50 protein-coding genes and 1 pseudogene (1 of these 51 only partly in view) are annotated in these 53,018 nt (G+C 65.3%); 25 read left to right on the forward strand and 26 right to left on the reverse strand.

Features of this window, described 5'->3' with window-relative positions:
- From mltG to fabD, 6 genes are all read right to left on the reverse strand, one after another.
- Window positions 1-891: the 5' portion of an endolytic transglycosylase MltG gene (gene mltG / locus P9217_RS03200; RefSeq protein ID WP_127216282.1), read on the reverse strand. 339 nt of this gene lie to the left of the window's left edge; 891 of the gene's 1,230 nt are visible here — the first part of the coding sequence; its start codon is at window positions 889-891; its stop codon lies off the left edge, out of view.
- 103 nt (window positions 892-994) lie between these two features.
- Complete coding sequence (fabF, locus tag P9217_RS03205) at window positions 995-2,257, reverse strand: beta-ketoacyl-ACP synthase II (RefSeq protein WP_067330280.1); 1,263 nt, start codon at window positions 2,255-2,257, stop codon at window positions 995-997.
- A 34-nt stretch (window positions 2,258-2,291) separates the two neighbouring features.
- Window positions 2,292-2,528: an acyl carrier protein gene (locus P9217_RS03210; protein WP_006203723.1), complete on the reverse strand. Its 237-nt coding sequence runs from the start codon at window positions 2,526-2,528 to the stop codon at window positions 2,292-2,294.
- Between the two features lie 314 nt (window positions 2,529-2,842).
- Entirely contained in the window at window positions 2,843-3,580 is a 738-nt protein-coding gene (fabG, locus tag P9217_RS03215) for a 3-oxoacyl-[acyl-carrier-protein] reductase (protein WP_278086669.1), read from the reverse strand.
- Between the two features lie 10 nt (window positions 3,581-3,590).
- Window positions 3,591-3,857 (reverse strand): ribbon-helix-helix protein, CopG family, encoded by a 267-nt coding sequence (locus P9217_RS03220; protein WP_127216608.1) that lies wholly within the window; start codon window positions 3,855-3,857, stop codon window positions 3,591-3,593.
- A gap of 28 nt (window positions 3,858-3,885) precedes the next feature.
- On the reverse strand, window positions 3,886-4,827 hold the full coding sequence (gene fabD / locus P9217_RS03225; protein ID WP_278086668.1) for an ACP S-malonyltransferase: 942 nt from the start codon (window positions 4,825-4,827) through the stop codon (window positions 3,886-3,888).
- A 257-nt stretch (window positions 4,828-5,084) separates the two neighbouring features.
- Between fabD and P9217_RS03230 the strand changes: the two genes are divergently transcribed.
- The 14 genes from P9217_RS03230 (at window position 5,085) to P9217_RS03295 (ending at window position 19,374) form a co-directional block, all read left to right on the forward strand.
- On the forward strand, window positions 5,085-7,031 hold the full coding sequence (locus P9217_RS03230; protein ID WP_082954121.1) for an LTA synthase family protein: 1,947 nt from the start codon (window positions 5,085-5,087) through the stop codon (window positions 7,029-7,031).
- A gap of 360 nt (window positions 7,032-7,391) precedes the next feature.
- Complete coding sequence (rpsF, locus tag P9217_RS03235) at window positions 7,392-7,886, forward strand: 30S ribosomal protein S6 (RefSeq protein WP_066995640.1); 495 nt, start codon at window positions 7,392-7,394, stop codon at window positions 7,884-7,886.
- Complete coding sequence (gene rpsR, locus P9217_RS03240) at window positions 7,886-8,134, forward strand: 30S ribosomal protein S18 (RefSeq protein ID WP_006203718.1); 249 nt, start codon at window positions 7,886-7,888, stop codon at window positions 8,132-8,134. The genes rpsF and rpsR overlap by 1 nt, the downstream gene beginning before the upstream one ends.
- A 207-nt stretch (window positions 8,135-8,341) precedes the next feature.
- The gene (gene rplI / locus P9217_RS03245) at window positions 8,342-8,926 is read left to right on the forward strand and encodes a 50S ribosomal protein L9 (RefSeq protein ID WP_095779181.1); all 585 of its coding nucleotides are present in this window, start codon (window positions 8,342-8,344) and stop codon (window positions 8,924-8,926) included.
- A 230-nt stretch (window positions 8,927-9,156) separates the two neighbouring features.
- Entirely contained in the window at window positions 9,157-10,440 is a 1,284-nt protein-coding gene (locus P9217_RS03250) for a cyclopropane-fatty-acyl-phospholipid synthase family protein (RefSeq protein ID WP_066995637.1), read from the forward strand.
- Window positions 10,441-10,511: 71 nt separating this feature from the next.
- Window positions 10,512-10,835, forward strand: coding sequence for a YnfA family protein (locus P9217_RS03255; protein WP_127246213.1), 324 nt, complete (start codon window positions 10,512-10,514; stop codon window positions 10,833-10,835).
- Window position 10,836: 1 nt separating this feature from the next.
- Complete coding sequence (locus tag P9217_RS03260; protein ID WP_278086667.1) at window positions 10,837-11,802, forward strand: small ribosomal subunit Rsm22 family protein; 966 nt, start codon at window positions 10,837-10,839, stop codon at window positions 11,800-11,802.
- A gap of 269 nt (window positions 11,803-12,071) precedes the next feature.
- Window positions 12,072-13,562, forward strand: coding sequence for a replicative DNA helicase (locus P9217_RS03265; RefSeq protein WP_067330253.1), 1,491 nt, complete (start codon window positions 12,072-12,074; stop codon window positions 13,560-13,562).
- 230 nt (window positions 13,563-13,792) lie between these two features.
- On the forward strand, window positions 13,793-15,211 hold the full coding sequence (gene radA / locus P9217_RS03270; RefSeq protein ID WP_278086666.1) for a DNA repair protein RadA: 1,419 nt from the start codon (window positions 13,793-13,795) through the stop codon (window positions 15,209-15,211).
- A 27-nt stretch (window positions 15,212-15,238) separates the two neighbouring features.
- Complete coding sequence (locus P9217_RS03275) at window positions 15,239-15,919, forward strand: CvpA family protein (RefSeq protein WP_095800084.1); 681 nt, start codon at window positions 15,239-15,241, stop codon at window positions 15,917-15,919.
- Between the two features lie 129 nt (window positions 15,920-16,048).
- Window positions 16,049-17,530 (forward strand): amidophosphoribosyltransferase, encoded by a 1,482-nt coding sequence (gene purF / locus P9217_RS03280; protein WP_067330243.1) that lies wholly within the window; start codon window positions 16,049-16,051, stop codon window positions 17,528-17,530.
- Window positions 17,531-17,557: 27 nt separating this feature from the next.
- On the forward strand, window positions 17,558-18,301 hold the full coding sequence (locus P9217_RS03285; RefSeq protein WP_278086665.1) for an SDR family NAD(P)-dependent oxidoreductase: 744 nt from the start codon (window positions 17,558-17,560) through the stop codon (window positions 18,299-18,301).
- Window positions 18,302-18,377: 76 nt separating this feature from the next.
- On the forward strand, window positions 18,378-19,019 hold the full coding sequence (locus tag P9217_RS03290) for a hypothetical protein (RefSeq protein WP_278056785.1): 642 nt from the start codon (window positions 18,378-18,380) through the stop codon (window positions 19,017-19,019).
- A 130-nt stretch (window positions 19,020-19,149) separates the two neighbouring features.
- Entirely contained in the window at window positions 19,150-19,374 is a 225-nt protein-coding gene (locus tag P9217_RS03295) for a hypothetical protein (protein WP_067001363.1), read from the forward strand.
- Window positions 19,375-19,462: 88 nt separating this feature from the next.
- Here P9217_RS03295 and P9217_RS03300 read toward each other — a convergent pair.
- A pseudogene (locus P9217_RS03300) lies at window positions 19,463-19,561 on the reverse strand (OsmC family peroxiredoxin); the annotation flags it as partial.
- A 239-nt stretch (window positions 19,562-19,800) separates the two neighbouring features.
- Here P9217_RS03300 and P9217_RS03305 point away from each other — a divergent pair.
- The 4 genes from P9217_RS03305 to P9217_RS03320 all read left to right on the forward strand — a co-directional run bounded on the left by P9217_RS03305 (window position 19,801) and on the right by P9217_RS03320 (window position 23,891).
- Window positions 19,801-20,277 (forward strand): VOC family protein, encoded by a 477-nt coding sequence (locus P9217_RS03305; protein ID WP_278086664.1) that lies wholly within the window; start codon window positions 19,801-19,803, stop codon window positions 20,275-20,277.
- 118 nt (window positions 20,278-20,395) lie between these two features.
- A complete protein-coding gene (locus P9217_RS03310; RefSeq protein WP_278086663.1) occupies window positions 20,396-21,898 on the forward strand; it encodes a peptidase S10 in 1,503 nt (500 codons plus the stop codon).
- Between the two features lie 141 nt (window positions 21,899-22,039).
- Window positions 22,040-22,936, forward strand: a complete 897-nt coding sequence (locus P9217_RS03315; protein ID WP_278086662.1) for a DMT family transporter — start codon at window positions 22,040-22,042, stop codon at window positions 22,934-22,936.
- A 55-nt stretch (window positions 22,937-22,991) separates the two neighbouring features.
- Entirely contained in the window at window positions 22,992-23,891 is a 900-nt protein-coding gene (locus P9217_RS03320; RefSeq protein ID WP_082954141.1) for a DMT family transporter, read from the forward strand.
- A gap of 148 nt (window positions 23,892-24,039) precedes the next feature.
- Here P9217_RS03320 and P9217_RS03325 read toward each other — a convergent pair whose 3' ends face one another.
- Window positions 24,040-24,894 carry a LysR substrate-binding domain-containing protein gene (locus P9217_RS03325; protein ID WP_278086661.1) on the reverse strand — a complete coding sequence of 285 codons (855 nt, stop codon included), beginning with the start codon at window positions 24,892-24,894 and terminating at the stop codon, window positions 24,040-24,042.
- A gap of 112 nt (window positions 24,895-25,006) precedes the next feature.
- On the opposite strand from P9217_RS03325, the gene P9217_RS03330 reads away from it, so the two are divergent.
- Together P9217_RS03330 and P9217_RS03335 are read left to right on the forward strand one after the other, a co-directional pair.
- The gene (locus tag P9217_RS03330) at window positions 25,007-25,414 is read left to right on the forward strand and encodes a 4-oxalocrotonate tautomerase family protein (protein ID WP_067321223.1); all 408 of its coding nucleotides are present in this window, start codon (window positions 25,007-25,009) and stop codon (window positions 25,412-25,414) included.
- A gap of 305 nt (window positions 25,415-25,719) precedes the next feature.
- On the forward strand, window positions 25,720-27,942 hold the full coding sequence (locus P9217_RS03335; RefSeq protein WP_067321220.1) for an AMP-binding protein: 2,223 nt from the start codon (window positions 25,720-25,722) through the stop codon (window positions 27,940-27,942).
- A gap of 242 nt (window positions 27,943-28,184) precedes the next feature.
- On the opposite strand, the gene P9217_RS03340 is transcribed toward P9217_RS03335, so the two are convergent.
- Complete coding sequence (locus P9217_RS03340; RefSeq protein ID WP_245299656.1) at window positions 28,185-28,928, reverse strand: phosphatidylcholine/phosphatidylserine synthase; 744 nt, start codon at window positions 28,926-28,928, stop codon at window positions 28,185-28,187.
- Between the two features lie 75 nt (window positions 28,929-29,003).
- Window positions 29,004-29,786, reverse strand: a complete 783-nt coding sequence (locus P9217_RS03345; protein ID WP_278056835.1) for a phosphatidylserine decarboxylase — start codon at window positions 29,784-29,786, stop codon at window positions 29,004-29,006.
- An 18-nt stretch (window positions 29,787-29,804) separates the two neighbouring features.
- Between P9217_RS03345 and P9217_RS03350 the strand changes: the two genes are divergently transcribed.
- A complete protein-coding gene (locus P9217_RS03350) occupies window positions 29,805-30,050 on the forward strand; it encodes a hypothetical protein (RefSeq protein ID WP_278056423.1) in 246 nt (81 codons plus the stop codon).
- Here the strand turns inward: P9217_RS03350 and P9217_RS03355 are convergent.
- The 4 genes from P9217_RS03355 to P9217_RS03370 all read right to left on the reverse strand — a co-directional run bounded on the left by P9217_RS03355 (window position 30,029) and on the right by P9217_RS03370 (window position 34,468).
- On the reverse strand, window positions 30,029-30,370 hold the full coding sequence (locus P9217_RS03355; RefSeq protein WP_127215985.1) for an antibiotic biosynthesis monooxygenase: 342 nt from the start codon (window positions 30,368-30,370) through the stop codon (window positions 30,029-30,031). The genes P9217_RS03350 and P9217_RS03355 overlap by 22 nt on opposite strands.
- A 131-nt stretch (window positions 30,371-30,501) precedes the next feature.
- Window positions 30,502-32,385, reverse strand: a complete 1,884-nt coding sequence (locus P9217_RS03360; protein ID WP_278056420.1) for an ABC transporter ATP-binding protein/permease — start codon at window positions 32,383-32,385, stop codon at window positions 30,502-30,504.
- A 7-nt stretch (window positions 32,386-32,392) separates the two neighbouring features.
- Entirely contained in the window at window positions 32,393-32,740 is a 348-nt protein-coding gene (locus tag P9217_RS03365; protein ID WP_067321203.1) for a metalloregulator ArsR/SmtB family transcription factor, read from the reverse strand.
- A 132-nt stretch (window positions 32,741-32,872) separates the two neighbouring features.
- The gene (locus P9217_RS03370; RefSeq protein ID WP_278086660.1) at window positions 32,873-34,468 is read right to left on the reverse strand and encodes a LysM peptidoglycan-binding domain-containing protein; all 1,596 of its coding nucleotides are present in this window, start codon (window positions 34,466-34,468) and stop codon (window positions 32,873-32,875) included.
- 116 nt (window positions 34,469-34,584) lie between these two features.
- Here P9217_RS03370 and P9217_RS03375 point away from each other — a divergent pair, with 116 nt between their 5' ends.
- Window positions 34,585-35,196, forward strand: a complete 612-nt coding sequence (locus tag P9217_RS03375; RefSeq protein WP_066997348.1) for a TIGR00730 family Rossman fold protein — start codon at window positions 34,585-34,587, stop codon at window positions 35,194-35,196.
- Between the two features lie 70 nt (window positions 35,197-35,266).
- Here the strand turns inward: P9217_RS03375 and P9217_RS03380 are convergent, their stop codons facing one another.
- Window positions 35,267-36,157, reverse strand: a complete 891-nt coding sequence (locus tag P9217_RS03380) for a LysR substrate-binding domain-containing protein (protein ID WP_278086659.1) — start codon at window positions 36,155-36,157, stop codon at window positions 35,267-35,269.
- 116 nt (window positions 36,158-36,273) lie between these two features.
- Here P9217_RS03380 and P9217_RS03385 point away from each other — a divergent pair, with 116 nt between their 5' ends.
- Window positions 36,274-36,564, forward strand: coding sequence for a muconolactone Delta-isomerase family protein (locus P9217_RS03385; protein WP_095800096.1), 291 nt, complete (start codon window positions 36,274-36,276; stop codon window positions 36,562-36,564).
- Window positions 36,565-36,860: 296 nt separating this feature from the next.
- Here the strand turns inward: P9217_RS03385 and P9217_RS03390 are convergent, their stop codons facing one another.
- Genes P9217_RS03390 through P9217_RS03400 form a run of 3 tightly spaced genes read right to left on the reverse strand, consistent with a single transcriptional unit; the run spans window position 36,861 to window position 44,685 of the window.
- Window positions 36,861-40,079 carry an efflux RND transporter permease subunit gene (locus P9217_RS03390; protein WP_278086658.1) on the reverse strand — a complete coding sequence of 1,073 codons (3,219 nt, stop codon included), beginning with the start codon at window positions 40,077-40,079 and terminating at the stop codon, window positions 36,861-36,863.
- Window positions 40,076-43,177 carry a multidrug efflux RND transporter permease subunit gene (locus tag P9217_RS03395; RefSeq protein ID WP_278086958.1) on the reverse strand — a complete coding sequence of 1,034 codons (3,102 nt, stop codon included), beginning with the start codon at window positions 43,175-43,177 and terminating at the stop codon, window positions 40,076-40,078. The genes P9217_RS03390 and P9217_RS03395 overlap by 4 nt, the downstream gene beginning before the upstream one ends.
- 29 nt (window positions 43,178-43,206) lie before the next feature.
- Window positions 43,207-44,685, reverse strand: a complete 1,479-nt coding sequence (locus P9217_RS03400) for an efflux RND transporter periplasmic adaptor subunit (RefSeq protein ID WP_278086657.1) — start codon at window positions 44,683-44,685, stop codon at window positions 43,207-43,209.
- Window positions 44,686-45,145: 460 nt separating this feature from the next.
- Between P9217_RS03400 and P9217_RS03405 the strand changes: the two genes are divergently transcribed.
- Window positions 45,146-46,498 (forward strand): hypothetical protein, encoded by a 1,353-nt coding sequence (locus P9217_RS03405; RefSeq protein WP_278086656.1) that lies wholly within the window; start codon window positions 45,146-45,148, stop codon window positions 46,496-46,498.
- 117 nt (window positions 46,499-46,615) lie between these two features.
- Complete coding sequence (locus tag P9217_RS03410) at window positions 46,616-46,834, forward strand: CorA family divalent cation transporter (RefSeq protein ID WP_278086655.1); 219 nt, start codon at window positions 46,616-46,618, stop codon at window positions 46,832-46,834.
- Window positions 46,835-46,838: 4 nt separating this feature from the next.
- Here P9217_RS03410 and P9217_RS03415 read toward each other — a convergent pair whose 3' ends face one another.
- The 8 genes from P9217_RS03415 to P9217_RS03450 form a co-directional block, all read right to left on the reverse strand.
- Complete coding sequence (locus P9217_RS03415) at window positions 46,839-47,525, reverse strand: glutathione S-transferase family protein (RefSeq protein ID WP_278086654.1); 687 nt, start codon at window positions 47,523-47,525, stop codon at window positions 46,839-46,841.
- A 10-nt stretch (window positions 47,526-47,535) separates the two neighbouring features.
- The gene (rarD, locus tag P9217_RS03420) at window positions 47,536-48,465 is read right to left on the reverse strand and encodes an EamA family transporter RarD (RefSeq protein ID WP_095800101.1); all 930 of its coding nucleotides are present in this window, start codon (window positions 48,463-48,465) and stop codon (window positions 47,536-47,538) included.
- Window positions 48,466-48,547: 82 nt separating this feature from the next.
- Window positions 48,548-50,164, reverse strand: coding sequence for a citramalate synthase (gene cimA / locus P9217_RS03425; RefSeq protein WP_095800102.1), 1,617 nt, complete (start codon window positions 50,162-50,164; stop codon window positions 48,548-48,550).
- Window positions 50,165-50,228: 64 nt separating this feature from the next.
- Complete coding sequence (gene pip / locus P9217_RS03430) at window positions 50,229-51,194, reverse strand: prolyl aminopeptidase (protein WP_278056801.1); 966 nt, start codon at window positions 51,192-51,194, stop codon at window positions 50,229-50,231.
- Entirely contained in the window at window positions 51,191-51,667 is a 477-nt protein-coding gene (locus P9217_RS03435) for a GFA family protein (protein ID WP_095777832.1), read from the reverse strand. The genes pip and P9217_RS03435 overlap by 4 nt, the downstream gene beginning before the upstream one ends.
- Window positions 51,664-52,155 (reverse strand): GFA family protein, encoded by a 492-nt coding sequence (locus tag P9217_RS03440; RefSeq protein ID WP_278086653.1) that lies wholly within the window; start codon window positions 52,153-52,155, stop codon window positions 51,664-51,666. Before P9217_RS03440 ends, P9217_RS03435 begins: the two co-directional genes overlap by 4 nt.
- A gap of 18 nt (window positions 52,156-52,173) precedes the next feature.
- Window positions 52,174-52,560 carry a VOC family protein gene (locus P9217_RS03445; RefSeq protein WP_095800105.1) on the reverse strand — a complete coding sequence of 129 codons (387 nt, stop codon included), beginning with the start codon at window positions 52,558-52,560 and terminating at the stop codon, window positions 52,174-52,176.
- Window positions 52,557-52,961 carry a DUF559 domain-containing protein gene (locus tag P9217_RS03450; protein WP_278086652.1) on the reverse strand — a complete coding sequence of 135 codons (405 nt, stop codon included), beginning with the start codon at window positions 52,959-52,961 and terminating at the stop codon, window positions 52,557-52,559. Before P9217_RS03450 ends, P9217_RS03445 begins: the two co-directional genes overlap by 4 nt.
- Window positions 52,962-53,018: the final 57 nt, after the last annotated feature.

Below are 53,018 nucleotides of genomic sequence, written 5' to 3' on the forward strand. Positions count from 1 at the left end.
CGGCCTGTCGGCCGGTTTGCCCTTGCCGCCGAAAAGGCCGTAGATGATGGTCGGATCCGACTGCAGCCGCATGCCCTTGGCGAGCCGGTTGAGGAAGACCGCGGCCACGCGCGAGCGCTCGTCGCCCCTGCCCGTCTCCTTCTCGACGATCGAGGCCAGGATGACGAAGTCCTCCATATTGGCGATCGGCAGGTCGGGCGCGCGATGCGTCCAGACGTCCTCGACCAGCTTCTTTTGGTCCGCGACCAGCTTGTCGACCATCTGCTGCCGGGTGGCGCCCCGCGTGAAGCGCAGCGTGTCGGTCGCGATGCTGCCCTCGGGCGGCATGGCCGCCGGCATGTCGCCGGTCAGCGCCTCCTGCTCGGCCACGCGCTGCAGCGCCTGCTCAACCGTGAGCCCCTCTGGGATGGTCAGCGAATACATTACCGACTTGCCGCTCTTGAACAGCTCCATGATGTCGCGCATCGAGGCGCGCGGCTTGATGGCGTATTCGCCGGCCTTCAGCGCGGAATCGTTGCCTGTGGCACGCACCCCCAGCCTGAAGATGCGCGCATCGCTGACCAGGCCGCGCCGCTCCAGCTGGTCGGCGATCTCCTGAACGCCGGTGTTCGGCTTGACCATGAAGGTGTCGCCATTGGCGGACGGGCCCGGCTCAATGAAGGCCTGCATGCCGAAATAGAGTGCGGCACCCGAGGCAAGCACGACCAGGATGACCAACGAAAGGAAGAAATTCAGGAATACGACGACCTGGCTGCGCGACGCGCGCGAGCGTTTTGACGGCGGCGGCGTGCCGGCCTCGGGGCGCAGCGCCTCGGCGGCTGTCTTGGGCACGATCGGTCCTTGCGCCTGACGCTGTCCGAATTCTCCACCGCCGCCCGGATTTGTATTCATGGCGCCCTACCGTCTGATCTTGCAACGAATCCCCCAGCCGAAGTGTAGGGGCAAATTTGGCAAAAATGACGGCAGGCGGCGGACCTGCCGGTAGGCTGAATGTTCAGCCATCGTAACGTTGGAAGACGAGCGAGGCGTTGGTGCCGCCGAAGCCGAAGGAGTTCGACAGCGCCACATCGATCTGGCGCTGGCGCGGCTTGTTCGGCACGAGATCGATCGCCGTCTCGCGTTCCGGATTGTCGAGGTTGATGGTGGCGGGGGCAATGTTGTCGCGGATTGCGAGGATCGAGAAGATCGCTTCCGCGGCGCCCGCAGCGCCCAGCAGATGACCGATCGACGACTTGGTGGACGACATCGAGATCTTGGAAGCGGCATTGCCGACCAGCCGCTCCACGGCGCCGAGCTCGATCGTGTCGGCCATGGTCGAGGTGCCGTGCGCATTGATGTAGTCGATGTCGGCGGGCGAGAGCTTCGCCCGATTCAGCGCCGCCGCCATGCAGCGGAAGGCGCCGTCGCCGTCCTCGGCCGGGGCGGTGATGTGATAGGCATCGCCGGTCAGGCCGTAGCCGGTGACCTCGGCATAGATCTTGGCGCCGCGTGCCTTGGCGTGCTCGAGCTCCTCCAGGACGACGACGCCGGCGCCCTCGCCCATGACGAAGCCATCGCGGTCGCGGTCATAGGGGCGCGAAGCGATCTCGGGCGCATCGTTGCGCTCGGTGGAGAGCGCGCGGCACGCGGCGAAACCTGCCATCGAAAGCCGGGTGATCGGCGCTTCGGCGCCGCCGGCCACCATGACGTCGGCATCGCCCCAGATAATCAGCCGCGCGGCATCGCCGATGGCGTGCGCGCCCGTCGAGCAGGCGGTTACGACAGCATGGTTCGGGCCTTTCAGCCCGTGCCGGATGGAAACCTGGCCGGAGACCAGGTTGATGATCTGTCCGGGGATGAAGAACGGGCTGATGCGGCGCGGGCCGCGCTCCTTCAGGATCATCGCGTTCTCGGCGATGCCGTCGATGCCGCCGATGCCCGAACCGATCAGCACGCCGGTGGCGCACTGGTCCTCATGCGTCTCGGGCTTCCAGCCGGAATCTGCCAGCGCCTCGTCGGCCGCCGCGATGCCGTAGAGGATGAAGTCGCCGATCTTGCGCAGTTCCTTCGGCTCGAGCACGGCCTCGGGATTGAAGGTGCCGTTCGAGCCGTCGCCGCGCGGAATGACGTGGGCGATCTTGCAGGCAAGGTCGTCCACCTCGAATTCGGTGATGCGGCAGGCGGCGCTGCGGCCGGAAAGCAGTTCCTTCCAGCTGTGCTCGACACCCATGCCGAACGGCGAAAGCAGGCCAAGGCCCGTGACGACGACTCGCCTCATCGCAGGTCCTCCCCGGCGATACCCGCGGAAAGCCTCAGGCCGAGGCCTTATCGATATACTTCACGGCATCGCCGACAGTCAGGATGGTCTCGGCGGCGTCGTCTGGAATCTCGACGCCGAACTCTTCTTCGAACGCCATCACGAGTTCGACCGTATCGAGGCTGTCCGCGCCCAGATCGTCGATGAAGCTCGCCTGCTCCGTCACTTTGTCGGCATCGACGCCGAGATGCTCGATGACGATCTTCTTGACGCGCTCTGCGGTGTCACTCATTTGGGGCCTCGTCTTACGTTGTGTTGTCTTCGTTAGCGGGCGGAATGCCGCTAATCAAGCTGAAAGATGGTCTTGTGGGAAACGCAACGCCACAGGACCGGTTTTTGCCCGAACCGCCGGGTTGCCGGCCGCATTACACGAAAAACAGCGGGCGTCCAAGCCGAAATGGCTGTTTTCACAGGCGCCCGGGGCTCGGTCGCCCGGGTGTGTGAGATTCAACTCAAGCCGAGCCGAAAATGGCGGCTTTCGAGGGCCGGAGCGGAAGCGCAGGAAGCCGCCGTTTGCAGGCCGGCATCACCTGAATCTCAAATACCCTAGATCATCGCCATGCCGCCATTCACGTGGATGGTCTGGCCGGTGACATAAGCCGCCTCATTGGACGCGAGATAGGCGACGGCCGAGGCAACCTCGGCGCTGGTGCCCATGCGCCGGGTGGGAATCGCCGCCATGATGGTTTCTTTCTGCTTGTCGTTGAGCTTGTCGGTCATGGCCGATTCGATGAAACCTGGGGCGACGCAGTTGACGGTGATGTTGCGGGTGGCGATCTCCTGCGCCAGCGACTTGGAAAAGCCGATCATGCCGGCCTTGGAGGCGCAGTAATTGGTCTGGCCGGGATTGCCGGTGAGGCCGACCACCGAGGTGATGTTGATGATGCGGCCATGGCGGCGGCGCATCATCGGATGGGTGAGCTCACGAGTGAGCCGGAACACGGCGGTCAGGTTCACCTCGAGCACGGAATCCCAGTCGGCGTCCGACATGCGCACGAATAGGCCGTCCTTGGTGATGCCGGCATTGTTGACCAGGATGTCGACGCCTTCGAGATCGGCCTCCGCCTTATGGCCGAGCGCCTTGACCGCGTCGCGGTTGGTCAGATCCGCCGGGAAGAGCTTTACGCGGTCGCCGAGCTCGCCAGCCAGCGTTTCCAGCTTCTCCACGCGGGTGCCGTGCAGGCCGACGATCGCGCCCTGGCTGTGCAGCACCCTGGCGATCGCCTCGCCGATGCCTCCCGATGCGCCGGTGACGAGCGCCTTACGGCCGGTCAGTTCGAACATTGCTTCAACCTCATTCTTCCGGACGCCCCGCGAGCGACCCTCGTTCCGCATTTGTCATGTTGTCCAGGCCATACCAGAAGTTCTCGGCGCTCACGACCGATTCTTCACAAAGCCTGATCTGCTCCAGCACTTCCGCAGCCAGGTAATAGTCCTCGAGATCTTCGAGTCCACGCTCAACGAAGTCACGCAGGTATTCGGCTTTGCTTCGACCAGTCATCGCCACGAGATCGTCGAGGCGATGCTCGACTTCGGGAGAAAGACGGATGGAAGTAGGAATGCCGCACCTGCCAGCAAGAGTTCCCTGTTTATGCTAAAGTTGCCAGCGCCGCCTCGACTTCCGCCGCCGTGCCGATGGCGCCGGTCGCGATATCGCGGTTGATGCGTCGCGCCAAGCCGGACAGCACCTTGCCGGCGCCAACTTCGTAAAGCGTCGCGACACCTTTGGCGCCGAACCATTCCACCGTCTCGCGCCAGCGCACGCGGGCAACGACCTGCTCGACCAAGCGGCGGGCGATCTCGTCCGGGTCGCTGGTCGGCGTGACCGAAACATTTGAGACGATGGGAACCACTGGCGCGCTTTTCGCGACCCCGGCCAGCGCCTCGCGCATGATATCGGCGGCCGGCATCATCAATGCCGAGTGAAAAGGTGCCGAGACCTGCAGCATCAACGCCCGCTTGGCACCCCTTTCGGTGCAGAGCTTCGCCGCCAGTTCGACGGCCGCCTTGGCGCCGGAAATCACCAGTTGGCCACCGCCATTGTCGTTGGCGATCTGACAGACAGAGCCTTGTGCCGCTTCGGCGCAGGCGGCTTCCACATCAGCCTGCTCCAGCCCGATGATGGCAGCCATGGCGCCCTCGCCCGCCGGCACCGCCGCCTGCATGGCGTTACCGCGGGTGCGCAGCAGTCGCGCGGCATCGGCCACCGAAACGAAGCCGGCTGCGGCAAGCGCCGAATATTCGCCGAGGGAATGGCCTGCGACATAAGCCACCTTGTCCTTCAGCGAAAAACCGCGCGATTCCAGCGCCCTTACGGCCGCCAGCGACACCGCCATCAGCGCCGGCTGGGCATTGGCCGTCAGCGTCAGCGTTTCTTCCGGCCCTTCCCAGATCAGCTTCGACAGTTTCTCGCCGAGCGCCTCATCGACTTCCTCGAAGACGCGGCGCGCCTCGGGAAAGGCATCGGCGAGGTCCTTGCCCATGCCGACGGCCTGGCTGCCCTGTCCCGGAAAGGTGAATGCGACGGCCATGTTAGCGTCTCCAGCGGCTGGTTTTTCCCTGCCTCTGGCGCAAGGCGGACGGCCAAGTCAAGCCCGCAAGCACCAGTTCAGCGGCTGTTCCAGCCGGGAGAACGGCCGAGTTCCCTGTTCTGAAAGGCTTTTTGGCGATCACACCTGATGAAAACCGCTCACGAATCGTTTGCTGGCTCTTCTTATTTCCGCCACAGGCGCTAGCTTTGTGTGACATTTCGATGACAGTGGCGTGACGCGAGTGGAAGACGCGTGACATGGGCCGGGGAAGCAAAGTGGCTAGGATCAGGAAAGGCGCGGCCAAACCCGCGCCGCAATTTTTGGAAGACGATCCGTCCACCGGCTATCTGCCGGGGCGCAGATGGCCGATTGTCCGCTACGGCCTGGCGACGCTGCTTGCCTCCGCCCTTCTGGTGTTCGCCATCGAATGGATCGTGCGCGGCGACTTCTTCGGCACCGTCGACTTCTTCCTGCAGCCCTTCAAGCCCGGCTGGACCACCATCATCGTCTTTTCGCTGGTGCTGATCGGGCTCGACGCCATTCTCGGCCGCAGCCATCAAAGCCTGATGATCGTCGCGCCGGTGACATTGGCATTGGCCTTTGTCGGTCACCAGAAATCGCACTATCTGGGCGATCCGCTCTACCCGACCGATTTCCTCTATGCCCGCCAGATCATGGCGCTGATGCCGCTTCTGGTGCGCGAGCGCCCCTGGACGGCCGTGCTGCTTGCGGCGGCGATCGTCGCCAGCCTCGCGCTGCTCGTCTATGGCTGGCGGCTCTGGCGCCGGCGTGTGCCGATCCTCAGCCGCAAGGGACGGCTGGCGCGCTTGACGCTTGCCGTGCCGCTGCTCGCCTTCTTCGTCTCGATCATGGACTACGCCACCTTCTCGTGGACGCGCGACAGGCTGCAGATCATCCCGATCATGTGGGACCAGAAGGAGAACTATGCCTCCAACGGCTTCGCGCTCGCCTTCGCGCTCAACGTGCCGATGGCGCATGTCTCGGCCCCGCCCGGCTATTCCGAGAAGACGATGGATGCGATCGCGCGTCCCGGGGTTGCCGCCTCGGTGCCCGACCAGAAGCCCGATATCATCGTGGTGATGAGCGAATCCTTCTGGGATCCGACGGAGCTCCCCGGCGTCAGCATCAAGCCCGATCCGATCCCGACGGTGCGCGCGCTGCGCTCGGGCTCGATGTTCTCGCCGGAATTCGGCGGCATGACCGCCAATATCGAGTTCGAGGCGCTGACCGGCTTCTCCAACGCCTTCCTGCCGGCGGGCTCGATTCCCTATCAGCAATATGTGCGCACGCCGACGCCGTCGCTGGCGACTTTCCTGAAGAGCGAAGGCTATAGGGCGCGCGCCATCCACCCGGGCACCAACTGGTTCTGGAACCGGGGCGCCGTCTACGCCGATTTCGGCTTCAGCGACTTCCGCTCGGAAGAGACGCTGCCGCCGATGGAGAAGCGCGGGCCGCTGGCCTCCGACGCGGCCATGACCGACGAGATCATGCGCGAGGCCGATGCCAGCGACGGGCCGGTATTCCTGTTCGCGGTCAGCCTGCAGAACCACGGGCCCTACGAGCCCTACCGCTATTACAATCCGACACATAGCGTCGACGCGCCGATCAGCACCTGGGCGCGGGAATCGCTGCTCTCCTACGCCGAAGGGTCGGCCGACGCCGATCGCGGCCTGCAGCGCCTGATCGACTGGGCGAAGAAGCGCGAGCGGCCGACCATCATCGCCTTCTTCGGCGACCACTTGCCGCCGCTCGGCCCCGTCTATGTCGAGACCGGCTTCCTCAAGGACAATGTCGCGCCGCGCAAGGAGCCGACGCCCGAGGCGGCGCTCGAGCATCACGACACGCCGCTGATCATCTGGTCGAACCGCTCCGGTCCGGTCGAGAATCTGGGCTCGGTGAGCCCCGCCTTCCTGCCCTATCATATCCTTACCACGGCCGGGATCACCCACCCCTATTACACCGGCTTCCTCGGCGCGCTGCGCGAGCACTACCGGGTGGTTGACCGCAACCTTTTGCTGTCGCCCTCCGGCGAGGCGACGCCCGACTGGGCGCGGCAGAAGAAGATCGATCCGAAGATCAACGATTTCCGGCTGATCCAGTACGACATGATGTTCGGCAAGCGCCGGGTCGCGCCCGACTTCTTCCCCGAGACGGTAGTCCCGCTCGTCGCGCATATGAGCTGAGTGGATCGCCTTCCGACGAAATGGCTGACCTGCGGCCGGCGGGTCAGCCAATTCCCACAAGCGCCGCCAGGCCTGCGACACTGCGGAGCCGCTGGCCCTCTCTGCCGCCCTTGCCTTCCTCACGAATTGCTGTATAGACGCCGGCAATCTGCCGGTCCTTGCTGGGGGCTGAACGGAGGGCCGTGGCCTTAGAGGGCCGCGTCATGAAGCCAGAAGCGCTTTGGGCCTCCCGTGTCTCCGCTCTCGACCGTCTCGTGATGCTCCTTTCTTCCCCGCGCGCCTTTGCGACCGGGTCAGACAAGTTGCAGAGGCTTAGCCGCGAGGGCCGGTGAGAGAAACGAAGAAAGGCAGAAAAACATAATGGCTCTTTACGAACATGTGTTTCTTGCCCGGCAGGACCTGTCGCAGCAGCAGGTTGATGCGCTTGTCGAACAGTACAAGGGCGTCATCGCCGCCAATGGCGGATCGGTCGGCCGGATCGAGAACTGGGGACTGAAGTCCCTCACCTACCGGGTCAAGAAGAACCGGAAGGCTTACTACACGCTGATGGACATCAACTGCCCGCCAGCCGCGCTCAACGAAATGGAGCGCCAGATGGGCCTGTCGGAAGACGTGCTGCGCTTCCTCACCATCAAGGTCGAGGCGCATGAGGAAGGCCCCTCGGCGATGATGCAGAAGCGCGAAGAGCGCTCCGAGCGCGGCGGCTTCGGCGACCGCGACCGTGGCGACCGTGGCCCGCGTTCGTTCGGCGACCGCGACCGCGGCGACCGTGGCCCGCGCTCGTTCGGCGACCGTGATGGCGGCGACCGTGGTCCGCGCCGCCCGCGCGAAAACGTTGAAGGGGGTGCAGAATAATGGTCGACATCAACCAGATCCCGACCCGGCGTCCGTTCCATCGCCGCCGCAAGACCTGCCCGTTCTCCGGCGCCAACGCTCCGAAGATCGACTACAAGGACGTGCGTCTGCTGCAGCGCTACATTTCTGAGCGCGGCAAGATCGTGCCGTCGCGCATCACCGCCGTCAGCCAGAAGAAGCAGCGCGAGCTCGCCAAGGCGATCAAGCGCGCCCGCTTCCTCGGCCTGCTGCCCTACGTGGTTCGCTAAGCTATTGATGTGGGCGGCTTGCCGCCCGCTTCGGCCCACGGCGACGGGCGCCGCGACGGGCAGGCTCAAATCCCGAGTTGAGGCCATAAACCTCTAACTGCCGAAACAGGCAGGACAGCGACACCGGCGAAGACGCCATTTGCTTCCTGACCTGTTCCCAAAGAATCCGCCGTCATCCGCGATGGCGCCAACCAAAGGAACGAAACCATGGAAGTCATTCTCCTCGAGCGCATTTCCCGCCTCGGCCAGATGGGCGAAACCGTCAAGGTCAAGGATGGGTTCGCCCGCAACTTCCTGCTGCCGCAGGGCAAGGCGCTGCGCGCCAACGAAGCCAACAAGAAGAAGTTCGAGGGCCAGCGCGCCCAGCTCGAAGCCCGCAACCTCGAGCGCAAGTCGGAGGCTGCGCAGATCGCCGAGAAGCTCGACGGCAAGAGCTTCATCGTCGTGCGCTCGGCCGGCGAGACCGGCCAGCTCTACGGCTCGGTGTCGACCCGCGACATCGCCGAACTGCTGACCGCCGAGGGCTTCTCCGTCAGCCGCAACCAGATCGAGCTCAACCAGCCGATCAAGACCATCGGCCTCTCCAACGTGGCGATCGCGCTGCATCCTGAAGTCGAGGTCACGGTGACGCTCAACGTCGCCCGCTCGGCCGATGAGGCGGAGCGCCAGGCCAAGGGCGAGACGCTGACGACGGCCGAAGCCATCTATGGCGAAGACATCAACGACAACGCCCGGCCGGAAAACTTCTTCGATCCGAACGCCGAATTCGAAGGCGGCGAGGACAACGCCTGATCGACAAGGCAGGAGCCGCGCTCCGGCTCCTCCTGCGTCCAGCGCCGACTGGACCAACGCCCGGGTCTTCGACCCGGGCTTTTTTGTGCCAATAGGAACTTTTCTGATCCCTATATCTTGTTGCAGATTACGGCGTGGCGCGTCGATTGGACGCGGGCGATGCGCTGTGGCACTTTCGATTTGGCATTCGGTCCGACTGCCGGATGGTCCGTCTGAGGGGACATTTGGTCATGAACATCCTGTTGAAACACGTTCTCGAACGGCTGGTGCGGACCGGCGACCTCAAAGTGACCGGGCCGAAAGGCACGACGCATAAGTTCGGCGACGGCAGCGGCGAACCGGTACACATCCACATCAAGACCATGCATGCCGAGCGCGCGATCACCTTCGATCCGATGCTGGCCGTGCCCGAAGCCTATATGGATGGCGAACTGGACATCCCCGAGGGCGGCGTCCTCGGGGTGATGCGGATCGCTTTCCAGAACATGGGCAGCGGCGGCATCGACGTGACCTGGTCGAAGGCCATCGAAGGTCTGCGCCATGCCTTCCGCCGCCTGCAGCAGATCAACACGGCGTCGAGATCTCGCCGCAACGTGCAGCGCCACTACGACCTCTCCGGCGAACTCTACAAGCTCTTCCTCGACGAGGACATGCAGTATTCCTGCGCCTATTTCGAACAGCCCGACATGACGCTAGACGAAGCGCAGGTCGCCAAGAAGCGCCACATCGCCGCCAAGCTGAGACTCAAAGCCGGCCAGACGGTGCTCGATATCGGCTCCGGCTGGGGCGGCCTCGGGCTTTATCTCGCCAAGGCCTTCGACGTCGACGTGCAGGGCGTGACGCTATCCACCGAGCAGCAGGGCGTCTCCACCGACCGCGCACATGCACTGGGCCTGCAGGACCGCGCGCATTTCGACCTCAAGGATTATCGCGCGCTCAACGAACGCTTCGACCGCATCGTCTCGGTCGGCATGTTCGAGCATGTCGGCGTCAACCACTACCGGACTTTCTTCGACAAGGCGGCGACGCTGCTCAAGCCCGACGGCGTGATGCTGCTCCACACCATCGGCCGGTCCGGCGTGCCGTGGGCGACCAGCGCCTTCATCCGCAAATACATCTTCCCAGGCGGCTACGTCCCGTCGATGTCGGAAGTGCTGCCCGCGATTGAGAAATCAGGCCTTATCGTCACGGACATCGAGATTCTCAGGCTTCATTACGCCGACACGCTGAAGCATTGGGGCCAGCGCTTTGCCGCCAACCGCGACAAGGCTAAGGCTATCTATGACGAGCGCTTCTGCCGCATGTGGGAGTTCTACCTCGCGGCCTCGGAAGCCGCCTTCCGCTGGCAGGACCTGGTGATCTTCCAGTTCCAGATCGCCAAGAAGAACGACACGCTGCCGATGACGCGCGACTATATGGCCAAATGCGAGAAGGCGCTGGAATTGCGCGACCTCGGCCATCAGGAGCCGGCGACGCCCGCCGTCAAGCCGACCCGCCGCAAGAAGGTGGAATAGAACGGCGGCGATTGCCGCTTGCCATTGCGGCCCGACGCCACGAAAAAGGTCTCGTTCGCGAGGCCTTTTTCATGAACTACCTGATCTACATCGCGGCGGCACTTGCCGAGATCGCCGGCTGCTTTTGCTTCTGGGCCTGGTGGCGGCTGGGGAAGTCGCCGCTCTGGCTGGTGCCAGGTCTGGCGTCGCTGGCATTGTTCGGCTTCCTTTTGGCGCTGGTCGACACGAGCGCCGCCGGTCGCGCTTACGCCGCCTATGGCGGCATCTACATTGGCGCTTCGCTCGGCTGGCTTTGGCTAGCCGAAGGCGTGCGCCCCGACCGTTTCGACCTCGCCGGCGCCGCGCTCTCGATCGTCGGCGCCTCGGTGATCCTGCTCGCGCCAAGAGGAGCCTGAATTGGAACTGCCCACCGCGCTCCGGCAAGGCGTCGACAGCCTGCTCGAAAAAGTACCGCTGCCGGCGCTGAAACAGGCCGCGAGAACGCTTTCGGAACGCTATCGCGCCGAGTTGCGTGACGGCCGCCTGCATATGGGCGAAGACATGGCGGTGAAGGCTTACCTGGCGACCAGGCTGCCCGCCACCTATGCCGCCGTTCGCGCTTGCCTGGACGCGCTGGCGGACGCCCGTCCGGACTTCCAGCCGAAAAGCCTGCTCGATATCGGCGCAGGGCCTGGCACCATGCTTTGGGCCACGGCCGATACCTGGCCGGAGCTCGAACGGGCGGTTCTGGTCGAGGCAAGCGCCGCGGTGCGCAAGGTCGGCCAGTCGCTGGCCGCCGGCGCGATCGCTGCCCGCGCGAGCTGGGTAGCCGGCGACGCCACCATCGATCTCGACGGTCTCGACCCTGCGGACTTGATCAGCGTCGCCTATGTGCTCGACGAGATCGCGCCGGCCTCGCTGCCAAAACTCGTCGACCGGCTCTGGCGATTGACTGCCGACACGCTGCTGATCGTCGAGCCCGGCACGCCGGCCGGCTGGCAGCGTATCCTTGCCGCGCGCCGGCAGCTCATCGAAGCCGGCGCGCATGTCTCGGCGCCCTGCCCGCACGAGGCGCCCTGCCCGCTCGCTCCGCCAGACTGGTGCCATTTCTCGCGCCGCGTCGCGCGTTCGCGGCTGCATCGGCTCGCCAAGGACGCCGACGTGCCGTGGGAGGACGAGAAGTTCATCTACCTCGCCGCCTCACGTCTGCCGGCGCCGGCGCGCGCGTCACGGGTGATCGCGCCGCCAAAGGGCGGTTCGGGCAAAGTCGTGCTCAAGCTCTGCCAGCCCAACGGCCATGCCGGCGAGCGCCTCTCCAGCAAGCGCGACGGCGATGTCTTCAAGGCGGCGAGGCGGGCGGACTGGGGCGACACGCTTGGCTGAGCCGCTTGTGATTCAGGGGCGAGGCGACACGGCGCAGACAAGCTTGCCACGACTGACATAGCCGGCATCGCATTTTCCTGTTTTGTTCTCGTTCGAGGCCCGCTAGGGTTGCGCACTTCGATTCGAGTCAATGACGATTCTTTCCACGGAAAAATTTCGGTTGTGAATCGCGAGCATCGAAGCCGGTTGGAACCTCACTGTTGCAGATAAGTCAGCACCGACTTTTCCAGTTCTGATATCGAGGAAGCGGGATCGAAATCGGGGACATCATGGCTGAAGCGGCGCGCAAGCTCGGCGTGGCGGAGCAACCGCTCTACCGCGAGGCACCGAACAACATCGAGGCCGAGCAGGCGCTGCTTGGCGCAATTCTGGTCAACAACGACGCCTTCTACCGCGTCTCGGATTTCCTCAAGCCCGCGCATTTCTATGAGCCGCTGCACCGCAAGATCTTCGAGGTCGCGGCCGAGCTCATCCGCATGGGCAAGATCGCGACGCCGATCACGCTGAAGACCTTCCTGCCGGCGGAAGAGAAGGTCGGCGACATGACGGTGGCGCAGTATGTCGTGCGGCTCGCCGTCGAGGCGGTCACCGTCGTCAACGCCGCCGATTACGGACGCGCCATCTACGACCTCGCCACGCGCCGGGCGCTGATCACCGTCGGCGAAGACATGGTCAACATCGCCTATGACGCGCCGGTCGACATGTCGCCCTCGGAGCAGATCGAGGACGCCGAGCGGCGCCTGTTCGAGCTCGCGGAGACCGGCCGCTACGACGGCGGCTTCGAGAGCTTCAACGACGCGGTCAAAACCGCCGTCGACATGGCCAACGCCGCCTATATGCGCGACGGCCATCTGTCAGGCATCGCCACGGGGCTGCGCGATCTCGACCGCCGCATGGGCGGCCTGCAGCCTTCCGACCTGATCGTGCTTGCCGGGCGCCCCGGCATGGGCAAGACCTCCTTGGCCACCAACATCGCCTTCAATATCGCCGAGGCCTATCAACCGGCGCAGCAGGCCGACGGCACCTTCAAGGCGGCCAATGGCGGCGTGGTCGGCTTCTTCTCGCTCGAAATGTCGTCGGAACAGCTCGCCACCCGCATCATCTCCGAGCAGACCGAAATCTCGTCATCGAAGATCCGCCGCGGCGAGATCTCCGAGATGGATTTCGAGAAGCTGGTCGCCTGCTCGCAGACGATGCAGAAGATCCCGCTGTTCATCGACCAGACCGGCGGCATCTCGATCGCGCAGCTCTCCGCGCGGGCGCGGCGGCTGAAACGCCAGCGCGGCCTCGACCTGATCGTCATCGACTATATCCAGCTGATGCAGGGCTCGAGCGCGCGCGCCTCGCAGAACCGCGTGCAGGAAATCACCGAGATCACCACGGGCCTGAAGGCTCTAGCCAAGGAGCTCGGCGTGCCGATCATCGCGCTGTCGCAGCTGTCGCGTCAGGTCGAAAGCCGCGACGACAAGCGGCCGCAGCTCTCGGACCTGCGCGAATCCGGTTCGATCGAGCAGGACGCCGACGTGGTGCTGTTCGTCTACCGCGAGGAATACTACCTCAAGAACCGCGAGCCGAAGCTCGGCACCGACGAATACATCAAGTGGGAAAACGAGATGAACGAGGCGCGCGGCAAGGCCGAGTGCATCGTGGCCAAGCAGCGTCACGGACCGACCGGCACCGTCAGCCTCGCCTTCCATGGCGAATTCACGCGGTTCTCGGACCTGGCCGAGGAGCATCATTTGCCGGAGAGGTTTGAGTAGTTTTTGGCCCACGTCAGCGCTCCGTCACACCCCCCTCTGTCCTGCCGGACATCTCCCCCGCAAGGGGAGAGATTGGCTGTTGCCACGACCTTCGCCAATCACCGCCGTTGCAAGAAGAGCGCCGGCGGCCAAGCTGCTGATCTCCCCCCTTGCGGGGGAGATGGCCGGCAGGCCAGAGGGGGGTGGGCGGGAACGCCGGCCTTCGAAAATTTGCGATCGGCCCAACGCTAATGGCCAAATCGCGCGTTCAGTTCATCTGTCAGAATTGCGGCTCGGTGCATCAGCGCTGGGCCGGCAAATGCGACGCCTGCGGCGAGTGGAACACGCTCGTCGAGGAAGGCACCGCGGGCGGCATCGGCTCGGGGCCGGCCAACACCCGCAATGTGCGCAAGGGCCGCGCCGTGGTGCTCACCAGCCTGGCCGGCGACATCGAGGACGCGCCGCGCATCGTCTCCGGCATCGGCGAGCTCGACCGCGCCACCGGCGGCGGCTTCGTGCGCGGCTCCGCCCTTCTGGTCGGCGGCGATCCCGGCATCGGCAAGTCGACGCTGCTGACGCAGGCCGCAGCCGCTTTGGCCTCGAAAGGCCACCGCATCGTCTATGTTTCGGGTGAGGAAGCTGTCGCGCAGATCAGGCTGCGTGCTCAGCGCCTCGGTGTCGCCTCGACGCCGGTCGAACTCGCCGCCGAGACCAATGTCGAGGACATCCTCGCGACAATCGCCGACGGCAAGCGGCCGGACCTGGTGATCCTCGATTCCATCCAGACGCTGTGGACCGATCTTGCCGATTCGGCGCCCGGCACGGTCACCCAGGTGCGCGCGGCCGCCCAGGCGATGATCCGCTATGCGAAATCCACCGGCGCCGCGATCGTGCTCGTCGGCCATGTCACCAAGGAAGGCCAGATCGCCGGCCCGCGCGTCGTCGAGCACATGGTCGACGGCGTGCTCTATTTCGAGGGCGAAGGCAACCACCACTTCCGCGTCCTGCGCACGGTGAAGAACCGCTTTGGGCCGACCGACGAGATCGGCGTCTTCGAGATGTCGGACAAGGGCCTGCGCGAGGTCGCCAATCCGTCCGAGCTGTTCCTCGGCGAGCGGCATGCGAAGTCGCCCGGCGCCGCCGTCTTCGCCGGCATGGAAGGCACAAGGCCGGTGCTGGTCGAGATCCAGGCGCTGGTGGCGCCCTCTTCGCTCGGCACGCCGCGCCGCGCCGTCGTCGGCTGGGACGGCGCGCGGCTCTCCATGGTGCTGGCGGTGCTGGAAGCGCATTGCGGCGTCCGCTTCGGCCAGCACGACGTCTATCTCAATGTCGCCGGCGGCTACCGCATCTCGGAACCGGCGGCCGATCTCGCGGTCGCCGCAGCATTGGTTTCGTCGCTCACCGGTCTTGCCCTTCCCGCCGATTGCGTCTATTTCGGCGAAATCAGCCTTTCGGGCGCGGTAAGGCCGGTTGCGCATGCGCAGCAGCGCCTTAAAGAGGCCGAAAAGCTGGGTTTCGGAAGCGCGGTGCTGCCGCTCGGCAGCGAGGAAGTCGTTGGCGGTAATGGGGCCGGGGGAATCGCGGCCGGCGCTTTCCAACCCACCGAGCTTGCCGACCTGGTGGCGCGCATAGCCGGCTCACGGCGCAGTCGCGCCGACGAGGGGGAGTGATGCAGCTCATGATGTGGGGCGAAAGACATGCCGATTACGCTGCTTGACGGAATTCTCGTCGGCTTCACCCTGGTCTCGGCGATGCTTGCCATGGTGCGCGGCTTTTCCCGCGAAGTATTGTCGGTGGTGTCGTGGGCAGCGGCGGCGGCGGCGGCCTTCTTCTTCTACAAGCCGGTCCTGCCCTACGTTCAGCCCTATGTCGACAACGACAAGATCGCCATGGCCGCGGCGGCCGGCATCGTCTTTGTCATCGCGCTGATCGTCGTCTCGGTGATCACCATGAAGATCGCCGACTGGATCATCGATTCGCGCATCGGCGCGCTCGATCGCACGCTCGGTTTCCTCTACGGCGCGGCGCGCGGCATCCTGGTCGTCGCGGTGGCGCTATTGTTCTTCAACTGGCTGGCCGGCGCCAAGGCGCCCGCCTGGGTTGCCAACGCCAAGTCCCGGCCGCTGCTCGAGACGATCGGCGCCAAGCTCGAAAGCGTGCTGCCCGAGAACACGGAAGAGCTGGTCAACAAATACACGCGTAAGGGCACGCCCCAGGCCGGCGCGCCGGCGACCACCGACCAGCCCGCGGCCGAACCGCCGGCGACCGGCGACGACAGCGCGACGGCGCCCGACGACAGCGAAGGCGCAGCGCCGGCCGACAATGAGCCGGCTCCAGCCCCCGCCCCGGCTCCCGCCACCCCGGCGCCGGCAAACTGAGGCGCCGGCAAACTGAAACCAGGCCAGTTCCGTCACTGGCCTGGGGCATGTTATGGATGCGGCATCGCATGCGTTGCGTTCGATGAGCGATCGCCCTATATGGCGGTTTTAGCGGAGCTTGAGCCCCAGATGGCAGACTCAACGGCAGACGCAGGCAAAGTCCCTTCCGCCGAGGCCGATGACCATTTCCATGACGAATGCGGCGTGTTCGGCATTTTCGGCCGGCAGGACGCGGCAGCCATCGTCACACTCGGGCTTCACGCGCTCCAGCATCGCGGTCAGGAAGCCGCCGGCATCGTTTCCTATGACGGCACCCAGTTCCACGTCGAGCGTCATGTCGGGCTGATCGGCGACACCTTCACCAAACAGAACGTCATCGATCGCCTGCAGGGCAACCGCGCCATCGGCCACACCCGCTACGCCACCACCGGCGGCGCGGGCCTGCGCAACATCCAGCCCTTCTTCGCCGAGTTGGCCGAAGGCGGCCTTGCCGTCGCCCATAACGGCAACCTCACCAATGCGCTCACCGTCCAGCGCGCATTGCAGAAACAGGGCTCGATCTTCTCCTCCACCTCCGACACCGAGACGCTGCTGCATCTGGTCGCCACCAGCAAGGAGCGCGATTTGAACTCGCGTTTCATCGACGCCGTTCGTCAGGTCGAGGGCGCCTTCTCGCTGGTCGCGATGACGGCCAAGAAGATGATCGGCTGCCGCGATCCGCTCGGCATCCGTCCGCTGGTGCTCGGCGACCTCGACGGCGCCTGGATACTCGCTTCGGAAACCTGCGCCCTCGACATCATCGGCGCTCGTTTCGTGCGCGACATCAAGCCGGGCGAGATGGTGGTCATCACCTCCAAGGGCATCGAGAGCCTGTTCCCGTTCGAGCCGCAGAAGACCCGCTTTTGCATCTTCGAATATGTCTATTTCGCGCGGCCGGATTCCTCGGTCGAGGGCCGCAACGTCTATGAGGTCCGCAAGCGCATCGGCGCGGAGCTGGCGCAGGAGAACCCGGTCGAGGCCGACATCGTCGTGCCGGTGCCGGATTCCGGCACGCCGGCCGCGATCGGCTTCAGCCAGGCCGCGGGCATTCCCTTCGAGCTTGGCATCATCCGCAACCACTATGTCGGCCGCACCTTCATCCAGCCGGGCGATTCCATCCGCCACATGGGCGTGAAGCTCAAGCACAACGCCAACCGCCGCATGATCGAGGGCAAGCGCGTGGTGCTGGTCGACGATTCCATCGTGCGCGGCACCACCAGCCAAAAGATCGTGCAGATGGTGCGCGACGCCGGCGCGAAGGAGGTGCATATGCGCATCGCATCGCCGCCGACCAGCGCATCGTGCTTCTACGGCGTCGACACGCCGGAGAAATCGAAGCTTCTGGCATCGCGCATGTCGGTCGAGGAGATGGCCGAGTTCATCCGCGTCGATTCGCTCGGGTTTTTGTCGATCGACGGGCTTTACCGCGCCGTCGGCGAGGCGCGCCGCGACAACGACCAGCCGCAATTCTGCGACGCCTGCTTCACCGGCCAGTACCCTACCCGCCTGCTCGACTTCGAAGGCCACGACAACGTGCGCACGCTGTCGCTGCTGGCGAGCGGCGGGTCGTAAGCCGGTCCACCCCACGGAATCCCTCACATGACCCTCGACCTTTCCGGCCGCGTCGCGGTCGTCACAGGCGCCTCGCGCGGCATCGGTTACTTCATCGCCAGGGAACTGGCCGCCGCCGGCGCGCATGTCGTCGCGGTCGCCCGCACCGTCGGCGGGCTGGAAGAGCTTGACGATGCGATCAAGGCCGACGGCCGCGGACAGGCCACGCTGGTGCCGCTCGACCTCGCCGACATGGCGGGCATCGACCGGCTGGGCGGCGCGATCCACGAGCGCTGGGGAAAGCTCGACATCCTGGTCGCCAATGCCGGTATACTCGGGGTGATCTCGCCGATCGGCCATGTCGAAGCAAAAACCTTCGATAAGGTAATGACCGTCAACGTCACCGCGACCTGGCGCCTGATCCGTTCGGTCGATCCGTTGCTTCGGCTCTCCGACGCCGGACGCGCGATCATCATGTCCTCCAACGCGGCGCACTCGGCGCGCGCCTTCTGGGCGCCCTACGCGGCTTCCAAGGCCGCGGTGGAGACGATGATGCGCTCCTGGGCGCATGAGACCGAGAGCCTGCCGCTTCGGGTCAACGCCGCCGATCCGGGCGCCACCCGCACCGCGATGCGCGCTCAGGCCATGCCGGGCGAGGATCCCGAGACGCTGCCGCATCCGTCCGAGATCGCCAAACGCATCGTGCCGCTGGCAAGCCCGGACTTGAAGGAAACCGGGCTGATCTTCCAGGCCAGGCGCAATTGTTTCGTCGCCTATCGGCAACCGGAATAAACCTGCCTCAAGGCGGATGAAACAGGCCTCCCGCTACGTTCTTCGAATGTAGAACATTCGAAACCGGAGGACCGACATGCGCAGACTTCTTCTCGTTGCCGCCACCGCCATTACCGCCGCACTCGCCGCCACGGCAGGCGCGGCCCTGTCGCAAGACGCCAAGATGAGCTTCTTCGTCACCAGCGTCGGCTCCGGCAAGGGCGCCGATCTCGGCGGCCTCAAGGGTGCGGACGCGCATTGCGCCTCGCTGGCAGAAGCGGCCGGTGTCACCGGCAAGACCTGGCACGCCTATCTCTCCTCCAGCGCCGAGGATGCGCGCGACCGCATCGGCAAGGGTCCCTGGTTCAATGCCAAGGGCGAGAAGATCGCCGACGACGTCGCCTCGCTGCACAGCGACGCCAACGCCATCAGCAAGCAGACGGCGCTTACCGAGAAGGGCGAAGTCGTCAACGGCCGCGGCGACAAGCCCAACCGCCACGACGTGCTGACCGGCTCCAAGCCCGATGGCACCAAGATCGCCGACCAGACCTGCGGCGACTGGACGATGAGCGGCACGGAAGGGGCGGCCATGACGGGCCATCACGACCGAGTCGGCCTCGACGAATCGGCCGCGGCCAAGTCGTGGAATTCCTCACATGCTTCGCGCGGCGGCTGCAGCCAGGAGGCGCTGAGAGGCACGGGCGGCGACGGCCTGTTCTACTGCTTCGCTGTCGAATAAGCGTCCGGCCAGCGGTCGTTCACGGGTCTGTGACCAGGGCGGGGGAGCGTATGCCGCCGCCCTGCTTTCGCCATTTGCTGGGAGTTGCTAGCATCGACCCGACTCCGACATCCAGCAAAGAGGAATTCCCATGGCTGCCACCCCCAGCGTAGCGTTGGTCTGGTATCTTGTGATCGCCGGCCCGCAGGGCGGCATGGCGGTGCTGCCCAGCACCTTCGACACCCGCGAACAGTGCACCAACGCGATTGCCGAATATCAGAAGCAGCCGACGCCGCAGGGTTGGGCCGTGCAGTGCGTGCCGAGCGCCTCGCCTTTCACCGACGAAGGGGATGCGGAAGTGCCATCGGCACAGTAGCGCCAGCTGATCTCCCCCTCGTGAGCCCTTGTGAGGAGGAAGTGGCCGGGAAGCGGCCGGAAGGGGTCGTCGCGCGTGGCGCGCCGGCTCCTGTCGCCGAATGGAGTTCCGCCACCGTAAGCGCCTCCACCTTGCAGGCGATCAACTGACCGTCGAGCCTGCCTCTGGCCCCGAGTGTGATCAGCGCCTTGACCTGGTCGAGCCTCCTTCAGCGGTGCCTGCAGATGCGGTGGCGTCCATTTGCATCCCTTCCGCAGTTTTCGGTGCCTTGACAGCACGGAGATGCTGGCGGGACAGCGCGCCTCTGCCCCGCCGGGCATCGGACGACACCGTCGCCGATTTCCAAACTCGAAAGCGAGATACCCTGTCGGGTCGAGCGAAACTCGATCGTCCTTGGGCCGTTGCCAGACAGGAAGGAGATCCAGCATGGCCAAGGTGACCTCGCATCTGTGGTTCGAAAAGGACGCGCGGCAAGCGGTGGAATTCTATGTCGCCACCGTTCCCAATTCAGCGATCGGCCGCACGACCGATGTGCCGGCGGACAATCCGAGCGGCCCCGCCGGCAGCGTCAAGATCATCGAATTCGTGCTCGACGACCAGAATTTCGTCGCGCTCGAAGCCGGTCCGCTCGATCCGTTCAACCATTCCTTCTCGATCCTCGTCGAGCTCGATAACCAGGCCGAGATCGACCGCATCTGGAACGCCTTTCTCGGCAATGGCGGCAAGCCCGAGCAATGCGGCTGGCTGAAGGACCGCTGGGGCCTGTCCTGGCAGATCGTGCCAAAAATCCTCGGCGACATGGCCGCACATCCCGACCGCGAACGCGCCAAACGCGCCACCGAGGCGATGCTGGGCATGGTGAAGATCGATGTCGCGGCGCTGGAGCGAGCGTTTGGGGGGTGAAGCTGCCAATCTCCCCGCGACGGGAGAGATCGAAGTTCCAACGCAGCGCCAAGCCTATCCCCTTTGACTTCGGCCGCCCCGGCCATACCTTTGCGGGGGTCATTCCCGCGGAGGTCGCATGCGGTCCAAGTTGAAGCTCCTGCCCTTCATCCTCCTGGCGCTCACAGCCTTTGCGCAGCCAGTCGGCGCCGAAACACCTGAACGGCCGGCGCCGGCCGGCGGCGTGTTGTCGCTTTTGCCGCCGCCGCAGGTCACCGAGCATTCGATCACCCTTGGCGGGCGCAAGCTCGACTACCAGGCCAAGGCCGGCACGCTGTCGCTGCTTTCCGGCAAGGGCGAGGTCACGGCCGAGATCTTCTACGTCGCCTACACGCAGCAGTCGCCTGCCCCGGCCAAAGAGCGGCCGATCACCTTCGTCTTCAACGGCGGGCCGGGCGCGGCCTCCGCCTACCTGCATCTCGGCGCGATTGGCCCGCGCATCGTTGCGACCGCTGCCGACGGCCAATTCCTGCCGCCGCAACAAAGGCTCATCGACAATCCGGACAGTTGGCTCGACATGACCGATCTCGTCTTCGTCGATCCGGTCGGCACCGGCTACAGCCGCGAAGCGCCGGGCCAGGACACGAAAGGGTTCTGGGGCGTCGACCAGGACGCCAGCTCGGTCGGCGCTTTCATACGGCTCTATCTGGCGCAGAACGGCCGCACCGCTTCACCGCTCTTCCTCGCCGGCGAAAGCTATGGCGGCTTTCGCGCCGCGCTGCTCGCCAGGACGCTGCAGGAGGATGTCGGCTTGAGCCCCTCCGGCATCGTGCTGATCTCGCCGGCGCTGGAGTTCATGCTGGTGCGGCCGGACCAATTCGATCAATTGCACTGGGCGCTCGAACTGCCTTCGCTGGCGGCGGTGCGGCTTCGCGCCGACGGCGTCAGCGGCGAGGCGCTGCGCGACAGGCTGGCCGAGGTCGAACGCTATGCGCTTGGCGACTATCTGACGGCTCTCGCCAGCGGGCTGGAGCAAGGCGGCAAGCTCGCCAGCGGGCGCGTGGCGGAAATCACCGGCCTGCCGCTCGATCTCGTCGAGCGCAATTTCGCCCGTGTCCCTACCGGCCTGTTCACCCGCGAGTTCCAGCGCGCCAAGGGCAAGGTGCTCAGCCCTTACGATGCCACGATCAGCACCGCCGATATCTCGCCGGGCAGCGCCCGCATGGAAGGCCCGGACCCGGTGCTTGACCGCAGTGTGCCGGTGCTGACCTCGGCCTTTGTCGCTTACGCCCGTAACGAACTGAATTATCGCACGGATGTCAGCTACCGGCTGCTCAACGGCGAGATCAGTCGCAATTGGGAGTACGGCACCTCGGGGCAAGGCTATGCCGGGGCGATGAACGACCTGCAGCGGGCGCGTTCGCTCAACCCCTCGCTCGGCGTGGTCATCGTCAACGGCTATACCGACCTGGTGACGCCCTATCTCGCTTCGCGCTATCTGGTGAACCAGCTTCCCTCGCTCGCCGACGCCAAACCGATCCGGCTCGATGTCGTGGAGGGCGGCCACATGATGTACCTCAGGCCCGACGGAAGGCGCGCGCTGAAGGAGGCAGCCTCCGAGCTCTACCAGGCGACGCAGTAAGCGCTTCTCGATCGGCCACGAGGGCTCTGCCCCAACGCAAGCGCCGCGCTGGAACAGCGCGGTGGAAGCTTTCGCCCGTATAGCTGGCAGAAGTGGATCCGATGGGGCGGAGCCGCCTCCACGCTGGCAAATCGATACCGCATGGCCGATGTCGTCGTCCTCGAAAGCCGCGAAAGGGTGCTGGCCGGCATCCTGTTCACCGCGGCCGCCTATTTCCTGTTTTCGGCGCAGGACGCCTCGATCAAGCTGTTGGTGGCCGGCATGACGGTGTGGCAGATCATGTTCTTCCGCTCGGTCACCGTCCTTGCCGCCTGCGGCGCGATCGGCAGACGGACGCTGTTCGCCGACACCGTAAACTCGCCCATCGTGCGGCCGATGCTGGTGCGCAGCGCGTTCACGCTCGCGGCCTGGCTCTGCTACTACAACGCGGCACGCTCGCTGCAGCTCGCCGAGCTCACCACCATCTACTACGCCGCGCCGATCATCGTCACCGTGCTTTCAGTGGTGATGCTGGGCGAGACCGTGCCGCTCTTGCGCTGGGCGGCGGTGTTCGTCGGATTCGTTGGCGTCTTCATTGCCTGCGACCCGGCGCGTCTCGGCTTCTCCGTGCCGGTGCTGCTTGTGCTGGCGGCAGCGCTTTTGTGGGGCATCGCCGTGGTGCTCTTGCGCAAGACCGCGATGCAGGAGCGCACGACGATCCAGCTGGTGCTCAACAATTTCTACTTCCTGCTTTTTTCGGCGGTGCCGGCGCTGATCTGGTGGCGCATGCCCGACGCGCCGCAACTCATGCTTCTCATGAGCGTCGGCGCGCTCGGCGGCGTCGCGCAATACATGCTGTTCGAGGGCATGAAACGGGCGCCGGTGTCGATCGTGGCGCCATTCGAATACACCTCGCTGGTCTGGGCGTTCGCGCTGGGCTTCGCCATCTGGGGCGACGTGCCGAGAACCGAAGTTTTCACGGGCGCGGCTTTGATCATCGGCGCCGGCCTGCTGATCGTCGGCAACGAGCATTTCCGCAAACGGGTCGAGGACTCATGACAGAAGGCTGTCAGCACGAGCGGCATAGTCTGATGCCATGACGGATACGGTCGACATGCCTGAAAAGCTTGCCAAGGGCACCGCCGACGCCACAGCCGAGCGTATGCTGGGTGTCGTGCTGGTCTCGGCCTCGGCCGTCGCCTTCGCGCTCACCGGCGTGCTGACCAAGTCGATCCATGCCGATCCGCTGACCATCACCTGCTGGCGCGGCTTCTTCGGCTCGATCCTGATTGCTCTTTACGTGCTGTGGCGCCGCCGCCGCTCGGGCGGGCGCGAGAGCCTCAGGCTCGGCTGGCGCGGCTGGCTGCTTGCGGTCGAGGGGGCTGCCGCCAGCATCGCCTTCATCGCGGCGTTCAAATACACCTATGTCGCCAATGTCGCGGTGATCTACGCCACCTCACCCTTCATAGCCGCACTGCTTGCCTTGCTGCTGGTGCGGGAAAAATTCCGGCTGCAGACGATGCTGGCGGCGGCCGTGTCGCTATGCGGCGTCGCCGTCATGGTGGGCGGCGGCTTTGGCAGCGGCCACCTGTTCGGCGACGGGCTGGCGCTTTTGATGACCACCGGCAGCGCGCTCTACATGATCATGGTGCGCGCCTTTCGCGACTCGCCCGTCGTCTGGGCCGGCGCGGTGTCGGCCTTCCTGCTCTTCGTCCTCGGCTGGTTCGTCACCGACCCGGTTGCCGTTTCGACCCGCGATATGGTGCTGCTTGCCACCTTCGGCTGCTCCTTCGCGCTGGCCTCGATCCTGTGGACCGAAGGTTCGCGGCTTATCCCCGCCGCCGAATCCGGCCTGCTCGGCTCGGCCGAAGTGCCGTTCGCCATCCTGTTCGCCTTGCTGTTCCTCGGCGAATTCCCGCCGCTGGCCAGCATCGTCGGCGGCGCGATCGTGCTTTGCGCGGTTTTCGCGCACGCCGCACGCGACTGGTCGAGAGCCAAATCGACGCGTTCGTAAATTTTTTTCGCGGTCACGGAACCATCACCCGACTCAGGCATTGTTAGATCGACGGGTCACCCCCCAAGTCCCCCCAAACCCCTCGACCCGTCCGACTAGAAGCCGACCCGCAAAAAGGTCGGCTTTTTCTTTGGGCGTTCCTGGCCGTTCAGGGCGGCAGCGCCAGGCCGTTGCCCAGAAGCTCCGCGAGATCCCGCGGCGGACGAGCCGCCTCGCGGCCGAGCCGGATGGCGAAGCCGGCCATTGGCAGCGGCGGCAGGTCGAGATCGGGGGACGCTTCCACGATACCGGAATGGGCAAGACGCCGGGTGCGCGGCGTCAGCGCGATGCCGGCATTGACCGCGCTGCGCAGGCCGGCAAGGCTGGAGCTGCCGGCAGCGATGCGGTAGCGGCGGCCGGCGGCGTCGAGTGCATTGAGCGCAGCCTCCCTGAAGCCGCAATATGGATCGAGCAGCGCCAGCGGCACCACGTCCTGCCGCGTCGCCAGCCCTTTTTCCGAGCAGAGCCACAGCATCGGCTCGCTGATCAGGAACGCTTCATCCGGGGATGGCACATGGCGCATGGTGATCGCGAGATCGAGCTGGCCCGCCTGCAGCGCGGACCCGAGCTCCAGGGAGCGGCCGACGCGCAGCTCGATCCTGACGCGCGGATGGCTGGCGGCGAAGGCGCGCAACAGCTCCGGCAGGCCATGATCGGCGAAGTCCTGCGTGGTTCCGATGGCGATGCGACCGCCGACGCGCGCGCCTTTCAGCGCCAGCCAGGCCTCGGTGTGGACGGCAAGGATGCGCCTGGCATGGCCGACAAGGTCCTCGCCGGCAGGCGTCAGGCCGCGGCCCCGGCCCTGGGGCGCGAGCAGCGGCTCGCCGACGATCTCCTCCAGCCGCTGCATCTGCGCCGTGACGGCGGATGGGGAGCGGCCAACAGCGGACGCCGCCCTGGCCAGGGAGCCGCCATCGACGAAGGCGAGGAAGGTTTTGAGCAGGTCGGGATCGAGAGTTTCCATAATTCGATAATATCGAAGTAATTGTCAAAAACAATTCGATTTTTTTGACGCATGGCTAGTGGCATGGTCCCTTCATCGGCCGCGCGAAGCCGTCAGAGCGAAGGAGAGAAAAATGCCGATCATCAATGTCAGCGTCACCGGCGAGCCCGACGCAAAGGGTTCCGCCGCGATCGCGAAGGAGATCACCGAGATTACGGCCACGCAACTGCGCAAGGACCCGACCATCACCGCGGTTGCGATCAGCTACGTCGATCCGCAGCACTGGTTCGCCGGCGGCAAGTCGCTGGCCGAGCATGGCACGAGCACCTTCTGGCTCGACATCAAGGTGGTGGACGGCACCAACACCAAGCTCGAGCTCGAAGCGTATCTCAAGGCGATTTTCGACGCCTTCGGCCGCCTGCTCGGCGGCGTCCATGAGGAAAGCTACGCGCTGGTGCATGAGGTTCCGGCGGCGGCCTACGGCTTTGGCGGCAAGAGCCAGGAGTTCCGCTTCATCAGCGGGAGACTGAAGGTGGCGTAGCGGCACGCCTTTCCCCGCTCCCCTGTGCGAGACGGTGGGTCGGCGCGCAGCGTCGAGACGGATGAGAGGTTTTGGAAGAAGCACGGCCTGGAAGAATCGATTGCTTTCAGGCACTTACATATCCAGCGAAGCGATCCGTCCAATACCCTCATCCGTCCGGGCTTTCGCTCGGCCACCTTCTCCCGCAAGGGGAGAAGGGAGCGCCCTACCAGCCCCACATTGACCTTGCCCCCACTTCCGCTACCTTCTGCCACCGAAGCGGCCGCGCAAGAGCCGCACCGTGGAGGACGTTGGGAGAGAGCGGCATGATCCTGACATTGGCGCTGCTTGCCGGTCTTGTCTTTGCCTGGCTGCTGATTGGCGTGATCGAAAGGTTCCGGCTCGATCTGCGCTTTACCCAGGCGTTGCTCTACGTGCCGTTCAAGCTCGCCTACCGTATTGCCGACGACCGCATCCGCATTGCCCGCAATGCCCGCACGCCGGTGATCTATGTCGTTTCGCACCAATCGCGCATCGAGCCGGCGCTGATGCTGTCGCTCTTGCCTGACGACACGCTGCACATTCTGGACGAGGCCTCGGCCCGCTCGCCCTGGCTGGAGCCGTGGCGCGAGCTTGCCCGCACCATCGCCTTCAATGCCGAACATCTCTTCGTCAGCCGGCGGCTGGTGCGCGTGCTGAAGGGCAAGGGCCGGCTTGCGGTCTATCTGCCCGACGACGTCGAGCCGGACGTCAAGTCGTTCCGGCTGTTCCGCGCCATCACCCGCATCGCCATGCAGGCCGACGCCCGCATCGTGCCGATCTTCGTCGCCGGTGCGCGCGACCTGCCGATGTCGCTGACGCCGGCCGACAAGGCGCCGCGTCACTGGTTCCCGCGCCTGTCGCTCAGCGTGCTGGAACCGATGACCGTGGCCGAGCTGGTGGCTCGCAACCCCGACATGGCGTCGAACACCAACGCCCTGTTCGACCGGTTTGCCGAGGCGCGGCTCTACGGCAGCAATCTCGACCGCGGCCTGTTCCTGGCCATGCGCGACGCGGCGGATCGCGTCGGTGCCTCGCATCCGATCATCGAGGACGTGATTTCGGGCGCGCTCAGCTATCGCAAGATGTTCATCGGCGCGCGCGTGCTCGGCCGCCGCTTCGAGGCGGTGACGGCGCCCGGCGAAGCGGTCGGCCTGCTCCTGCCCAATGCCAATGGCATTGTGCTCTCCTTTGTCGGGCTTATCTCGGCGGCCCGCATCGCGGCGATGATCAACTACACCGCCGGCCCGGCGAGCGTCACCGCCGCGATCCGCACGGCGGTCATTCGCACAGTGGTCTCTTCTCGCGCGTTCATCGAGAAGGCCGCCATCGACGACATCGTCACCGCCGTCGAGGCGGGCGGCGCCAAGATGCTATGGCTGGAGGATGTGCGCGAGAGCGTGACCTTGCTCGACAAGGTCGCGGCGGCGCTTTTCTGGCGTTTTCCGCTGCAGCGGCAGCAGGCGTCGAAACCAGCGGTGATCCTGTTCACCTCGGGCTCGGAAGGAACGCCGAAGGCGGTGGTGCTGTCGCACCGCAACCTTCTCGCCAACGCCATGCAGGCCGAGGCGCGCATCACGATCTCGCCGGCCGATATCCTGCTCAACGTGCTGCCCGTCTTCCATTCGTTCGGGCTGACCGGCGGCACTATCCTGCCGCTGGTAACCGGCGTGAAACTGTTCCTCTATCCCTCGCCGCTGCACTACAAGATCATTCCGGAGATCGCGCGCAAGGTGAAGCCGACCGTCATGTTCGGCACCGACACTTTCCTCGCCAACTATGCCCGCACTGCCAAGGACGGCGATTTCTCCAGCCTGCGTTTCGTTGTTGCCGGCGCTGAGGCGGTAAAGCCCGAGACAAGGCGCACCTACCGCGACCGTTTCCAGGCATCGATCATCGAAGGTTTTGGGCTGACCGAGGCGGCGCCAGTGGTGGCGGTGAACACCGCCATCCACAATCGCGACGGCACGGTCGGCCGGCTGCTGCCGGCGATCCGCATGAAGCTTGAGCCGGTCGAGGGCATCAGCGAGGGCGGCCGGCTGTGGCTCGACGGGCCGAACATGATGATGGGCTACATGACCGCCGACCGCCCCGGCGAGTTGCAGCCGCTCGAGGGCTGGCACGACACCGGCGACATCGTCTCGGTCGACCGCGACGGCTTCATCACCATCCGCGGGCGGGCAAAACGCTTTGCCAAGATCGCCGGCGAGATGGTGTCGCTGGGTGCGGTCGAGATGCTGGTGCAGTCGCTGTGGCCGGAACAGCGCCATGCCGCGGTGGCGGTGCCCGACAAAAGGCGCGGCGAGCGCATCGTGCTGGTCACCACGGCCGACGATGCCAATGCCGAAGAGCTGCGCCAGTTCGGCAAGAAGGCCGGCGCGGCCGAGTTGATGGTGCCCAATGACATCATCAAGGTGGAAGAAATCCCGGTGCTGGGTTCCGGCAAGACGGATTACGTGTCGGCGCGGAAGCTGGCGATCGACCGGCTGGGATTGGGGGTGGCGGCCTAGCGCGATTATCTCGCCTCGTGTGGGGAGAAAGCATTCTCCTGCATTCGCGAGCGGGCTTGTCCCCGAGCAAGTGCTTGGAAAATACCGGAGAGGGGATTTCGTAGGGCGCGGAGGCTACATCTCGTAGAGCGCCAACTTCTCATGTCAGCGCTTTTCCCCTCTCTTGCGATCTCTAACGCTCAGCTTTGCTAAGATGTTGAAATGGCTATTTCCCCCACAACGGGAGAGATAGGGCGCAGTGCTTACCCGATATCCGAAGGCGGCACCTTCTCGCCTTCGCGCATGGCCCGCTTCGAATAGGCGCGCACCGAAAACGGCAGAAAGACGAGGTAGCCGGCGACCGAGGCGGTCAGCGTGTACCAGGGATAGGCCATCAACAGCAGGATGTAGAGCACGACGCCGAGGATGACCGGAAGCACCCTGTCTCCCGGCACCTTGACGCTCTTGCCCGAATAGACCGGCAGGCGACTGACCAAGAGGAAGGCGACGAGCACGGTGAAGCCAGAGGCAACGAAGGCCGCCCCCCGGGTCGGTTCCAGGCCGAGCCGCAGGAAGTAGAGATAGCAAGGCAGCATGACCAGCACCGCGCCCGCCGGCGCCGGGACGCCGACGAAATACTCGGTCTGCCAGGCCGGCTGGTCGGTGTCGTCGGCCAGCACATTGAAGCGGGCGAGCCGCATGCCGCAGGCGATGGTGAACAGGAGTGCCGCGATCCAGCCCGGCGAGCCGGCGCGGTCGAGCAGGAAGGCATAGAGCACCAGCGCCGGCGCGACGCCGAAATTGACGATATCGGCCAGCGAATCCATCTGCGCGCCGAACTTCGAGGTCGCCTTCAGCATGCGCGCCAAGCGGCCGTCGATGCCGTCGAGGAAGGCTGCGAGCAGCACCATGACCACGGCCGGCTCGAAGCGGTCCTCGAAGGCGAAGCGGATGCCGGACAGGCCGGCGCAGATCGCAAGAACGGTCACCAGATTGGGCAGCACCATGCGCATCGGTATTTCGCGGATGCGAGGGCCGCCGCTGGCGTGTGCCTCGAACTTCTTGAAAGGCGCGCCCACCGCTCAGGAAATCCTGACCAGCGGGGCGACCGCCGCGCCGCCGAACTCGGCAAGCACCGTTTCGCCGCCCACCGCCGTCTGGCCGACGGCGACGCGCGGCACGGCGTTCGACGGCAGGAAGACGTCGACGCGGGAGCCGAAGCGGATCAGGCCAAAACGCTCGCCGATGCCGATCGAGCCGCCCTGCTCGGCCCAGCAGACGATGCGGCGCGCCACAAGGCCGGCGATCTGCACGGCGGCAACGGTGCCGTTGGGACTGTCGATGACCAGCCCGTTGCGCTCGTTCTCCGAGCTTGCCTTGTCGAGCTCGGCATTGAGGAATTTGCCGGGACGATGCTCGATGCGCGTGATCCTGCCACGCACCGGCGCGCGGTTGATATGGCAGGAAAAGACATTCATGAACACCGAGATACGGATCATTTCGCCCGTACCCAGACCAAGCTCGCGCGGCGGCACGGCAGGCCCGACCGCCGAAACCACGCCGTCGGCCGGGCTGACCACCAGCCGGTCGTCGACCGGCGTGACGCGCTCTGGGTCACGGTAAAAATAGATGCACCAGCCGGTGAGGATCAGCCCGAGCCAGAACAGGATCGAGGAGAAATAGCCGAGGAACAGCGTTGCCGCGCCGAAGGCGGCGATAAAGGGATAGCCCTCGCGATGGATCGGAACGAACGTATTCTTGATCGTATCGAGAAGCGTCATAGGGCTTGGGGCGGTCGCTGTTTCAGTCCGGTCTGAATAGCGGAAAGCCCCCCTCCCCGCAACGCAACAATGGGAGAGGCGAATAGCGAGGGACTCATAGCCGTGATTTTAGCGCCGGCACTGTGTCAGGGTGCGCGAGGGCGGTGCGAAATCGACAAGGTCGAGGTCGATCGGGGCTGCTTTGCCTGCATGCTGGGCGGTGCCGACGGCAGGACGCTGTTCATCACCGCCGCCGAATGGCGCGGCTTCGAGAACATGGTCGGCGACGCCCGCACCGGCCAGGTACTGGGCGTCGCCGCGCCTGCACCCGGCGCAGGCTGGCCGTCTTACACCTCCGGCACGCGCTGATAGTGCGCGATATCCGCCTTGACGCCGAGGCGGGCGATCGTTGCCTGAGGGCTGAAGGCGATGCGCTCGTGCGCGGCCTTGACGATCGGCACGACGTTGTCGACCGCGGCCTGGCTTTCCCATTCGACCATGGTGACGATGTTGAATTCGCCGGGGCCGGAGAACTGCTCGAGCAGGAAGTCCTGCACGAAGCCGTCCTGCTGGCGCAGCAATTCGTGCGTCATCCTGACCTTGCCGAGGATCTCGTCGCGCGCTTCCGCCGGCACGACGAATTTGTCGACCCGGAACACGCTGCCAGCGCGTTGATCTTTATTATTCATCGATCGGTCTCCGTTCTTGGAAGGCTTGCTTCGCAGGGGTTCGGAGCCGGTTTGCAAGCTCAAGCTAGGTTGAGGTCAATAGAATTTTTTACCCTTTCCTCTTTCCCTTACGGGAGAAGGGGAAGTAGGCGCTAGCTCACCTCCGACGTCCTTCTCCGTACGATCACGCCGAACTCGTCGCTTTCACGCGCAATGCGCAGGCGCTCCTCGGCTTCGGTGGCCTCGCGCTGGCGGTCCCACATCGAGGCATAGAGGCCCTGCTGGCGCAAGAGCGCGGCGTGGGTGCCGCGCTCGGCGATCTGGCCGTCCTTCAGCACGATGATCTCGTCGGCCGAGATCACCGTCGACAGCCGGTGGGCAATCACAAGGGTGGTGCGGCCCTTGCTGACGAGGTCCAGCGCCGCCTGGATCTCCTGCTCGGTCTGGGTGTCCAGCGCCGAGGTCGCCTCGTCCAGCATCAGGATCGGCGGGGCCTTCAGGATCGTGCGGGCGATCGCGACCCGCTGCTTCTCGCCGCCCGACAGTTTCAGGCCGCGCTCGCCGACCATCGAGCGGTAGCCGTCGGGGAGTTTTTCGATGAACGGCCCGATCTGGGCGAGTTCGGCGGCCTTGCGCACCTCCTCCTCGCTGGCGCCGATGCGGCCATAGCGGATGTTGTAGGCGATGGTGTCGTTGAAGAGCACCGTGTCCTGCGGCACCATGCCGAGCACCGCGCGCAGGCTCTCCTGGGTGACGTCGCGGATGTCCTGGCCGTCGATCAGCACCTGGCCGCGCTGCACGTCATAGAAGCGGAACAGAAGCCTGGAGATGGTCGACTTGCCTGCGCCGGAGGGGCCGACGATGGCGACCGTCTTGCCGGCCGGCACCTCGAAGGAGACGCCCTTCAGGATCTTGCGGTTTGAATCATAGGAGAAGTGCACGTCGCGGAACTCGACCTTGCCGGCACTCACCTTCAACGGCCTGGCGTCCGGCTTGTCGACGATCTCCTGAGGCACGTCGAGCAGGTCGAACATGTGCTCGATATCGGTCAAGCCCTGGCGGATTTCGCGATAGATGAAGCCGATGAAGTTGAGCGGCACCGACAGCTGCATCAGCATGGCGTTGATGAAGACGAAATCGCCGACCGACTGCGTGCCGGCCTGCACCTCCAGCGCCGACATGCACATGACGACGACCGTGCCGAGGCCGAAGATGAGACCCTGGCCGAAGTTAAGCCAGCCGAGCGAGGTCCAGGTCTTGGTGGCGGCGGTTTCATAACGCGCCATCGAGCGGTCGAAGCGCTCGGCTTCCATGCGCTCATTGGTGAAATATTTGACCGTCTCGAAATTCAAGAGCGAGTCGATCGCCTTGGTGTTGGCGTCGGTGTCGCTTTCGTTCATGTCGCGGCGGATCGAGATGCGCCAGTCGCTGGCCTTGACCGTGAACCAGACATAGATCCACACGGTGACCGCGACCACGGCGACGTATTTCCAGCCATAGGTGTAGGCGAAAATGCCGGCCGTCAGCGCGAATTCGAGAATGGTCGGCGCCGTGTTCAGCATGACGAAGCGCACGATCGTCTCGATGCCCTTGGTGCCGCGCTCGATGATGCGCGACAGACCCCCGGTGCGGCGCTCAAGATGGAAGCGCAGCGACAGCTGATGCATGTGGACGAAGGTGCGGAAGGCAAGCTGGCGCACCGCATATTGGCCGACGCGGGCAAACAGCGCGTCGCGCAGCTGGTTGAAGCCGAGCTGGACCAGCCTCAGCACATTATAGGCGATGACCAGCATCACCGGCGCGAGCATGAAGGCGGGCAGCGGCGGCGGCGTCTTCGAGGCGTGGGCGAGCGCATCGGTTGCCCATTTGAAGAAATAGGGGCCGGCGACCAGGGTGACCTTGGCGACGACGAGAAGCAGCGTCGCCCAGGTGACGCGGGCTCTCAAGTCGGCACGGTCGGCCGGCCACATATAGGGCCACAGATTGCGCAGAGTGGTGAGGGTGCCGGTTTCGGCGGAGACGGTCTTGTCGGCCATTTTGTTCTTAGCTTTCTTTCATGCTTTCGCCGCAGCAGGAATCGACCAGGGCCGCGAGCGACGCCGAGACCTCGGCGAGCGTAGCGCGGTCCACCGCGTAGCGTGAACGCTGGCGATCCGCCTCGAAGCGGACGAGCCCTGCTTCGACCAGGATCTTCAGATGCTGCGAAACGGTCGACTGGGCGAGATCGAGATGATCGACCACCTCGCGGCAGGAGCAGCAGCTACTGGCCGAGAGATGCTTCAGGATCTCGATGCGTGCCGGATGCGACAGCGCCGCGAACCGCGTGGCGATGCCGCGGCTGTCGAGGGCTCGGCTATTGAGGGCGCGGTTGACGGATAGGGATTCGGTCATCGTTCATCGCCGATAAACGATGGAGGATGAGAGGGCAAGCCAGGCGGATGGGTAGCAGGTGGGAAGTGTCGAACGCCGGCGGGGCAGCGCCCCTTTGCCCTGCCGGGCATCCCCACGAGGGGGATTGCGCTCTTACTCCGTCTTTGGCGCCGTCATCTGGTCACCCATGGCCTTCATGTCGGCCGGCTCGCCTTCCTTCGACTTGCCGGGGACCTTGAAGACCTGACCGGGCCAGATGCGGTCGGGATTGCGGATCTGATCCTGGTTGGCGAGATAGATGGTCGAGTAGCGCACGCCATGGCCATAGACGCGCCGCGAGATGCGCCAGAGCGTATCGTTGCGGCGGATGATGACCGCGCCATCGACGTGTTCGAGCTTCGGCGCCATGGTTTCAGGCACGTCGGCCGCAGGATTCGCTTCGGCGACCTCGGCCGACGTGTCGGCCGTCGCGGCGGGCTTGCCCGCTTCGGCGGTACCGGTGGCCGGCGCCGCCGTCTCGGCGGGATTGGCCGCCCCGGACTTTGCCTCCGCGGGCTTGGACCCCGCACCCTGGGCGAGCTTGCTGTCGGCGGGCTTGGCTTGGTTGGGCGCGACGGCGGCAATCGACTCGCCGGGCTCGCGTTCGAACGGGACAGCGGCGCGGGCGACGACCTTGACGCCGTCGTCGGCCAGGCCGTCGACATGAATGGTGTGGTTGCCGACCGGAATGTCGCGCGCCGCCTCGATCAGGAAATGGCCGTCAGGCGAAGTTTTCGCCTCGCCAAGCAGTACATCGTCGGCATAGGCGCGCACCTTGCGGCCGGGATCGGCCCTGCCCGCGACGAAGATCTTGCCGCCGTCGATCTCAACCGCCTCGACGGCGATCTTCGGTTCGTCTGCGGCGGCGTTCTGGGTCGCGGGAGCCGAAGCCTGATCCGTAGCTGCCGGTGCCGTTGCAGCCGGCGCCGCCGCCGGGGCAGACGCCGCCGGCGCGGTTGCGGCCGGGGCCTGCGCGTCCGGGTCGGCTGCCTGACCGGTGGCGGCAGGTGCCGCTGGCTTGGCCGCGGGCTGCGGAATGGTCAGCAATTCGGACGGCTTGCCCGGCTCCTCGACCATCGCCAGCACCTGGCCGGTCGGGCTCTGCGGCACCGAGACGACGGCGGTCTGCGCCGAGGCGACGGCGACGCCGCCAGCGGTCGAGCGCAGCGTGATCGTGTAGTCGCCGGGCTTCAGCGGATCGTCGAGCACAATGGCGAAGGCACCATCGGGACCGGCATCGGTCGAGCCGAGCACCGTGCCGCCGTTCAGGACCTCGACCTTGGCATTGGGCGCCGCGCTGCCGGCGACGACAATCGAGCCATTGCCTTCGACGCGCACGACATCGAAGGTTGGCAGTGTGGGTCCTGCGGCGGCCGGCGCCTGAGCGGCCGGGGCGGATTCCGCCGGGGCCGTCGCGTTGTTGGCAGGCGCCATTGCATTGTTGGCGGGCGCCATCTTGTTGGCCGGCGCCATCGTGTTGTTGGCCGGCGCCATTGTATTGGCCGGGGCTTGCGCCTGCGGTACGCGCGCCTCGGTGGAGGTGCTTGAGGATTCGGCCGGCTTCGTGCCTGCCTGCGGCAGCGACGCGACCTGCGGCGGATTCTGCTTGTTGATGTATGGGTCGAGCGCGCCCGACCCGTAGGCGACCGCCGCGACGACGGCAACGCCGCCCGCCGCGAACAAAAACGCCTTGGAAGAATTGATAGCCATAATCTTTTCTGCCCCTTAGCCACCTAACGCCGGTCTAGCGTGTTTTCACCAAGCTCACAAGAAAAAGCCCGTCCTTGGGCTTGACCGCGCCAACCGTCCCTATCACCAATCATGACATGAACACGATTCGATCCGTCTGCGTCTATTGCGGTTCGTCTCCGGGCCGCGACGAGGCCTATGTCAAGGCCGGCCACCTGCTCGGCCGCTCGCTGGCGAAGTCCGGCCTGCGCCTGATCTATGGCGGCGGCACCAAGGGAATCATGGGCGCCGTCGCAGACGGGGCACTCAAGGCCGGCGGCAAGGTGACCGGCATCATCCCGCGCTTCCTGATCAACAAGGAGGCGACCGAGACCGCTCTCGACAAGCTCGACGAGCTGGTGATCACCGACAACATGCACGAGCGCAAGCACAGGATGTTCGAGAAATCCGACGCCTTCGTGGCGCTGCCGGGCGGCATCGGCACGGTCGAGGAGATCGTCGAGATCATGACCTGGGCGCAACTCGGCCATCACCGCAAGCCGATCGTGTTCGCCAACATCAAGGCCTTCTGGGACCCGATGCTGGCGCTCATCGAGCACATGTCGGGCGAAGGCTTCATCCACACCGCACATAGGGTGAAGCCGCTGGTGGTCAACGACCCCGAGGCCATCGTCGCCGCCATCATGGTGGCGGGCTCGTCGGTCGACGCGCCGACGGAAGGTGTGCAGGCGGTGATCGACAAAATGTAAGGTGAATGGTGAATAGTGCGGATCGCGTGAGCCGAAATCTGTCCACCGCCAGATAGCAACCATTCGCTATTCACCATTCACCGCTCACCGTCCTCCTCAAATCCTCAATCACCGCCCTCCGGTCATTGCGCCGCCAGGCGAGATGGATTTCAACGCTGCGCTTGAACCATGGCAGGTCGCGAAAGACGATGCCGGCCGGCGCAGCGCTTTGCAGGCTTTCCTGTACCGTCGCTAGGCCCAGCCCGGCGCTGACCAGGCCGAGCGAGGTCAAGGGATCGGCCGTCTCGTAGGCGATGTCGGGCACGAAACCGGCCTCCATGCAGGCCGCCAGGAACTGCGCGCGGTTGGTGTCATCGGGTTGGCGCACGACGGTGATCCAGACGCGGGCGTCAAGATGGCGGGGCCTGATGTCGCTCGCATCGACAAGCGGATCGCCTTCGGGGATCGCCAGCACCAGCGGTTCGCGCCGCACCAGCATGCTCTCGATATCCGGATCGCCTTGCGGCGCCGGCGCGTAGACGAATCCGAGGTCGAGCACGCGCTGGCGCAGATCCTCGAACTGCGCGGCCGTGCGGCGGCTTCTCAGTTGCAGATGAAAATCCGGCCGCTCGCGGCGGAATTCCCTGAGCATCGCGGCGATCAGCCCGGCATGCACCGCCCCCTCGACGTAGCCGATGGCGAGGCTGCCGGTCGCGCCGCTTGCAAGCTTGCGGCCGAGCTCCTCCAGCCGCGCGGCATTGACGAGCAGAGCGCGCGCCTCGGCAAGGAAAGCCCTGCCCTCGGCGTTGAGACGGACGCGCTGCTTCGATCGCTCGAAAAGCGTGACGCCGAGTTGCTCCTCGAGGTGCATGATCTGCCGGCTCAAGGGGGACTGCGAGATATGCAACTGCTCGGCGGCGCGGCCGACATTGCCGGCCTCGGCGACGGCGATGAAATAGCGGATCTGCCGCAGGTCGAGCATTCTGCGTCTCTACGATTTAAGTCCTTCAAGGTCTGAACTTTATCATAATCAGTCTTGGACAGTCTGACCAGCCGGCGCGATATCTGCCGCATCAACCGGCCACAAAGGAGACCGCCATGCAGTTCTTTGCCCTTCTCACCCGCAACACCGAAAAGTTCAGCGATAGCGATTTCGCGTCGCTGCTTCCGGGCGAAGCCGAGCAGCGGCGCACGCTCTATGCGCAAGGCGCCGTGCGCCAGGTCTGGAACCGCGGTGACATCCCCGGCAGCGGCATGATGTTCGAGGCTGCCGACGACAAGGAGGTGCGCGGCCATCTCGCCACCCTGCCGCTGGTCGAGGCCGGAATGATGAACATCGCGGCGATCGTGCCGCTCAATCCCTATCCCGGCTTCGGCCCGAAGCGTTGAGACCGGGATGAAGAGAGGTGCTGCCGCTCACCCGGCAGCACCTATGAGCGACCAAGGAAGCGACGCAAAAGGCCCGCCCGCGACGCCCCTGTATAGCGCTTGGGCAATTGCCGGGTGAGCAGGAACTGGTCGCGCCCTTCGAGGGCGCATCCGATGATGAAGCATCTTGCAGTTCACCAAGCGATGGCCCAGATCTCACGATCAACCGCCTCGGGTAGCGTTGAGGGAGATGAAGGCGCGCCGGGCCGAACTGTTTCGCTTCGCGCGGTCGAACAGTCCAAGGTCGCGGTGCCCGATCACTCCGCCGGCGCCACTCGCAGCATCGGTCTGCGGGCGCTGAGCCGGTCGAGATAGAGATAGACGACCGGCGTGGTGTAGAGCGTGAGAAGCTGCGAGACGATGAGGCCGCCGACGATCGCGATGCCGAGCGGCTGGCGCAGCTCCGCCCCAGTGCCGGTCTCGAGCGCCAACGGCAATGCGCCGAGCAAAGCCGCAAAGGTCGTCATCATGATCGGCCGGAAGCGCTGGAGGCTCGCCTTGTGGATGGCTTCTCGCGGCGCAAGCCCTTCCTGGCGCTCGGCCTGCAAGGCCATGTCGATCATCATGATGGCGTTCTTCTTGACGATGCCGATCAACAGGATGATGCCGATCAGCGAGATCACGTCGAATTCCATGCCGGTGACGATGAGCGCGAGCAGCGCGCCGATGCCGGCCGAAGGCAGCGTCGACAGGATGGTGATCGGGTGCACGTAGCTTTCGTAGAGCACGCCGAGCACGACATAGATCGTGGCGAGCGCGGCAGCGATCAGCAGGAGCTCGTTGAGCAGGTTGGAGCGGAAGGCGAGCGCCGTACCGGCAAGCGAGCCGTGGATCGACACCGGCATTTTCAGCTCCGCCATGGCGCGGTCGATTGCCGCCGAGGCGTCGCCGAGCGTGGCGCCATCGGCAAGGTTGAACGAGATCGTCGTGGCGACGAAGTGGCCCTGGTGGTTGACCGAAAGCGGCGTGGTCGCCGGACCGTAGGTGCTGAAGGCGGCGAGCGGCACCATGGTCTCGGCCGAGGTGCTGACGGCGGCGCCGCTCGAGGCGCTGCCGTGGCCGGTGACGGCGATCGCATTGGTCGCCTGATTCTGCAGCGAGCCCGACAGGCTGCCGGCCAGCGCGTTGGTCTTCTGCGTGCCGCTCGCCGCCGCGCCCGAGGTGCTGACATAGATGCCATTGAGCGCGCTCGGATCCTGCAGATAGCGCGGCGCGACTTCCATCACCACGTGATATTGGTTGCGGGCGTTGAAGATGGTCGACACCTGGCGCTGGCCGAAGGCGTCGTAAAGCGTGTTGTCGATGCTCGCCGGCGTCAGGCCGAGCCGGGCCGCGCTCTCGCGGTCGACGGTGATGTTGGTTTCGAGCCCGGCCTCGTCGCGGTCCGAATTGACGTCGGTTAGCTCCGGCGCCTGTTTCAGCAATTCGACGAGTTTCGGCGCCCATTCGTCGAGGTCAGCGGTCGTATCGGCCTGCAGCGTGTATTGATAGGTGGCGAGGCTTTGGCGGCCGCCGACCCTGATCTCCTGGCGCGGGTTGAGGAAGAGCTGCGCGCCGGGCAATTGCCTGAGCTGCGCGCGCAGCCGCCCCAGCACCGCTTGCAGCGGCGCACGATCGCCCTTCGGCTTCAGGTTGACATAGACGAAGCCGGAGTTGGTCTGGCGGCCGCCGATATAGCCGACGACGTTCGCCACCGCCGGGTCGCTCTTCAGGATCGTCTCCAGCCGCTCGAATTTCTGCCGCATCAATTGGAAGGAAATGGCCTGGTCGGCGCGCAGGCCGCCGATCAGCTCGCCGGTGTCCTGCTGCGGGAAGAAGCCCTTCGGCACGATCGTATAGAGGTAGACGTTGAGCGCGACGGCCGCGATCAGGATGATGAGCATCGCCTCGGCATTGTCGAGCGACCAGGCGAGCGAGCGGCCGTAGCCGGCGCGGACGCGCTGGAAGACGCTTTCGCCGAAGCGTGCGAGGATGGAACGGCGCTCCGATCGGACTGCACCCGCGCGCAAAAAATGCGCGCACATCATCGGGGTCACCGTCAGCGACAGCACCAGCGAAATGGCGATCGCCAGCGACAAGGTCATGGCGAATTCCTGGAACAGGCGGCCGAGTATGCCGCCCATCAACAGAATCGGCAGGAACACGGCGACGAGAGAAGCGCTCATCGACAGCACGGTGAAGCCGACCTCTTGAGCGCCGACCAGCGCCGCCCGGCCGCGCGGCATGCCGTCCTCGATGTGGCGCATGATGTTTTCCAGCACCACGATGGCGTCATCGACGACGAAGCCGGTGGCGATGGTGAGCGCCATCAAGGACAGATTGTCGAGCGTGTAGCCGAGCAGGTACATCGCTCCGAAGGTGCCGAGGATCGAGACGACCAGCGCCACGCTCGGGATCAGCGCCGCGCGCCAGTCGCGCAAAAAGAAGAACACCACGAAGACGACCAGCAGCACCGCCAGCACCAGCGTCAGCTCGGTGTCGCGCAGCGAGCCGCGGATGGTGAGGCTGCTGTCGGACGCGATGCTGAGGCGCGCATCCGCCGGCACCGAAGCCTGCAGCGTCGGGATCAGCGCGCGCACGCGGTCGACCGTGTCGATGATGTTGGCGTTGGGCTCGCGATAGAGCACCAAAAGCACGGCCGGCACGCCATTGGCGAGGCCGAGATTGCGCACGTCCTCAACCGAGTCCTCGACATCTGCGATGTCGGCGAGGCGCACCGCCGCACTGTTGCGCCAGGCGATCACCAGGTCGCGATAGTCGGCGGCATGGCTCGCCTGGTCGTTGGTGTAGAGCTGGTAGCGGAGCGCCCCGTCTTCCTCGAAACCCTTCGGACTGCGCGCATTGGCCGAGGCAAGTGCGGCGCGCACATCCTCCAGGCCGATGCCGTAATGGAACAGCGCCCCCGGATTGAGCTCCACCCGAACGGCGGGCAGCGACGAGCCGCCGAGGTCGACATTGCCGACACCCTCGACCTGGGACAGGCGCTGCTGCAGCACGGTCGCGGCGGCATCGTAGAGCTGACCGGGTGTGAGTGTGCGCGAGGTCAGCGCCAGGATCATCACCGGCGCGTCGGCGGGATTGTATTTGCGGTAGGTCGGGTTGCTGCGCAGATCGGACGGGAGGTCGGCGCGCGCGGCGTTGATGGCGGCTTGAACGTCGCGCGCGGCGCCGTTGATGTCGCGATCGAGGTCGAATTGCAGCACAACATTGGTCGAGCCGGTGCCGGAGCGCGACGTCATCTCGGAAACCCCGGCGATCTGGCCGAGATGGCGTTCGAGCGGCGCCGCGACATCGGTCGACATCGTGTCGGGGCTGGCGCCTGGCATCGAGGCCTGCACCGAGATGGTCGGGAAATCCACCTTGGGCAGCGGCGCGACGGGAAGATTGACGTATGCGATCAGGCCCGCCGCCGCCAATCCGATGGCCAGCAGCGTCGTGGCGACCGGCCTGGCGATGAAGGGCGCGGAGAGGTTCACGGCGTGAGCCCGCCGGCCGGCGCTCTCGCTTCACGTGCCCCCGACCGCGTCAGTCTATCGAAGGCAAGGTAGATCACCGGCGTGGTGAAGAGCGTCAGCACCTGGCTGACGATCAGCCCGCCAACGATAGTGATGCCGAGCGGCTGGTGCAATTCCGAGCCGGCAAGGCCGCCGAGCAGGAGCGGAAGCGCCCCGAACAGCGCGGCCATCGTCGTCATCAGGATCGGCCGCAACCGCAGCAAGCAGGCTTCGTAAATCGCCTCGCGCGGGTCCAGCCCCTGCAGGCGTTCGGCCTGCAGGGCGAAGTCGATCATCATGATGGCGTTCTTCTTGACGATGCCGACCAAGAGCACGATGCCGATGATGCCGATCACGTCGAGATCGTGGCCGGCGAGCATCAGCGCCACCAGCGCGCCCACGGTTGCCGAGGGCAGCGTCGAGAGGATCGTCAGCGGGTGGATGAAGCTCTCATAGAGCACGCCAAGCACGACATAGACGGTGGCGACTGCCGCAAGCACCAGCAGCAGCTCGTTGGAGAGCGAGCTTTGCAAGGCAAGCGCGGCGCCTTGGAAGCCGGTGACCAGGCCGGCGGGCGGCTGCATGTCATGTTCCGCCTTGCTGATCGCCGCGGTGGCGTCGCCGAGCGAGATGCCGGGCGCGAGATTGAAGGATATGGTCGTGGCCGGGAACTGGGCGAGGTGGTTCACCAGCAGCGGCGCCTGCCGGACAGTGATGCTGGCGATCGCCGATAGCGGCACCTGGCCGGAACCGGAGGACGGCAGGTAGATCGAGCCCAGCGAAGCCGGCGTCTGTCCGACCGAAGGATCGGCTTCAAGGATGACGCGGTATTCGTTCGACTGGGTGAAGATGGTCGAGATGATGCGCTGGCCGAAGGCATCGTAGAGCGCGTTGTCGACGGTCGCTGGCGTAATCCCGAAGCGTGCCGCCGTCGCTCGGTCGATGGTGATGTCGACCGCAAGCCCGCTCTGCTGGCTGTCGCTGGCCACGTCGGCGAGTTCGGGAAGTGCCGCCAGCCTATCGGTGAGCTTTGATGTCCAGGTCGCCAGCTCGGCCGGATCCGAATCCTGCAGAACGTATTGGTACTGCGACGCGCTGGAGGTGGAGTCCACGCTCAGGTCCTGCACCGGCTGCATGTGCAGCGCGATGCCGGTCACGACGTCGGTCTCCCGAGCCAGCCGCCGGATGATCGCGCTGGCATCGGCCGCGCGCTCGTCGCGCGGCTTGAGATTGATCAGCATGTGGCCGCTGTTGGCGGTCATGTTCTGGCCGTCGACGCCGATGAAGGACGACAGGCTCGCGACATCCGGATCCTTCAAGATGACATCGGCGAGCGCCTGCTGGTGCGCTGCCATGTCGGCGTAGGACGCCGAGCCCGCGGCCTCGGTGACGGCCGAAATCGCGCCGGTGTCCTGAACCGGGAAGAAGCCTTTCGGGATGACAACATAGAGATAGACGGTGAGCGCAAGCGTGGCTGCGGCGACCAGCAGCGTCAGCGCCTGACGGTCGAGCACCCAGCGCAAGGCGGCGGCATAGCCGTTGGCCACGGCATCGAAGGCGGCCTCGGCGCCGCGCGCCAGCGCGCCCTGCCTGCGTTCGGACGGCGGCTTGAGCAGCCTGGCGCACATCATCGGCACCAGCGTCAACGAGACGATGGCCGAAATGACGATGGCGATCGCAAGCGTGATGGCGAATTCGTGGAACAGGCGGCCGACGACGTCGCCCATGAACAGAAGCGGGATCAGCACCGCGATTAGCGAGACGGTGAGCGAGATGATGGTGAAGCCGATCTGGGCCGAGCCTTCGAGCGCGGCGGTGACCGGATCGTCGCCATGCTCGATGAAGCGCGAGATGTTTTCGATCATGACGATGGCGTCGTCGATGACGAAGCCGGAGGCGATGGTCAGCGCCATCAGCGACAGATTGTCGAGGCTGAAGCCCCAAAGATACATGACCGCGAACGTGCCGATCAGCGACAGCGGCACCGACAGGCTCGGAATGATCGTCGCCGGAATGTTGCGCAGGAACAGGAAGGTGACGAGCACGACCAGAAGCGCCGCCGTCGCCAGCTCGAACTCGACGTCATGGACTGAGGCACGGATGGTGGTCGTGCGGTCGGTCAGCGGCTCGACGCTGACCGCCGCCGGCAAGCCGGCGCGAACCTGTGGCAGCAGCGCCTTCACCGAGTCGACGACGCGGATGACATTGGCTCCGGGCTGGCGCTGGATGTTGAGCAGGATCGCCGGCGAGCGGTTTTCCCAAGCGCCCAGCTTCGAGTTCTCCGGCCCCTCTATGATATCGGCGACCTCGCCCAGCCTGACCGGCGCCCCGTTGCGGTAAGCGACGACCATATCCGCATAGGTCTTGGGGTCGCTGATCTGGTCGTTGGCGTTGATGGTGTAGGAACGCGCCGGCCCGTCGAAGCTGCCTTTCGGCGTGTTGACGTTGAGCGTGCCGATGGTGGTGCGCAGATCGTCGATGTTGAGCCCCATGGCGGCCAGCGCCTTGAGCTTTACGCGGATGCGCACGGCCGGCCGCTCGCCGCCGGAGATGCTGACCAGCCCGACGCCCGGAAGCTGCGAGATCTTTTGCGCCAGCCGCGTCTCGCCATAGTTCTCGACTTCGGTCAGGGGCAGCGTCTTCGAGGTGATCGCCAGCGTCAGGATCGGCGCGTCGGCCGGATTCACCCTGGCGTAGATCGGCGGCGCCGGCAGGTCGGCGGGCAGAAGGTTGCCGGCTGCGTTGATCGCCGCCTGGACCTCCTGCTCGGCAATGTCCAGGCTGAGGTCGAGGCTGAAGCGCAGCGTGATGACGGAGGCGCCGGCCGAACTCCCCGACGACATCTGCTCCAGCCCCGGCATCTGGCCGAACTGGCGCTCCAGGGGCGCGGTGACCGAAGTCGTCATCACCTCCGGGCTGGCGCCGGGATAGAAGGTCTGCACCTGGATCGTCGGGTAGTCGACCTCAGGCAAGGCCGAGAGCGGCAGGAAGAGATAGGCGATCATGCCGACCATCAGGATGGTCGCCATGATCAGCGTGGTGGCCACCGGCCGCAGGATGAAAGGCCGCGACGGGTTCAGCCAACCGGAGACGAGACCGCTTGGCGTGCTCATTGGGCTTCGCCGCTGTCGCCACCATTTCCGCTGCTGCCGCTATTGCCGTTGCCGTCGCGACGATGGTGGCGGTGGTGCTTGCGGCCGGCATCGCCCGATGCGTCCGCGCCGTCGCCTGCCGAACCTTGGCGCTGGCTGCTCGAGATCGCGGGCGCGTTGCCGGGGTTGACGGCAGACGTATTGCTGGTCGCGGCGGCCCCGCTGCCCCTACCCTCCGCTTGCGGCTGCGCGGGAGATCCAGCGCCGGCGGTCGGCGCGGCGCTGTTGTCAGGCACGGTCACCTTGGCGCCGTCCTTCAGCCGGTCGACGCCATCGACGACCACCTTGGCGCCCGGCGGAAGGCCCGACAGCAATTGCGTGACCGAGGCGTCGCCGGGGCCAAGGGAAACGGTCTTCAACGAGACAGTGCTGTCGTCGTTGAGCTGATAGACGAAAGTGCCTGGAGCGCCGTGCTGGATGGCGGCGTTGGGCAGCACCGTCACGCCGGTCAGCGTGCGCACCAGGAGATGCACGTTGACGAACTGGTTGGGATAAAGCCCGCCGTCGGCGTTAGCAAACACGGCGCGCAGCTTCACGGTGCCGGTGGTCGGATCGATCTGGTTGTCGATCGTCTGCAGCGTGCCTTCGGCGATCTGCTTGGTGTCGTTGCGGTCGAACAAGGTGGCCTTGAGCCCGGCATTACCATGCGTCTGTTCCAGCACTTCGGCGAGGGTGTCTTCGGGCAGCGAGAACAGCACCGAAATCGGCTGCATCTCGGTGATCACCGCAATGCCGGTGCTGTCGGAAGGCGTGACGTAATTGCCCTGATCGACCAGCCTGAGGCCGATGCGGCCATCGGCAGGTGCAACGATATGGCTGTTGGCGATATTGACCTCGACGGCCTCGATCTGCGCCTGGTCGGACATGACCGTGCCCTCGTCGGATTGCACGGTCGCGCGCTGCAGGTCGACCGCCTGCTGCGTGATGGCGTTGGAGGTCAGCTTCAGATCGCGGTCGAGGTCGAGCCTGGCATCGCTCAGCAGCGCCTGGTCGTGCTTCAATTGGCCCTGCAGCTGATGCAGCGAGGCTTGGAGAGTGCGGTCGTCGACCTGGGCAAGAAAATCGCCCTTCTTCATCATCTCCCCTTCGGTGAAGGCGATCGCGGTGATCTGCCCGCTGACCTGCGGGCGCACCGTCACCGTCGACAGTGAGGTGACCGTGCCCAGCGCCTCCAGCGTGATCGGGATGTCGGCCTGCGTCACCGAGGCGACTGCGACCGGCTGCGCGCCGAGATCGCCGCCCCGGAAGCGTCCGCCCCCGCGCGCGCCTTGCTGCTGCACCGGCGCTGGATGAAGCCAGAAGGCGACGCCCGCTCCAGCCGCGACCAGCAGCAGCGCGACCATCCAGCCGCGGCGCCGGCGGCGCACGACCACCGGCTTGATGTCCGTCATCGGCTCACGGAGCGGCTGTAGCCGGCTGGCGACTTCGTCGTCCACTTTGTCACCTATCCATCGAACCGCATGCGGCCAGGTCGACCACGTCATTGGCCAGCGTCACAGGCCCAAGAGGCAGTCCGGCCGGGAACATAACGCCGGAACCGGGCTGTGCAATTGCGCGCGACATTAAATTCCCGTAAGAATTGAATGGGTTAGGTTGAAGACCACACTTAAAAAACGCATGCCCGGGGCGGGCTGTTCGGGACGTGCCCCCATCGTGTGGGAGTGACCGACCGCGCCGCCCCGGCCAATGATGACAAGGCTTTAAGGGGTGAACCCGGCCCGTGCGGCGGACCGCCTTTTGACGGTCAGGCCCCGTTCCGGTCCCGGCGCAACCGCAGCCTCCGAGCGGGACCCCACTCCATCCCGCTCGCAAAGATGTGAACGCAGCCACGTGCGAAGCTGCCCTATTCCTCAGCTTTATCGGCAGCGGGCCGGATCGCGATCGAAGAGGGAAGCCATGACCTTTGCCCGGCTGCTCGCCTTGCCCCTGCTCAGCCTGTTGGCGCTCGGCCAGACGACCGCGCAAAGTCCGGACTGGGCCACCTCGCATGACGCACAGGTCGAGGACCTGAAAGTCTTCCGTCACGACTTCCTCGATGTCGACAAGTCTTTTTCCAGCGCCGCCCGCGTGGAAGCGGCATCGCGGCTGCAGGCGCTCGAAACCGCGGCAGGTCCGACCGACGCGACCGTCTTCGCTGTCGATCTCTGCCAGATCGCGGCACTGGCCGACAATGGTCACACGACCTGCAAGTTGCCGCGCGCCAATGGTGTGGCGATGTCTTTGCTGCCCATCGACGGCGCCTTCTACGTCATAGCGGCCAGCCCGCAAAACAGCGATCTGCTGGGCAGCCGGCTCGCCGGCATCGACGGCCATCCGGCTGCTGAAGTCTCCTCGGCGCTGCGCAGCCTGCATGGCGGCGTGGCGGCATGGCGAGACATCGAGGCGACCGACGCGATCGTCCGGCCCGACCTGCTGCATGCGCTCGGGCTCGCCAATGCCGCCGGCGACGCGACCTTTCGTTTCCAGGCGCCCGACGGCCGCATCATCGACCGCAAGCTCGCCCCGGAGCCGCAGCGCCGCGACTGGGTGAAGATTTTTCCCAAGGGAAGCGCGCCCTGGCCCCTGCAGGATCAGGAACAGCCTTTCCGCTGGCGCGATGCGCCCGAACTCGATGGCGTCGTCGCCGAGGTCAGGCGCAACGTCGACGGCAAGACCGGGAAGATCGCCGATTTCCTGGCTGAGGTCGAAGCCGCCCGGGTCCGTCTCGGCCGCAAGAACCTCGTCCTCGACATGCGCTTCAACACCGGCGGCAACTTGATGCTGACCCGCGATGTCCTCAGTTCCTGGCCGTCCCGCGTCAAACCGCCGGGACGGCTGTTCGTGCTGGAAAGCCCGATTACCTTTTCGGCGGGAATTGTCGACGTCGCCTATCTCAAGCAGGCTGGCGGGGACAGGGTCACACTGGTCGGCGAAGCGCCCGGCGACCGCATGATGTTCTTCGCCGATCAGCAGCAGGTGACGCTGCCGCATTCGGGCCTCATGCTGCAGTCCGCGACGCAGCGCTATGACCTTCAAAACGGCTGCAAGGCCTACGCCGATTGTTTCGTCGGCATGGCGCAACCGAGTTCCGCCACGGGCACGACGCCCGTGCTTGTCGCCACCATCGACAAAGGCAAGGGCCGCAAGCCGGTTGCGCTCAAGACGCTGGAGCCCGACATTGCCGCGCCATGGTCAATCGACGATCTGCTCAAGGGTCGCGATCCCGGAATGGCGGCCGTTCAGGCGGCGTTGGCGGGACAGCAGGAGTAGGACTGTTCAGTCGTGTTTTTATAGCGGAAGCGACCGGCGACATGGCGGCAAGGCTCTCGCACCGCGCGCATACGCTGCATCACGACGGCGAGCAGCTGCAGGCGCGAACCCGAACTGATGGCGAAGCTGACCGAGCGGTCGAACCAGCTGCTCTACATCCTCTCCGTCATGACCGCGGTGCTGCTGCCGATGACCATCATCTCCGGCCTGTTCAGCATGAATGTCGGCGGGCTCCCGCTGGTCGACACGGCGCTCGGCTTCTGGGTGGTGACGGCGATAGCGGTCGTCGTCGCCGGCATCGTCTACATGGTCGTGCGGCGGCTGGGCCGGGTTTAGCGTCCTATGCGCTTGCGCGCAGATCCTCGACGACCGTACCGGCCGCGCGGACTTCCGCCTCATGGTCCGGCTCGCGCCATGTCTCGGCGAGACCGGCCGCATACCATTCGCGCATGGCAGCGAGATCGAGCAACCGCTTGGGATAAGCAGCGGCGGCGCCCTCGAATGCCAGTCCATAGGACTGTGCCCGGAAAGCGACCGGAGCGAAGAAGGCATCGACCGCGGTGAAGTGGTCTCCGGCAAGGAACGGTCCGCCGAATCGCGCAAGGCCGTCGTTCCACAAGTCGCCCAGGCGGAAGAGATCGTGCTTCAGCGCATCGGACATCGATGCCAGCTTGACGCGCACGCCACAGCTCATCGGGCAGTCATTGCGCAGCGCGGCAAAGCTCGAATGCATTTCGGCGGCGGCGGAGCGCGCCCAGGCGCGCGCTTTCCCATCGGCCGGCCAAACGCCCTGATGCCGCTCTGCCAGATATTCGACGATCGAGAGCGAGTCCCACACCGCCCAGCCATCGTCGACCAGGCAGGGCACGCGGCCATTCGGCGAGAATGACCGGAAGAGGCCAAAACTCGATCCGGTCGGGAACGGCGTCAGCCGCTCTTCGAAGCGAATGTCGAGAGTCCGCATCAGCACCCACGGCCGTAGCGACCAGGACGAATAGTTCTTGTTGCCGATATAAAGCAGGTACATTTTACCGCCCTCACCTCGTCGCGGGACCCGCCTGGCGGACCTCGCGCCCTCTGAACATCGACCAGCTGTACATGGCCAGCGCAGTCCAGATAAGGGCGAAAGCTATGGCCTGCGTGGTGCCGAACGGCTCATCGAAGATCAAGACGGCGATCAGGAACACCATGGTCGGCGCGATATATTGCATGATGCCGATGGTAGAGAGGCGCAAAAGCCTGGCGCCGAAGGCAAAGAGCAGAAGCGGCACCGCGGTCACCGGGCCGCAGCCGATCAGCAGCGCGGTGTCGGCGCCGGTGCTGGAGATGAAATGGTCCTGTCCCGCGGCGATCAGGTAGGCAATGTAGCAAAGCGCCGGCACCGACAGCAAAAGAACTTCAAGCAGAAAGCCCTGGCTCGGCCCGATCGGCAGCGTCTTGCGGAAGAAGCCGTAGGCGGCGAAGGAGAAGGCCAATGCCAGCGATACCCAGGGTAATTTGCCGGCCTCGACAGTAAGCACGGTCACCGCAATGGCGGCCAGCGCCACCGCCGCGATCTGCAGCCGGTCGAGCCGTTCGCCGAGGAGAACGGCGCCGACCACCACGCTGACCAGCGGGTTGATATAGTAGCCGAGCGCCGTCTCGACCGTGCGGTCGACTGCGATCGCCCAGACATAGATGCCCCAGTTGACCGAGATGAGCGTCGCCGTCAGCGCCGCCATGGCGAGGCTTTTTGGCGAGCGGATCGCGGCCTTGAAGTCGGCGGTGCGGCCGGCCCAAACCAGCACGGCAGCGGCGATCGGCACCGACCAAACGATCCGGTGCGAGATCACCTCGATCAGAGGCAGGTGCGCCACCGCTTTCATGTAGAAGGGCAACAGCCCCCAGAGGAAATAGGCGCCGAGCGCCAAAAGGAAGCCGCGGCGGGCCTTGGCATCTTGATCGAGATCGGCTGTTGCGGTGACCATGGCCCAACGCTATGGCCCAGCGGATCGTCCAAGACCATCGCAAAATTCTGATGGATCAATGGACTTTTGATGATGGTTCAACCTACTCCGCCGCGACCAGTCCTGCCATCTCGCGGTTCTTCATCAGCTTGTAGATGATTGAATCCATCAGCGCCTGGAAGGAGGCGTCGATGATGTTTTCCGATACGCCGACCGTCCACCAGCGGGCGCCGGTGGAATCGTGCGATTCGATCAGCACTCGGGTGATGGCTTCGGTGCCGCCGTTGAGAATGCGCACCTTGAAGTCGGCGAGCTCGAGGTCGACGATCTCGTTCTGATACTTGCCGAGATCCTTGCGCAGCGCGATGTCGAGCGCGTTGACCGGGCCGTGGCCTTCGGCCACCGACATCTTCTCCTCGCCGTCGACCATCACCTTCACGATCGCCTCGGACACGGTCTTCAGGTTGCCGTTGGCATCGAAGCGGCGCTCGACCATGCAGCGGAACGAGGTGACGTTGAAGAACTCCGGCAGGCCGTGCAGCATCTTGCGGGCCAAGAGCTCGAAGGAGGCGTCGGCGCCCTCATAGGCGTAGCCTTCGGCCTCGCGCTCCTTGACGACGGCGATGAGCGCGTCGAGCCGGCTGTCGTCCTTCGGCACGTCGATGCCGCGCCGCTTCAATTCCGCGAGGAAATTGGCCTTGCCGCCCTGGTCGGAGACCATGACACGGCGGCGGTTGCCCACGGCTTCCGGCGGCACATGCTCGTAAGTCGCCGGCTCTTTGGCCAGCGCCGAGGCATGGATACCCGCCTTGGTGGCGAAGGCGGATGAGCCGACATAGGGCGCCTGAGCTTCCGGCGCGCGGTTGAGCAACTCGTCGAAAGCGCGGGAGAGCCGCGAAATGCCGGTCAGTGCTTCGGCCGAAATGCCTGTCTCGAAGCGATCGGCGAAGGCCGGCTTGAGCGCGAGCGTCGGGATGATTGTGACCAGATTGGCGTTGCCGCAGCGCTCGCCGATGCCGTTCAGCGTGCCCTGGATCTGGCGCACACCGGCCTCGACGGCGGCAAGGGAATTCGCCACCGCCTGGCCGGTGTCATCATGGGCATGAATGCCGAGATGGTCGCCAGGGATGCCGCCTGCGATCACCTTCTCGACGATGGCCCGCACTTCCGAAGGCTGCGTGCCGCCATTGGTGTCGCATAGCACCACCCAGCGCGCCCCGGCATCATAGGCAGTCTTGGCGCAGGCCAGCGCGTAAGCCGGATTGGCCTTGAAGCCGTCGAAGAAATGCTCGCAGTCGACCATCGCCTCCTTGCCGGCGGCGACCGCCGCCTGGACCGAGACCTTTATCGACTCAAGGTTCTCCTCGTTGGTGCAGCCGAGCGCCACGCGCACGTGATAGTCCCAGCTCTTGGCGACGAAGCAGATCGCGTCCGACTTCGATTGCACCAGCGCCGCCAGCCCCGGATCGTTGGAGGCCGAAACCCCTGCCCGCTTGGTCATGCCGAAGGCGACGAATTTCGCGCTTTCCGTGCGCTTCTGATGGAAGAAGGCGGTGTCGGTCGGGTTGGCGCCGGGATACCCGCCCTCGACATAGTCGATGCCGAATTCGTCAAGCAGCTTGGCGATCGCGATCTTGTCCTCGACGGAAAAGTCGATGCCCGGCGTCTGCTGGCCGTCGCGCAGCGTGGTGTCGAAGAGGTAGAGGCGTTGCTTCATCATGGCTGTAGCTCGAAAAGTCGCGATCCTTCGCGCCGGGGGCGCCGTAGAGCACAAACCTGCATGGTTATTTGCCGGCGTATTTATCCGTCGCCCGAATCAGCCGGTCCAGAATCCCCGGCTCCGAATACGAGTGGCCGGCGCCTTCGATGAGGTGGAAATCCGCCTTCGGCCAGGCCTTGTGCAGCGCCCAGGCATAGCGCGCCGGGCACGGCATGTCGTAGCGGCCGTGGACGATGGTGCCGGGGATGTCCTTCAGCTTCCAGGCATCGCGCAGCAGCTGTCCTTCTTCCAGCCAGCCGGCATGGACGAAATAGTGGTTCTCGATGCGGGCGAAGGCGATGGCATAGTCGTCCTGGCCGAAAGGCGTGCTGGTTTCCGGCTCCGGCAAAAGCGTGATCGTCTCGCCTTCCCACAGACTCCAGGCAAGCGCCGCCTCGACCTTCGCCTTGCGGTCGGTGCCCACCAGCCGCTTGCGGTAGGCCGCCATCATGTCGCCGCGCTCGGCCTCGGGGATCGGCGCCAAAAAACGTTCCCACTTGTCGGGAAACATCTCGGAGACGCCGAACTGATAGTACCATTCGAGCTCGGCGCGGGTGAGCGTATAGATGCCGCGCACGACGAGCTCGCTGACGCGCTCGGGATGCGTTTCGGCATAGGCCAGCGCCAGCGTCGAGCCCCACGAGCCGCCGAACACCAGCCATTTGTCGAAGCCCGCCATCTCGCGCAGGCGTTCGATGTCGGCGACGAGATGCCAGGTGGTGTTGGCTTCCAACGAGGCGTTGGGCGTCGACTTGCCGCAGCCGCGCTGGTCGAACAGGATGACGTCGTAGAGTTTCGGGTCGAACAGCCGCCGGTGTTTCGGCGAGATCGTGCCTCCGGGGCCGCCATGCAGGAACACGGCTGGCTTGGCGCCTTTGGTGCCGCAGCGCTCCCAATAGATGGTGTGGCCATCACCGACATCGAGCATGCCTGTTTCGAACGGCTCGATCTCGAGATAGAGCGTGCGCAAGGAGCTGCTGTGGATCGTCATAGTTTCAGTCCCTGCTGCGGCCAGTTGGCCGTCTCGTGATCGGGATGCTGGAAGGAGATGATCTGCTCCTGCCGTCGATAGTAGTCGGGGTCGTCGTGGACCGGCGCCTCGAAGATCTTCTCCACCCAGGGCAGCCGCACCGCGTAGTTGACCTGGATCTGCGGCGCCAAGTCCGAACGATCGTCGAAGGCACCGATGGCGATCTCCAGCCCGCCCGGCTGGCGGTAGGTGAGCGGCGTGCCGCAGCGGCGGCAGAAGCCGCGATCGATGTTGACCGAGGACTGGAAATAGCTCGGCTCCTCATGGGTCCATTCGACGCCATCCTTCGGCACCGTCACCAGGGCGCCGAAGAAATTGCCGAACTGTTTCTGGCACATGCGGCAATGGCAGATGGACGGGCGCCCGAGCTTGCCGTGGACGCGGAAGCGCACGGCGCCGCACTGGCAGCCGCCGGTTCGAATTTCATCGGTCATGGTTTTTCCTCCGGCGGCCATTGGTCCGTGTCGTGATCGGGATGTTGATAGGAGACGAGCTCGGCGAGATAAGGCGCCGACGAAACATCGCCCATCGTCTCCTCGGAGGGCAGTTTCGAAACGCCGTCGACATAGGGAAGCTTCGCTTCGACGCCCCACTGGATGGTTGGCGCGATGCCGGCCGGGTCGTCGAAGGCGGCGATCGCCAGCGCCACGCCGTCCGGCGCCTCGAAGGTCAGCGGCGTGCCGCATTCGGCGCAGAAGCCGCGCCATGCCGCGCTGGACGAGCGGAAGCGCTTCGGCTCGCCGCGCGTCCAGTCGAGCCTGGCGCCGCGCACCGAGACCAGCGGCAGATAGAAATTGCCGCTCGCCTTCTGGCACATGCGGCAATGGCAGACCGAGGCATCGCCCAGCGCGCCCTCAACGCGGAAACGTACGGCGCCGCACTGGCACCCGCCCGTATAGACCGGCCGGTTATCAAGGCTCATCGATCCCTCCCATCGAGCTCACTCCGGATCATGGCAGACCGCCTCGACATTGTTGCCGTCGGGATCGAAGACGAAGGCGCCGTAATAATTGGGGTGGTAATGCGGACGCAGCCCCGGCCCGCCATTGTCCTTGCCGCCGGCCGCAAGGGCCGCGGCATGGAAGGCGTCGACCTCGGCGCGGCTGCGCGCGGTGAAGGCGACATGCTGATGGTCCTTCGGCTTCTCCTTGCCCGCGCTCAGCCAGAACACCGGCCGGTCGCGGCCATAGCCGCCGACCTTGGCGCCGCCGGTATATTCCTCCGGCACCATGTAGAGCAGCGAAGCGCCAAGCGGCGCCATCGCCTTGTCGTAGAACGCCTTGGACTTTTCGAAATCGGAAACGCTGATGCCGAGATGATCGATCATGGAACGAGCTCCTGCGTTGCGGTCTCCGGCACTTCGGCGCCGGCCAGGCCGGCCGCAATGACGATGTGCTGGCAGACATTGTCGATATCGCGGATCACGTCGTCGTTCCAGAAGCGCAGCATGGTCCAGCCGCTTGCAGCTAGATAGCCACTTCTTGCCTCGTCACGGTTTAAGTGTTCCGCATCGCCATGCTGGCTGCCATCGACCTCGACTATGAGGCGATGGGCCGAGCACGCGAAACCAACGATATAAGGTCCGATCGGCACCTGCCGCCGGAAGCTCATGCCCATCAAGCGGTGGGCACGCAACTCGTTCCAAAGTTTCAGCTCGGCATCCGTCATGGCACGCCGCATGGACTTGGCGTTATTGCGCTGACGGGATGGAACGAGGTCGTGGCCCATAGCTACACGCCTCACGTTTGCGATTAACGAAATCGCACGCCCGAGCTAATCTCCCCC

This window comes from Mesorhizobium sp. WSM4989 (assembly GCF_029625795.1).
Classification (GTDB): domain Bacteria; phylum Pseudomonadota; class Alphaproteobacteria; order Rhizobiales; family Rhizobiaceae; genus Mesorhizobium.

Excerpts from the sequence above, each read along its gene's own strand:
- P9217_RS03295 (WP_067001363.1), top strand. The coding sequence starts at position 19,150 with ATGGCTGCCACCCCCAGCGTAGCGTTGGTCTGGTATCTTGTGATCGCC.
- fabF (WP_067330280.1), bottom strand. The coding sequence starts at position 2,257 with ATGAGGCGAGTCGTCGTCACGGGCCTTGGCCTGCTTTCGCCGTTCGGC.
- P9217_RS03265 (WP_067330253.1), top strand. The coding sequence starts at position 12,072 with ATGGCTGAAGCGGCGCGCAAGCTCGGCGTGGCGGAGCAACCGCTCTAC.
- P9217_RS03385 (WP_095800096.1), top strand. The coding sequence starts at position 36,274 with ATGCAGTTCTTTGCCCTTCTCACCCGCAACACCGAAAAGTTCAGCGAT.
- P9217_RS03365 (WP_067321203.1), bottom strand. The coding sequence starts at position 32,740 with ATGACCGAATCCCTATCCGTCAACCGCGCCCTCAATAGCCGAGCCCTC.
- P9217_RS03375 (WP_066997348.1), top strand. The coding sequence starts at position 34,585 with ATGAACACGATTCGATCCGTCTGCGTCTATTGCGGTTCGTCTCCGGGC.
- P9217_RS03440 (WP_278086653.1), bottom strand. The coding sequence starts at position 52,155 with ATGAGCCTTGATAACCGGCCGGTCTATACGGGCGGGTGCCAGTGCGGC.
- P9217_RS03275 (WP_095800084.1), top strand. The coding sequence starts at position 15,239 with ATGCCGATTACGCTGCTTGACGGAATTCTCGTCGGCTTCACCCTGGTC.
- P9217_RS03325 (WP_278086661.1), bottom strand. The coding sequence starts at position 24,894 with ATGGAAACTCTCGATCCCGACCTGCTCAAAACCTTCCTCGCCTTCGTC.
- P9217_RS03435 (WP_095777832.1), bottom strand. The coding sequence starts at position 51,667 with ATGACCGATGAAATTCGAACCGGCGGCTGCCAGTGCGGCGCCGTGCGC.
- P9217_RS03250 (WP_066995637.1), top strand. The coding sequence starts at position 9,157 with ATGAACATCCTGTTGAAACACGTTCTCGAACGGCTGGTGCGGACCGGC.
- P9217_RS03210 (WP_006203723.1), bottom strand. The coding sequence starts at position 2,528 with ATGAGTGACACCGCAGAGCGCGTCAAGAAGATCGTCATCGAGCATCTC.
- P9217_RS03320 (WP_082954141.1), top strand. The coding sequence starts at position 22,992 with ATGCCTGAAAAGCTTGCCAAGGGCACCGCCGACGCCACAGCCGAGCGT.
- P9217_RS03450 (WP_278086652.1), bottom strand. The coding sequence starts at position 52,961 with ATGGGCCACGACCTCGTTCCATCCCGTCAGCGCAATAACGCCAAGTCC.
- fabG (WP_278086669.1), bottom strand. The coding sequence starts at position 3,580 with ATGTTCGAACTGACCGGCCGTAAGGCGCTCGTCACCGGCGCATCGGGA.
- P9217_RS03340 (WP_245299656.1), bottom strand. The coding sequence starts at position 28,928 with ATGGTGCTGCCCAATCTGGTGACCGTTCTTGCGATCTGCGCCGGCCTG.
- P9217_RS03285 (WP_278086665.1), top strand. The coding sequence starts at position 17,558 with ATGACCCTCGACCTTTCCGGCCGCGTCGCGGTCGTCACAGGCGCCTCG.
- P9217_RS03445 (WP_095800105.1), bottom strand. The coding sequence starts at position 52,560 with ATGATCGATCATCTCGGCATCAGCGTTTCCGATTTCGAAAAGTCCAAG.
- P9217_RS03360 (WP_278056420.1), bottom strand. The coding sequence starts at position 32,385 with ATGGCCGACAAGACCGTCTCCGCCGAAACCGGCACCCTCACCACTCTG.
- P9217_RS03315 (WP_278086662.1), top strand. The coding sequence starts at position 22,040 with ATGGCCGATGTCGTCGTCCTCGAAAGCCGCGAAAGGGTGCTGGCCGGC.
- P9217_RS03355 (WP_127215985.1), bottom strand. The coding sequence starts at position 30,370 with ATGAATAATAAAGATCAACGCGCTGGCAGCGTGTTCCGGGTCGACAAA.
- P9217_RS03410 (WP_278086655.1), top strand. The coding sequence starts at position 46,616 with ATGGCGAAGCTGACCGAGCGGTCGAACCAGCTGCTCTACATCCTCTCC.
- P9217_RS03335 (WP_067321220.1), top strand. The coding sequence starts at position 25,720 with ATGATCCTGACATTGGCGCTGCTTGCCGGTCTTGTCTTTGCCTGGCTG.
- P9217_RS03330 (WP_067321223.1), top strand. The coding sequence starts at position 25,007 with ATGCCGATCATCAATGTCAGCGTCACCGGCGAGCCCGACGCAAAGGGT.
- P9217_RS03380 (WP_278086659.1), bottom strand. The coding sequence starts at position 36,157 with ATGCTCGACCTGCGGCAGATCCGCTATTTCATCGCCGTCGCCGAGGCC.
- pip (WP_278056801.1), bottom strand. The coding sequence starts at position 51,194 with ATGACGATCCACAGCAGCTCCTTGCGCACGCTCTATCTCGAGATCGAG.
- rpsR (WP_006203718.1), top strand. The coding sequence starts at position 7,886 with ATGGTCGACATCAACCAGATCCCGACCCGGCGTCCGTTCCATCGCCGC.
- rplI (WP_095779181.1), top strand. The coding sequence starts at position 8,342 with ATGGAAGTCATTCTCCTCGAGCGCATTTCCCGCCTCGGCCAGATGGGC.
- radA (WP_278086666.1), top strand. The coding sequence starts at position 13,793 with ATGGCCAAATCGCGCGTTCAGTTCATCTGTCAGAATTGCGGCTCGGTG.
- fabD (WP_278086668.1), bottom strand. The coding sequence starts at position 4,827 with ATGGCCGTCGCATTCACCTTTCCGGGACAGGGCAGCCAGGCCGTCGGC.
- rarD (WP_095800101.1), bottom strand. The coding sequence starts at position 48,465 with ATGGTCACCGCAACAGCCGATCTCGATCAAGATGCCAAGGCCCGCCGC.
- P9217_RS03310 (WP_278086663.1), top strand. The coding sequence starts at position 20,396 with ATGCGGTCCAAGTTGAAGCTCCTGCCCTTCATCCTCCTGGCGCTCACA.
- P9217_RS03370 (WP_278086660.1), bottom strand. The coding sequence starts at position 34,468 with ATGGCTATCAATTCTTCCAAGGCGTTTTTGTTCGCGGCGGGCGGCGTT.
- purF (WP_067330243.1), top strand. The coding sequence starts at position 16,049 with ATGGCAGACTCAACGGCAGACGCAGGCAAAGTCCCTTCCGCCGAGGCC.
- P9217_RS03255 (WP_127246213.1), top strand. The coding sequence starts at position 10,512 with ATGAACTACCTGATCTACATCGCGGCGGCACTTGCCGAGATCGCCGGC.
- P9217_RS03415 (WP_278086654.1), bottom strand. The coding sequence starts at position 47,525 with ATGTACCTGCTTTATATCGGCAACAAGAACTATTCGTCCTGGTCGCTA.
- P9217_RS03290 (WP_278056785.1), top strand. The coding sequence starts at position 18,378 with ATGCGCAGACTTCTTCTCGTTGCCGCCACCGCCATTACCGCCGCACTC.
- cimA (WP_095800102.1), bottom strand. The coding sequence starts at position 50,164 with ATGATGAAGCAACGCCTCTACCTCTTCGACACCACGCTGCGCGACGGC.
- P9217_RS03405 (WP_278086656.1), top strand. The coding sequence starts at position 45,146 with ATGACCTTTGCCCGGCTGCTCGCCTTGCCCCTGCTCAGCCTGTTGGCG.
- P9217_RS03230 (WP_082954121.1), top strand. The coding sequence starts at position 5,085 with ATGGGCCGGGGAAGCAAAGTGGCTAGGATCAGGAAAGGCGCGGCCAAA.
- rpsF (WP_066995640.1), top strand. The coding sequence starts at position 7,392 with ATGGCTCTTTACGAACATGTGTTTCTTGCCCGGCAGGACCTGTCGCAG.
- P9217_RS03305 (WP_278086664.1), top strand. The coding sequence starts at position 19,801 with ATGGCCAAGGTGACCTCGCATCTGTGGTTCGAAAAGGACGCGCGGCAA.